The organism is Zestomonas ipomoeae (assembly GCF_057128665.1).
Window position 1 is genome coordinate 1 of record NZ_JBSKHQ010000010.1, and the last position, 55777, is coordinate 55777.

Sequence of the window (55777 nt, forward strand, 5' to 3'; positions counted from 1 at the left end):
GGCATGGGTGCTCTCCTTTGCCTTGGTAGTGGACCTTGACCGGTCCGGGAGCCCAGGAGAGAGCCATTTCCGTGCCAGAAGCAGCAACGCTAATTAAATCAGCTAGTTAGAGTGACCGAAATAGCAGGGACGGTCACGTTGTGCGGTAATGCACTGAAAAGTGAGCAAAAAGTTGCGCAGTGCTGCGCAACTTTTTGCGCACTGGCCTGTAGGTCTCTCCTGGCGGGGGATGCAGCCATTCGCCCACAGGGTTATCCACAGATTGCTGCGCAACAAGTTGCACAGCTACTCATGCCAGGCACGGCCGCGCTGCTCCAGCAGGGCATGGGCCTGTTCCGGCCCGTTGGAGCCTGCCGGGTAAGGGCGTGGACGCTGATAGTGGGCGTGCCAGCCCTGGATGATGGGGTCGACCCAGCGCCAGGCGGCCTCTACTTCATCGCGGCGCATGAACAGCGTCGAGTCGCCTTCGACGATGTCCAGCAGCAGCCGCTCGTAGGCATCCCAGCGGCGCTTCTTGCTGAAGGCATGGGCAAGGTCCAGGTCCAGCTCCACCGGCGCCAGGCCCATGCCTTTGCCCGGCGACTTGGCCATCAGTTGCAGGCTGATGCGCTCCTCCGGTTGCAGGCGGATCAGCAGGCGATTGGCCTCGCCGCCATTGAACAGCCGATGGGGTACCGGTTTGAACTGGATGACGATCTCCGAGCTCTTCTTGGCCAGGCGCTTGCCGGTGCGCAGGTAGAAGGGCACGCCGGCCCAGCGCCAGTTGTCCACTTCGGCCTCGAGGGCGACGAAGGTTTCGGTGTCGCTGTCGTTGTCGACGTTCTGCTCGAAATAGTAAGCCGGCACGTCCTGGCCACCGATCTGGCCGGCGCTGTACTGGCCGCGCACGGTCTTGTCGCGCACATCCTGGCCGGTGATGGGCTTCAGCGCCTCCAGCACCTTGAGCTTTTCATTGCGCACCGATTCGGCATCGAAGCGCACCGGCGCTTCCATCGCCACCAGGCAAAGCAGTTGCAGCAGGTGGTTCTGGATCATGTCGCGCATGGCGCCGGAGTGGTCGTAGTAGCCGCCGCGATTCTCCACGCCGAGGGTTTCGCAGACGCTGATCTGTACGTGGTCGACATGGCCGGCGCGCCAGATCGGCTCGAACAGCGCGTTGGCGAAGCGCAGGGCCATGAGGTTCTGCACGGTTTCCTTGCCCAGGTAGTGGTCGATGCGGAAGATCTGCCCTTCGGCGAAGTGGGCGCCGATGGCCCGGTTGATTTCCTGGGCCGACTGCAGCGACTGGCCGATGGGCTTTTCCAGCACGATGCGCGTGTTGTCGCCAGCCAGGCCGGCGGTATGCAGGTAGGTGGCAATGTCTTCGAACAGGCTGGGGGCGGTGGCCAGGTAGTAGACACGGCCGCGTTGGCAGCCATCGCCCAGATGGCGCGCCAGGCGGCTGTAGTCGGCGCTCTGACTGGCATCCATGGCCAGGTAGTCGAGGCGTTCGGCGAAGCCTTGCCAGGTCGTGACGTCGAAGTTGGCCTTGGCTACCTGTGCCCGGCAATGCCGCTCGGCCAGGGCGCGATAGGCATCGCGCGCCAGGGTTTTGCGAGCCAGGGCGAGGATGCGCATGTCGGCCGGCAGCCGGCCGTCGCGGTGCAGGTGATAGAGCGCCGGCAGCAGCTTGTGCAGGGCCAGGTCGCCGGTGCCGCCGAATACCAGCATGTCGCAGGGAGAGGTCATCCGCGCACTCCGTAGGTCGTTTATTGGGCGGCGGCAGCATCCATGTAGTATAACTACAAGCACGCTACAGCCTGCCCAATCGATCATAACCCGAGTCCTTGCCTGTGAATCTGCTGCAACACATCGCCCAATCGCGCCATCTGCTACGCAAGTCGGAACTCAAGGTGGCCGACCATGTGCTGCTCGACCCGGCGGCGGTGATGCACAGCTCCATGGCCGACCTGGCCCATGACGTCGGTATCAGCGAGCCGACCATCGTGCGCTTCTGTCGGGCCATCGGTTGCACCGGATTCCAGGATCTCAAGCTCAAGCTGGCGCAGAGCCTGGCGGCCGGCGCCAGCTTCGGCCAGTTCGCCATTCATGAAGACGATTCGGTCGCCGATTTCAGCCTGAAGATTTTCGATACCACGCTGCACACGCTGATAGAGGTCCGCGAAAAGCTCGATCCGGTGGCGCTGGAAAAAGCCATTGCCGCCTGCGCCCGGGCCCAGCGTGTGGAGTTCTACGGCTTCGGTGCGTCCGGCGCGGTGGCGGCCGATGCCCAGCACAAGTTCTTCCGCTTGCTGCTGACCGCTGCCGCCTATTCGGACCCGCACATGCAGGCGATGAGCGCGGTGACGCTCAAGCCCACCGACGTGGCCATCTGCATTTCCCAGTCGGGTCGTTCCAAGGATCTGCTGATCACCGCCAACCTGGTGCGCGAAGCCGGCGCCTGCCTGATCACCCTGTGCCCGAGCCAGACGCCGCTGGCGGAGCTAGCCACGGTCAACCTGGCCATCGATGTGCAGGAAGACACCGAGATCTACACCCCGCTGACCTCGCGCATCGCCCATCTGGTGGTGATCGATGTGCTCGCCATGGGCGTAGCCATGGCCCGTGGGCCGACGCTGGTCAATCACCTGAAGAGCGTGAAGCGCAGCTTGCGCAGTCTGCGCCTGTCGCCGAAGTCGGTGAAGGTGCAGGAGGAGTAGGAAGCAAGTGGAGTCAGGGATGAAGGGTATTTTAAAAGGCTGCCTATGGGCTGCGGTTGCGCTATCGTTCGTGGGGTGTGGCACGGTAGTCACCCGCTTGGGCAATGACCGTCGCGCCGATTACTACCCGGCGACGCTTTCGATGGTCAAACTGGCGGGAGACCCTTGGTGCTGGGCGCTGATCGTCTGTCCGGTGTTGCTTGTGCCTACGCCGGTAGATATGGCCTTGGATACCGTGCTGCTGCCAGCGGATGCCTTTCGCGCTTATAGCCGCTCTCGGGAGAAGCGCGCGAACGATCAGTAGATCGTTCTTCCCGCGCGGTTGATTTTCACGTCAGCTTCATGGCTCCGCCTTCAAAGCGTCATCCCCCAGGAGAATGCTGGTACTCCCGCACTCGACCTGGGAGACCGCCATGTCACGCCATGAACAGCCTGTCCACGATGCGAAGTACAAGCGCCAACAGAAAGACGAGCGGCGCATGCGCTTTCGCCGCGCCATCGAGAACTATGATGACCAGCGCGAACTGCATCGGCAGTTGGCCGATTTTCCCGAGTTGATCGGTCCTAGCTATCGGCTGACGGCCTGAGCTGCGCTCCGGCGAAGCGTTCCGCCAGGCGGGCGATCTGTGCCCGTTCCTGGCGGATGAAGCCGAGGAAGGCCTGGGCCACCGGGCTCAGGCGCTTGTCCTTGGTATGCACCACGCACCAGCTGCGGTAGAGCGGCAGCTCCGCCACCGGCAGTTCCCGCAGCAGGCCGTTACGCAGTTCCAGGCTCACCGTGTGGCGTGGCAGCAGCGCCAGGCCGAGGCCGGCGAGCACCCCTTCCCGTTGGGACTCCAGCGAACCCAGTTCGAGGGTATGGGCGAAGTGCGCGCGCTTCTGGTGGCAATACTCCTCGCAGGCCTTGCGGGTGCCCGAGCCGGGCTCGCGCACCAGCAGCGGGTAGGCGGTGAGGTCCTGCAGGGTCAGGTTTTCGCGCTGGCAGAGCGGGTGCTCCGGCGGTGCCACGGCGACGATGGGGTTGTTCAGGAACGGCAGGAAGTCCAGCGGCGGGTCGCTTGGCACCTGGGACATGATCAGCAGGTCGTCGCGACTGACGCTGAGTCGGCGCATGGCCTGGGCGTGGTTGACCACCACCAACTGCAGGCTGACCTCAGGGTGTTGGCGGCGAAAGGCAGCGAACAGGTGCGGCAGCACGTACTTGGCGCTGGACTCTACCGCCAGGCTCAATTGCCCCTGCAGCGACCCCTGCAGGTCGGACAGCTGCATGTCGAGGTTTTCCAGGCGCCCGAAGATGTCCTCGCTGGTCTTCAGCAGCGCTTCGGCGGCCTCGGTCAGGTAGAGCTTCTTGCCCAGGTACTCGAACAGCGGCTGGCCGACCAGCTCCTCCAGTTGGCGAATCTGCAGGCTGACCGCTGGCTGGGTCAGTGCCATCTCGTCGGCGGCGCGGCTGTAGGAGCGGCTGTCGCACACCGCGCGAAAGACTTGCAGCTGGCGTAATGTCATACGCATCAATGACTTGCGCATGTCTTTCCTCCGACTGTGGCACGGCGTTGGGGCTTCTTTCGGACGATCATAAGCTTTAGCTAATGGCTAACCCAATAAATATTAATTTTGGTTAATCCGCATGGAGCGCTAGGGTAAAAGCACGACTGGCGCCTTGACGCCGGTCATGTGTCGACCGGCTTGCCGGTTTGCTTGCCCACTGGTCGAGGACGACAGTTGTGATCAAGAAAATCCTGATTGCCAACCGCGGAGAGATCGCCGTTCGCATCGTGCGCGCCTGCGCCGAGATGGGCATCCGCTCGGTGGCCGTCTATTCCGAAGCCGACCGCATGGCTCTGCATGTGAAGCGCGCCGACGAGGCCCACAGCATTGGCGACGATCCGCTGGCCGGTTACCTGAACCCGCGCAAGCTGGTGAACCTGGCGGTGGAAACCGGCTGCGACGCCCTGCATCCGGGCTACGGCTTCCTGTCGGAGAATGCCGAGCTGGCGGAAATCTGCGCCGAGCGCGGGATCAAATTTATCGGCCCCTCCGCCGAGGTGATTCGCCGTATGGGCGACAAGACCGAGGCGCGGCGCAGCATGATCAAGGCCGGCGTGCCGGTCACGCCCGGTACCGAAGGCAACGTCGCGAGTATCGAGGAAGCCCTGCGCGAAGGCGATCGCATCGGTTATCCGGTGATGCTCAAGGCCACCTCCGGCGGCGGCGGTCGCGGCATTCGTCGCTGCAATAGCCGCGAGGAGCTGGAACAGGCCTACCCGCGGGTGATTTCCGAGGCGACCAAGGCCTTCGGCTCGGCGGAAGTCTTCCTGGAAAAATGCATCGTCAATCCGAAGCACATCGAGGCGCAGATCCTCGCCGACAGCTTCGGCAACACCGTGCACCTGTTCGAGCGCGATTGCTCGATCCAGCGGCGCAACCAGAAGCTCATCGAGATCGCCCCCAGCCCGCAGCTGACCCCCGAGCAGCGCGCCTACATCGGCGACCTTGCCGTGCGTGCCGCCCAGGCAGTGGGTTACGAGAACGCCGGTACCGTGGAGTTCCTGCTCGCCGAGGGCGAGGTGTACTTCATGGAGATGAACACCCGGGTGCAGGTGGAGCACACCATCACCGAGGAAATCACTGGCATCGACATCGTGCGCGAGCAGATCCGCATTGCTGCCGGCCTGCCGCTGTCGGTGAAGCAGGAGGACATCATCCACCGCGGCTTCGCCCTGCAGTTCCGCATCAACGCCGAGGACCCGAAGAACAACTTCCTACCCAGCTTCGGCAAGATCACCCGCTACTACGCCCCCGGTGGCCCCGGTGTGCGCACCGACACGGCGATCTACACCGGCTACACCATTCCGCCGTACTACGACTCGATGTGCCTGAAGCTGATCGTCTGGGCGCTGACCTGGGAAGAGGCGATGGACCGCGGCCTGCGTGCGCTCGACGACATGCGCGTGCAGGGCGTGAAGACCACCGCGCCCTACTACCAGGAAATCCTGCGCAACCCGGAATTCCGCAGCGGCCAGTTCAACACCAGCTTCGTCGAGAGCCATCCGGAACTGACCGAATATTCGATCAAACGCAACCCGTCGCACCTGGCCATCGCCATCGCCACTGCCATCGCAGCCCACGCTGGCCTGTAAGGGAAGGATCAGAACATGACCAAGAGAATCACCGTCACCGATACCATCCTGCGCGACGCCCACCAGTCGCTGCTGGCCACGCGCATGCGCACCGAAGACATGCTGCCGATCTGCGACAAGCTCGACCGGGTCGGCTACTGGTCGCTGGAAGTCTGGGGTGGCGCCACCTTCGACGCCTGCATCCGCTTCCTCAAGGAAGACCCCTGGGAGCGTCTGCGCAAGCTCAAGGCCGCGTTGCCCAATACCCGCCTGCAGATGCTGCTGCGCGGGCAGAACCTGCTCGGTTACCGGCACTACAGCGACGACGTGGTGCGCGCCTTCGTCGCCAAGGCGGCGGTCAACGGCATCGACGTGTTCCGCATCTTCGACGCGATGAACGACGTGCGTAACCTGCGCGTGTCCATCGAAGCGGTGAAGGCCGCCGGCAAGCATGCCCAGGGCACCCTCAGCTACACCGTCAGTCCGGTGCACACGGTGGAGGCCTACGTGAAGCAGGCCAAGGCCATGCACGCGATGGGCGTCGATTCCCTGGCAATCAAGGACATGGCCGGCCTGCTGACCCCGTTCGCCACCGCCGAGCTGGTCAAGGCATTGAAGGCCGAGGTCGACCTTCCAGTGTTCATCCACAGCCACGACACCGCCGGCATGGGCGCCATGTGCCAGCTCAAGGCCATCGAGGCCGGAGCCGACCATATCGATACCGCCATCTCCAGCATGGCCTGGGGTACCAGCCACCCGGGCACCGAGTCGATGGTCGCCGCCCTGCGCGGCAGCGAGTACGACACCGGCCTGGACCTGGAACTGCTGCAGGAGATCGGCCTGTACTTCTACGGCGTGCGCAAGAAATACCACCAGTTCGAGAGCGACTTCACTGCCGTGGACACCCGGGTGCAGGTCAACCAGGTGCCGGGCGGCATGATGTCCAACCTGGCGAACCAGCTGAAGGAGCAGGGCGCGCTGGATCGCATCGACGAGGTCTTCGCCGAGATTCCGCGGGTGCGCGAGGACCTGGGCTTTCCGCCCCTGGTCACCCCGACCTCGCAGATCGTCGGTACCCAGGCGGTGTTCAACGTGCTCGCCGGCGAGCGCTACAAGACCATCACCAACGAGGTGAAGCTGTATCTGCAGGGCCGCTACGGCCAGGCGCCGGGCAAGGTGAACGAGCAGCTGCGCAAGCAGGCGATCGGCAGCGAAGAGGTGATCGACGTGCGGCCGGCCGACCTGATCAAGCCGGAAATGGCCAAGCTGCGCGAGGAGATCGGCGCGGTGGCCAAGTCCGAGGAGGACGTGTTGACCTATGCGATGTTCCCCGACATCGGGCGCAAGTTCCTCGAGGAGCGCGCCGCCGGCACCCTGACCCCCGAACCGCTGCTGCCGATTCCCGATGGCAGCCAGGCGGCCGCCGTCGGCGAGGGCGTGCCTACCGAGTTCGTGGTCGACGTGCACGGCGAGAGCTACCGGGTCGACATCACCGGCGTCGGCATCAAGAGCGACGGCAAGCGCCACTTCTACCTGTCCATCGACGGCATGCCGGAGGAGGTGGTGTTCGAGCCGCTCAACGCCTTCGTCGCCGGCGGTGGCGACAAGCGCAAGCATGCCAGCGCGCCGGGCGATGTCAGCACCAGCATGCCGGGCAATATCGTCGATGTGCTGGTCAAGGTCGGTGACCGCGTCAAGGCCGGCCAGGCGCTGCTGATCACCGAGGCGATGAAGATGGAGACGGAGGTGCAGGCGCCGATCGGCGGTACGGTCAAGGCCATTCATGTGGCCAAAGGTGACCGGGTGACCCCTGGCGAAGTCTTGATCGAGATTGAAAGTTGAATCTAGCAGTCCCCTGGGAGCCGTAAGGCTCCCTTTTTTTAACTGGAGGTAAGCGATGGGCCTGGACCCGGTAGTACTGTTCTTCGTCTTCGGCTTGTTCGCCGGCTTGATGAAGAGTGAATTGAAACTGCCCCCGGCGTTGTACGAGACGCTGGCCATCGTGCTGTTGCTGGCCATCGGCCTGCATGGCGGAGTGGAACTGGCCGAACAGGCCAGCGCGCAATTGCTGGGCCAATCGGCGCTGGTGCTGGCGCTGGGTATCTGCCTGCCGTTACTGGCCTTCGGCCTGTTGCGCGGGCTGCGCTTCGACCGCATCAACGCGGCGGCGGTGGCCGCGCACTACGGTTCGGTGAGCGCCGGTACCTTCGCCGTGGTGGTGGCCTACATGGTCTCGCGGGAGATCGCCTTCGAGAGCTACATGCCGCTGTTCGTGGCGATCCTCGAGGTTCCGGCGATCCTGGTCGGCATTATCCTGGCCAAGGGCATCAGCCGCGATACCCAGTGGGGCGAGCTGGGCAGGGAAATCTTCCTCGGCAAGAGCATCATGCTGCTGCTCGGCGGCATCGTCATCGGCGCGATTGCCGGCAAGGAAGCGATCAAGCCGCTGGAGCCGCTGTATACCAGCATGTTCAAGCCGGTGCTGGCGTTCTTCCTGCTGGAAATGGGCCTGATTGCCTCCGGCCAGCTCGGCTCGCTCAAGCAGTTCGGGGTGCGCCTGGCGGCGTTCGCCTTGCTGATGCCGCTGCTCGGTGCGCTGATCGGTGCCTTGCTGGCCCGCTTCATGGGGCTGTCGCTGGGTGGCACGGCAATGCTCGCCACCCTGGCCGCCTCGGCTTCCTACATCGCCGTGCCGGCGGCGCTGCGCCTGGCCTTGCCCCAGGCCAACCCCTCGCTGTCGCTGACCGCCTCGCTGGGTATCACCTTCCCGTTCAACATCCTGATCGGCATTCCGCTTTACCATGAGCTGGCCGAACGACTGATCGCCTGGGGGCTCTGAGATGAACGTACACACCCGCACCTTGCTGACCGTGATCTGCGAGGCCGCCCTGGAAAAGAAACTGGAGTCGGACCTGGAGGCGCTCCGTGCGCCCGGCTGGACCATCTCCGATGCCCGCGGCCGTGGTGGTCGCGGCGTACGCAGCGCCGGCTGGGACACCGAAGGCAATATCCGCCTGGAAGTGATCTGCGCCCGCGAGTTGGCCGAGCGTATCGCCCACCACCTGCAGGAGCACTATTACGCCAACTACGCGATGGTCTGCTACCTGGCCGAGGTGGAAGTGCTCAGGCCGGAGAAGTTCTGAGGATTCCCGGATAGCGCGGGTGGCTATCCGGGCTGTGCTCTCAATGGGAGGCGCGGTACTGCCGGCGCAGCGTCTATCCGGACTACGTTTCGGTGTGGTTTCGGTAGCCCGGATAAGCCTTGGCGCAATCCGGGGCAGGTGCGGCGAGACATAACCAACAAGGAGGTCGGCATGGTCAATTACCGGCGGACTCGCCTGGCGGGTGGCAGCTATTTCTTCACCCTGACCTTGAAGGACCGTCGTAGCGACCTGCTTATCCGACATATCGCGCTGTTGCGTGAAGCCTTGCGTCGAGTAAAGCAACGTAACCCTTTCGAGCTACTGGCGGTAGTGATCCTGCCGGACCATCTGCACCTGCTCATGCAATTGCCTGAAGGCGACAGTAACCACTCGGCGCGGTTGCGCGATTTCAAGGCATCGTTCGTCAAGGCGCTAGGTGCCGCCGGCGAGCCGATAGAGCTTGACGCCCGGAGCGGTGCGGCTATCTGGCAGTCCCGCTTCTGGGAGCATGCGATTCGCGACGAGCGGGATTTGGCGACCCATATCGATTACATCCATTTCAATCCTGTGAAACATGGGCTTGTGAAGTGGGTAGCCGATTGGCCGTACTCGAGCTTCCACCGGTTTGTCAGGCAGGGGCTGTTGCCACTGGATTGGGGTGGAGGTGGCGGGATGGAGATCGCGGGTGACGACTAGGACGCCGTTCCCGGATTGCGCTGGCGCTTATCCGGGCTACGACAGTAGGCGAATCGTAGCCCGATATGCCCGGCGCAATCCGGGAAGGTAACTGGCAGCCGTCAGTGGGAGGCGCGGTACTGCCGGCGCAGTTCGCGCTGGTCTTCGGGGGTGCAGGCCAGCGGCTCGGGGCCGGTCAGGTCGAAGCAGCGCTGGCCGAAGCCCATCGGCCAATAGGCGATCGCTACCGGGGGCCAGAAGATCGAGGCGACGCGAAAGCGCGCGCGCAACGTGCCGCGCTGCAGCAGTTCACCGTTTGTGTTGCTCAGGGTATAGGGGATGCCGCGGGTGGCGCGCCAGGCGAACGGGCGGGTTTTCACCAGGCCCTGGGAGAACTGTTGCGGCCGCTCATAGACGGCCACCTGGGTATTTTCCGGCAGCTTGAAGTAGGCCTTGGTAGAGCAGCCGCTGACGGCGATGGCGAGCACCAGAAGGCTCGCAGTGCGTTTCAACATCATCGATTCGGTCCTTGGGGTGACGCCCAGGGCGCAGGCCGCGCCCCGTGAAGCGGGCGGCACTATACCTTGCGAAAGCGATGCTGGCGAAACAATGGCGCCGAACGGCTGGGGGCTTGTGGTGCCGATGGTTGTTGGGCTTCGCTTCGCTCAACCGCAACCTACATCGGAGTCATCGCAGGTTGGCGTTGAGCTTGCGAAGCCCAACGCCTGGAACCTAACCGCGCAGCTCGGCCAGGGCCCGGTGCTGTCGTCCCTGGCTGTCGAAGTTCTCCGCCGCCAGCCAGTGCACGAACGCCTGGCGCCGTGCCGGCCACTCATGGTCGAGCAGGGAAAACCAAGCGGTGTCGCGGTTGTGGCCCTTGATCACCGAGTGCTGGCGGAACACGCCTTCGAAGCTGAAGCCGAAGCGTTCGGCGGCGCGTTTGGAGCGGGCATTGGCGTCGTTGCATTTCCATTCCAGCCGGCGATTGCCGAGAACGAAGGCCAGGTCGGCAAGCAGGAACACCGCCTCCGTGGCGCGTGGCGTTTGCTGCATGGCGCGGCCGAAGGCGACGTGGCCGATCTCGATGCAGCCATGGTCCGGCACGATATTCAGGTAGCTGAGCAGGCCCTGGGCCTGGCCGCTGGCGCGGTCGAGCACAGCGAAGAACAGCGGGTCGGTCGCGGCGGCGTTGGCGGCCAGCCAGGCGTCGAAGTCGCTGCGCCGTTGGAACGGGCCGTAGGGCAGGTAGTCCCACAGCAGCGGGTCGGCATCCGGCCCTTGCAGGCACAGCCACAGGTCGTCGCCGTGGCGGGCCGGGTCGAGCGGCTCCAGGTCCACGTAGCGGCCGTCGAGCCTGTGGCGTGGCGGCGGGTTGGCGGGTTGCCAGTCGGGCAATGGGTGGCTCATGTCGTCTTCCTTGGGCTAAAGGCTGTGGGTGTATTGCACGAAGCCTGAACGCTTGGCGATGCGGTCGTAGAGCCGCATGGCGGTGTGGTTGTTTTCCTGGGTCAGCCAGTGCACCCGCGTGCCGCCGGCGCGGCGGGCCTCGGCGTAGACATGCTCGATCAGGGCGCGGCCGGTGCCGCCGCCGCGTGCCTCGGGGCTGACGAACAGATCCTGCAGGTAGCAGCTATGGGCGGTGAGCCAGTTGGAGCGATGGAAAATCCACTGCACCAGGCCGACGGCCTGGCCGTCGCGCCAGGCCAGCGCGGCGTGGGTCGGCTCGGTCGGGTCGAGAAAGCGTTGCCAGGTACTAGCGGTGGTTTGCGCCGGCAGTTCGCTGGCATAGAAGTGCAGGTACGCCTGCCAGAGCGGCAGCCAGGCGGCGTGATCGGCCGCGCTGACGGGGCGGATGTCGAGGGTCGGCATGGGCATTCTCCTTTGGTTCGAGCTACGGGGTTCAGCGCAGGTTGTCCATCAGCCGCGCCACGTCTTGTTCGCTCGCGCTGCGGCTCGCCAGCGCGTCGCGAACGCCGGCGCGGTTGTCCGCTGGCTGGTTCTGGCTCATTTTCGCCTTGCCGGCGAGGCGCTCGATCGGCAGCTCGAAGCCGACGATGGCGCGCAGCAGGGCGTCGAGGTAATCGGCGGGCGCCTCGTCCAGTGACCAGGGCTGCGCCTGGCCGCGTTCGTGGTGGGCGCTGAGGCGGCTGAGCAAATCGCGCAGGCGCGCCGGCTCGTCGAACGTTTCGGCGCGGCCCCAGGCCTGCACGCTGACGTAGTTCCAGGTCGGCACCGCCTTGTGGTCGCGGGCCTTGCTCGGGTAATAGCCGGGGCTGACGTAGGCCGAGGGGCCGGGGAAGATCACCAGCGCCTCGGCACCAGCGGCCAGCTCGCGCCATTGCGGGTTGGCCCGGGCGAAGTGGCCGCGCAGCGTGCCCTTTTCGCCCGCAGCGGGGTCGAGCAGCAGTGGCAGGTGGCTGGCCTGCAGGCCGCATTCGCCCTGGGTCACCAAAGTCGCCAGCGGCGTGCGCTCGATCTGCGCGTGCAGCTCGGCGAGGTCGTCGATGCGAAAGGCGGCGGGTGAGTACATGGCGTTTCTCCTCAGCGATGGCAGCATGCTAGGCGGGCTATTGGTCCTTTGTAAGAGCCATTCATGGTCATTTCGAAAGGTCCAATTTATGCTGGCCTTCTCTCCATCCTGGCTGCCGTCCATGACCAGCAAACCGCCCTTGTCGCTCGATCCCGCCGGCTTTCGCCTCGACCCGCGCCAGGGCCTGGCCCGCCAGCTCTACCAGGCCCTGCGAGAACGCATTCTCGACGGCCGAATGGCCAGCCGCATGCGCCTGCCGGCCAGCCGCGAACTGGCCGAAGCGCTCGGTATCTCGCGCAATACTGTGGTGCGTGCTTACGACCAGCTCTATGCCGAGGGCTACATCGACGGGCGCATCGGCGATGGCACCTACGTCGCCGAACTGGGCGGCGGCGTGCCGGCGGTACTGCCACCGGCAACCCAGGCGCGGATTCCCCAGCCGCTGCAAGCGCGCTTGCAGGCGCACGGGCCGGATGCCCCGCGTGAAGGCCAGCCGCGGGCGTTCCGTCTCGGCCTGCCGGCCCTCGACCTGTTCCCCTTCGACGTCTGGGCGCGCTTGCAGGCGCAGTTCTGGCGCGCGCCTGCGCTGGAATGTCTGGGCTATGGCGAGGCCACTGGCGAGCCGCGCCTGCGGGAAATGATTGCCGCCTATCTGCGCAACGGCCGTGGCCTGCGCTGTACCCCCGAGCAGGTGTTGATCACCAGCGGCGCGCAGCAGGCCATCAGCCTCTGCGCCCAACTGCTGTTGCAGGCCGGCGACGGCGTGGTCCTGGAGAACCCGTGTTACCGCTCTGCGGCCCAGACCTTTGCCGTTGCCGGGGCGCGCTTGTGTGGCGTCGCGGTGGATCAGGAAGGCCTGGATACCCGCCAGTTGGCGGGTTTGCGTGACTGCCGGCTGGCCTACGTGACGCCATCGCACCAGTATCCGAGCGGCGTCACCCTGTCCCTGGCGCGGCGCCTGGAGCTGCTCGACTGGGCCGAACGCGAGCAGGCCTGGATCGTCGAGGACGACTACGACGGCGAGTACCGCTACAGCGGCACGCCCCTGGCACCGCTGGCCTCGCTCGACCGCCAGGGCCGCGTGCTCTACGTCGGCACCTTCTCCAAGGTGATCTTTCCCGCCCTACGCCTGGGCTACCTGGTGGTGCCGCCGGCACTGGTCGAGCCGCTGGCGCAACTGCGCACGCTGAACATGCGTCACTCGGAAATCGGCACCCAGGCGGTGCTCGCCGAGTTCATCGCCCGCGGACACTTCCAGCGGCACATCCGCCGCATGCGCCGCGCCGCCCGTTTGCGTCGCGATGTGCTGCTGCGCCACTGGCCCGCCGCCGAGGCCGGCGTGGCGCTACCGGAAGTGCAGGCCGGCCTGCATGTCTGCGTGCCGCTGGACAGCCTGGCCCGCGAGCGTGAGCTGGTGGGCAAGGCCGCCGCCGTCGGCGTCGAGCTGAGTGCGCTGAGCGGCTACTGCCTGGCCGGCTCGACGCCCCGCGCCGGGCTGGTACTGGGATTCGCCGGGATCGACGAGGCACAGATCACCGAGGCCCTGGCCAAATTGCGGCGGGCCTGGCGGTGAATGGGCGATTTAGGAAACGAACAGCGTCTCGATCCAAACCAGCCTCCAGCCAAGAAGGTCTCGTTTCAGGTAGGCGAGGTGGCCGCCACCGCAGGTGGGACCACATTCCATGTGGTAGTAAACCAAGGCTTGATCGGTGTTCTTGTTGAAGCCAACTCTGGAAAGGCTCATCAGGTTCTGCGCATGTGGATGAGCGCGATAGAAGCGTTGCCAGCCACGTGCTATCCCATCGCCCTGGAACAGCCTGCGTAGTTCGCCGTTCGATAATGTGGTCAGGTTCTCCCGCGTGGGCATAGGCGCCGAAGTGGGCGTTGTGTTCATCGCAACGAGGGATGCTTTGGCTTGTTCGAGCACGTCGGCCTCATAGCTAAAACGCCCGATGGCTTGCTCTTTGTCCTGCATGGGGACTGTCAGGTCCCTGACCAACATGGGTTTTGCGGCGGGGTTCAGGTATTCGAAGAGGGTCCGATACACCTCGCGCTCTTCGGTGATCGGCTCGCGTGGCTGGGTACAGGCCGCGAGCAAAAAGCAAACGCCTAGCATCAGGCAGAGACATCGAAAGTGGGGCATGTTTGGCCTGTCTTGGTTGGGCAGTGCAGCATGCTTGCTTCCCAGATCTGCCTGCAAGTTCGCTAGCCAGCGCCCGGCGCTGGCGTAATGCCCGCAGGCATCGCGCCGCCGGCCTGTTAACCTTGCTCTCTATCGATCCCGCCACGGCTGCCCGATGCTCAACCTCTACCACGCTCCCGACCTGGAAACCCTCGGCGCGCTGGCCACCACACTGTTGGCCCAGCCGCTGCGGGAGCCGCTCGCACCGGCGCTGGTGGTGGTACCGAGCCAGGGCATGGGCCGCTGGTTGACCCTGGAGCTGGCCCGCGAGCAGGGCATCGCCATGCAGATCGAGGTGCAGTTGCCGGCGCGTTTCGTCTGGGAGCTGGCGCGCACGGTGCTCGGCCAGTTGCCGGAGCAATCCGCCTTCGCCCCGGCGAGCCTCACCTGGCGCCTCTACGACTGGCTGTGCGAGCCGGCCAATCTCGACCGTGCGCCACGCCTGGCGCACTACCTTGAGGGCGGCGACGAGCGCCGGCGGTTGTCGCTGGCGGCGAAGATCGCTGACGTCTTCGACCAGTACCTGCTGTATCGCGACGACTGGCTGGCGGCCTGGGAGCGTGGCGAGCGGCTCGACCTCGGCGCCGACGAGGAATGGCAAGCGCTGCTCTGGTACGAGCTGACCGCCGATGGCCACCCGCATCGCGCCCGCCTGCTGGAAGAGCTGCTGCGCCGCCTGTACAGCGCCGAACCCATCGTCGGGCTGCCCGAGCGGCTGCTGGTGTTCGGCATCAGCAGCCTGCCACCGCACCACCTGCGGGTGCTCGACGGCCTGGCCCGGCACATCGACGTGGTGATCTGTGCCCTCAACCCCTGCCGCGAAGCCTGGGGCGAGATCCGCGACATCCGCGAGCTGGCCCGGCAGCCCGAGGTGAGCCAGGACGACTGGTACCTCGACGTCGGCCACCCGCTGCTGGCCAGCCTCGGCAAGCAAGGCCGCGATTTTTTCGACAGCCTGTTCAGCCTCGAGGGCAACGAGACCGGTCTCTATTCCGAAGACGCCGATCTGCACGACAGCAGCCTGTTGCGCGCCTTGCAGAACGACATCCTGCGCCTGCGCACCCGTGCCCCGGACGAGCGACTGCCGTTGCGCGCCGACGACCGTTCGCTGGAGCTGCACATCGCCCACTCGCCACTGCGCGAAGTGGAAATTCTCCATGATCAGTTGCTCGCCCGCTTCCAGGCCGATTCCACGCTCAGCCCCGACCAAGTGGTGGTGCTGACCCCGGATATCGAGCGTTACGCGCCCTATATCGAAGCGGTGTTCGCCGCCCGCGACGGCACCGCGCGCATTCCCTACAGCCTGGCCGATCGCAGCCTGCGCGCGGAAGTCCCGTTGATCGAAGCCTTTCTCGGCCTGCTGGCATTGCCGGAAAGCCGGTTCACTGCCGAGGAAATCCTCGGCTGGCTGGAGCAGCCGGCCATCGCCGCGCGCGTCGGCATCGATAGCGACGACCTGCCGCTGCTGCGCGACTGGCTGCGCGACGCCGGCGTGCGCTGGGGGCGTGACGGCCTGCACCGAGCCGAACTCGGCCTGCCGGCGGATACCGCTTTCACCTGGCGCCAGGGGCTGGATCGCCTGCTGCTGGGCTTTGCCGCACCGCCGCAACTGGCCGGCGAAGACGCCCCGCTGCTGGGCGATAGCTGGCCGCTGGATGCCGTGGAGGGCGCGCGCGGGCAGTTGCTCGGCCGCCTCGCCGGATTCGTCCAGCGCCTGGCCGGGTTCGCCGAAGAGCTGGCGCGGCCCCGTGCTTTGGCAGGCTGGGCCGAGTGCCTGCAAGGGCTGATCGATACTCTGTTCGACGAGCGCAGCGCTGGCGAAACCCTGTTGCTGCTGTCCAAGGCCTGCGCCGCGCTGCGCGAACAGGGCGGGGCGGCCGGCATTGAGCGACCGCTGCCGCTGGCGCTGGTGCGCCAGCAACTGACCGCCGCGCTGGAGCAGGGCGGTGGGGCTAGTGGCTTTCTCACCGGCGCGGTGACCTTCTGCACCATGGTGCCGATGCGCAGCCTGCCGTTCCGCCTGGTCTGTCTGCTCGGCCTGGACGATGGCGCCCTGCCGAGGCGCACGCCGGCGGCCGGCTTCGACCTGATCGCCCGTAATCCCCGCCGCGGCGATCGCGCCCGGCGGCTGGACGATCGCTACCTGCTGCTGGAAACCTTGCTCAGTGCCCGCGATACGCTCTATCTCAGCTACGTCGGTCGCGACCCCCGGGACAATGCCGTGCTGCCGCCGTCGGTGCTGGTCAGCGAAATCCTCGAGGCGGTGGACCTCACCGCATCCGTAGAGGCGGATTCAGTCGCCAGCACGGACCCAGGCGGGCGAATGAATTCGTCCCTGCCGGCCAGCGCCAGGCTGACCATCGCCCACCCGCTGCAGCCCTTCGCCCCCGGCAACTTCGAGGGGGGTGTACGCAGCGGTTTTTCCGCCCCCTGGTTCCGCGCCGCCCGGCGCCTGGCCGGGCCGCCGGCCAGCCCCGAGCCGTTCGCCAGCCGCTTGCCGGCACCGGACGAAGATTGGCTCACCGTCGAGCCCTCGCTGCTGCTGCAATGCTTCCGTCACCCGGCGCGCTTCCTGCTCGAACAGCGCCTCGGCCTGCGCCTGCCGGAAGCCGAGGAAGCGCTGGCCAGCGACGAACCCTTCGCCCTCGAAGGGCCGGCCTGGCGCGGCCTGCGCCAGCTGGCACTGGAAGCCTTGGAGCGCGACTGGAGCCAGGAGCAGGAACGTCGCGTCGCCTGTGCCGCCGGCTGGCTGCCGCCGGGCGAACTGGGCCAGGCGCTGTGGGGCAAACTGCGTGGCCCGGTGCGCGCCTTTGCCCCGCGCCTGTTCGAGGCCCGTCCGGACGAGGTGCCGCAGCCGCTGCTGGTGGATCTCCAGCTGGCCGGCGTACGCGTGCATGGCTGGCTGGACGGCGTGACCTCCCAGGGCCTGTTCGGCTGGCGGCTGAACCGCCTTGGCGAATGGGACCTGGCGCCGTTCTGGCTGCGTCACCTGCTGCTGAACCTGGCGGCCGGCGCCGACGTGCGGCGCGATAGCCTGCTGCTGTCGCCGGCCGGCGACTGGCAGCTAGGCCCTTTGAGCGATGCCGCCGGCCTGCTGGAACCCTGGCTCAGCGCCTATAAGGACGCCCTTTGCGAGCCACTGCCGCTGCTGACCAAGAGCAGCTACGCCTTCGCCCAGGCCCTGCACGCCCCCAGTTCCCGCAGCAAGAAGGACCCACGCGAAGCCGCCCGCGACAAAGCCCGCGTGACCTGGGAGGGCACCGACTTCGGCCCCGCCGGCGAGTGCCAGGACGCCTGGTACGCCCTGGCGTTCCGCGATCTCGACCCGCTGGACGAGCGCTTCGAAGCGCTGGCCGAGCAATTGTTGCTGCCGGCGTTCGAGGCATTGGCCGCTAACGGTGGGGAAGACTAGCCGCGGTCGTGTATCAAAATTCGCCGATTCCTATACCTGTGCTCAGGAACGTTTATAGGAAAGGCCAGTTTTCTATACATTTGCAGTCTCGAATGTATAAAAAATTGTTCATTCCTAACCGATGAGCCGCCAGGTGCGCTGAATGCCCGAATTATTACCCTTGCAACGGCTGGACCCCTCGCGCTTCGAAACGCGAGCGATCCTCAAGAAGCTGAACTCAGCCAGCCGCATGCTGGCGGAGCTGAAGGGCGTGGCATCGTCGATCCCGCACCAAGGGATCCTCATCAATACCCTGGGCATGCAGGAAGCGAAGGACAGCTCCGCCATCGAGAACATCGTGACCACCCACGATGACTTGTTTCGAGACGATGCGTTTCCCGATTCCAGGGCCAATCCGGCTGCTAAAGAGGTGCTGCGCTACAGGCAGGCGCTGTACGTGGGGTTTGCCTCCGTGCTGAAGACCGGCCTGCTGACGACAAACCAGATCCTGGAAATCCAGGCGGTTCTGGAGCGCAACAACGCCGGGCTGCGTCGTCTTCCCGGTACGACGCTGAAGGATGGGGTTGGCAGGGTGGTCTACACGCCACCACAGTCGGTCGAGGTAGTCGTTCGCCTGATGCGCGACCTGGAGCAGTTCATCAATGACAACGACTGCTTCGATGCCGACCCTCTGATAAAAATGGCCTTGGTCCATCATCAATTCGAAAGCATTCATCCCTTTTACGATGGCAATGGCCGAACCGGGCGCATCATCAACGTTCTCTATTTGCTCAAATGCGGGCTGCTAGATATCCCGGTGCTTTATCTGAGTCGCTACATCGTCAGTCACAAGGCCGACTACTACCGGCTGCTGCAAGCGGTGCGGGATGACGACGCCTGGGAGGAGTGGGTTCTATTCATGCTGGGGGCCATCGAAGAGACGGCGCGGCAGACAATCGGGACCGTCGAGGAGATCAAGGCGGCGCTGCTCGATTACAAGCATCGCATCCGGGCGCGGCATAAGTTCTACAGTCAGGATCTGATCAATAACCTGTTCAGTCATCCTTACACCAAGATCGAATTCATCATGCGCGATCTGAAGGTCTCCCGTCTCACGGCCACTCGCTACCTCAACGAGCTGGCGGACTCGGGCTTTGTCGAGAAGCGCAAGATCGGGCGCTCCAACTACTACAGCAACCTCGCGCTCAGCACGATCCTGACCGGGGAAGACCTTCGGACCGGGAGCGAGGGGTGAGCCTCGACCTGCTCACCTCGCCCTTCACCGGTCGTTCGCTGATCGAAGCCAGCGCCGGTACCGGCAAGACCTGGACGCTCACCGCGCTCTACGCCCGCTTGCTGCTGGAGCGCCAGCTCTCGGTCGGGCAGATTCTGGTGGTGACCTACACCACGGCCGCCACCGCCGAGTTGCGCGAGCGCATCCGCGCGCGGCTGGCGGAGCTGCTGGCGGTGTACGAGGGCACGCCGAGCGGAGATGGCTTGCTCACCCGCCTGCATGCCCGATATCCCGGCGAGGATGCCCATCGGCGCCTGCTGCTGGCGGTGCACGGCTTCGACGAGGCGGCGATCTTCACCATCCATGGCTTCTGCCAGCGTGCCTTGCAGGATGCGGCGTTCGAGGCCGGTGGCGATTTCGACAGCGAGCTGGCCAGCGACGACCGCGAGGTGCTCGATGCGCTGCTTACCGACGCCTGGCGCCACGAGCTGGCCGAGGCCGATCCGGCCTGGGCGCGCTTCCTGGCCAAGCAGCGCATCACCCCGACCTGGCTGCGCCAGCGGCTGCGCGGCCACCTGGGCAAGCCCTACCTGCGCATCGAACCGCGTGATGAGCTGGCGGAGGCCGACCTGTCCGCCGCCAGCGTCGCCTGGGAGCGGGCCGCCGCGCTATGGCGCAGTGCCGGCTACGCCTGGGTCGAGGAGCTGGGCGAGCACGGCGGGCTCAGCCAGACCACCCACAAGCTGGACAAATTCCCGCTCTGGTCCAGCGAGCTGGATGCCTATTTCGCCGATCCGGCGGCCTTGTTCGATCCGCCCCAGGCGCTGGAGAAGCTTGGCATCCAGGCCCTGGCCAAGGCCTGCAAGAAGGGCTTCGACGCGCCGGCTTGCGCGCTGGCGCAGGCACTGGACGACCTGCGCGAGGCGCTGGCCGAGGCCATTCCCGCCGGCGAGCGGCGGCTGATCGCATTGCAAGTGCGCCTGCTCGACCAGCTCAACCGCGAGCTGCCGGCGCGCAAGGCGGCCCAGCGCATCCTTGCCTTCGACGACCTGCTCAATCGCCTCGACGAGGCCCTGCAGGGTCCGGCTGGCGACGAGCTGGCGGCGACCCTGCGCGAGCGCTATCCGCTGGCGCTGATCGATGAGTTCCAGGACACCGATCCGGTCCAGTACGCCATCTTCAGCCGCATCTATCGGAATGAAGGCGACCTGTGTTTCGTCGGCGATCCCAAGCAGGCCATCTACGCCTTCCGTGGCGCCGATCTGGCGACCTATCTCAAGGCCCGCGACGAGGCGGCGCGGCGCTACGACCTGCCCTTCAACTACCGCTCGACGCCCGCGCTGATCGCCGCGCTCAACCGGCTGTTCGACCGCCCGCGGCCGTTCGCCGAGCCCGGCCTCGACTACCCGCCGGTCAAGCCGGGCGAGAAGGCACGGGCGACGCTGGTGTTGCCGGAGCGCGAAGCGCCACTGGCGCTGGTCTGGCTCGGCGATGAGGCGATGGGTAAGGGCGAGGCCGGGCGCCTGGCCGCCGTCGACACGGCGCGGCGCATCGCCGCCATCCTCGCTGCCAGCGGCAAAGGCCGCGCCTATTTCGAACAGAACGGTCAGCGTAACCCGCTCAAGGGCGGCGATATCGCCGTGCTGGTAGCCAGCCACCGGCAGGCCGCCGAGATCGCCGCCGAGCTGACGGCTCGCGGCGTGCCCAGCGTGCGCCGTGGGCGCGACAGTGTCTGGCACAGCGAGGAGGCCGAGGAGCTGGCCGCCGTGCTCGCCGCCTACGCCGAGCCGGGCCGTGAAGGGCTGCTGCGCTACGCCCTGGCCACCCGCCTGCTGGGCCGCGATGCCGTGCAACTGGCGCGCTGCCAGGATGACGAGCTGGCCTGGGATGCCGAGCGCGAAGCGGCAGAGAAATACCACCAGCTCTGGCAGCAGCAGGGCTTCATGCGCGCCTTTCGCGCCTGGCTCGACGAGCAGGCAGTGGCCGAGCGGCTGCTGGCGCTGCCCGATGGCGAGCGGCGGCTGACTAACCTGCTGCACCTGGCCGAGCTGCTGCAGAGCGAAAGCCTGCAACGGCCTGGCCTGGAGCCGCTGCTGGCCTGGTTCAATCTCCAGCGCGGCAGCGACGGCATGGGCGACGAAGCGCTGCTGCGCCTGGAAAGCGATGCCGAGCGGGTGCAGATCGTCACCGTGCACACCAGCAAGGGCCTGGAGTACCCCCTGGTGTTCTGCCCCTATCTGTGGGACGGCGGCCTGCTGCGCAAGGACGAAGACATCACCTGCCACGCCGACGACGGCACGCCGCTGCTCGACCTGGGCAGCGCCGCGTTGGACGACAACCGTCGCCGCGCCCGCCAGGAACGCTTCGCCGAGCGCCTGCGCCTGGCCTATGTGGCACTGACCCGTGCCCGCGACCGGCTCTGGCTGCACTGGGGCCCGGTGGCCCTGCCCAAGGCCAAGAAGGATGGCGAGCTGCCCGAGGATGGGCTGCACAGCAGTGCCCTGGCCTGGCTGCTGCATGGCCGCCACCTGGGAGGCGAAGACGCCCTTGCCGAGCTGGCCGAGCACCTGGCGCGCAGCGACGCAGCCGCACTGCGCGGCGAGTTGGATGCGCTGAGCGCCGGCAGCGACGGCACCATCGACCGCTTGCCCCTACTGGACCGCGAAGCCAGCGCCCAGGGCCAGACCCGCGCCGTGCCGCCGGCCGAGCTGTCGCAGCTGCAACGCGGCCTGCACAGCGCCTGGCGCATCGGCAGCTTCTCCGGCCTGGCCGCCGGTGTGCACATGGAGGCGCCGGACCGCGACAACCTGGCCATGCCCGACGCCAGCGAGCCGGGCGCCGGCTTCTTCGCCTTTCCCCGTGGCGCCCGCGCCGGCACCTGCCTGCACGCCATCCTCGAAGACTGGGCGCGCGGCAAGGGCAGCCTGGACGAACTGGTGGCGCCTGCGCTGCGCGATCATGGCCTACCGGAAGAATGGGCTCCGCTGGCTAGCGCGCATCTGCAGCGCGTGCTGGAAACCGACCTGAATGGCCAGGGCCTGTGCTTGTCCACCCTCGCGCCGACCCGGCGCCTGCCGGAACTCGGCTTCACCTTCCCGGTGGCCAACCTGGACGTGCAGCGCCTGCGCGCGATCCTCTGCGATCCCGCCCACGGCCTGGCCGAACCGCTGCGCGAAGCCGCGGCGCGGCTGGAGTTCGACAGCCTGCGCGGCTTCCTCAAGGGCTTCATCGACCTGACCTTCGAGCATGCCGGGCGCTGGTACATCGCCGACTACAAATCCAACTGGCTCGGCCCGGATGCCAGCCACTACGGCGGCGAGCGGCTGTTGCAGGCCCTGGCCGGCGAGCACTACTACCTACAATTCCTCATCTACCTGGTTGCGCTGCGGCGCTTCCTGCGCCAGCGCCTGGCGGACTTTGCCGACGAGCAATTGGGCGGCGCCTACTACCTGTTCCTGCGCGGCATGCCCGATGCCGGCGTCTACTTCGCCCGTCCGGCCGACAGCCTGCTGGATGCGCTGGACCGGCTGTTCGAGGAGGGCGCGTGAAGAGCATCTCGCTCCGACAGGAGGGCGCGCGTGCAGGGGCGATTTCATTCGTCTGTCTTAGCGTCGCTGGGCGAATAAATTCGCCCCTACAGGCGTGCTACATCCCAACGGGAGGTGCTCGCCATGCTGTCTGACCTCTCTCTGGGCCCCCTGGAGCGGGCCTTCGTCGACAGCCTGCAGCGCCTCGACCCGCAGGTTGCGGAAGCGGTGCTGGTCAGCGCCGCGCTCTGCAGCCAGGCCCTGGGGGAGGGTGATGTCTGCCTGATGCTGGCGCACCGCGCCGGCAAGCCTGCCTGGCCGGAAACCGACTCGACCCTGCGACTGCCGTCCCTGGCCGAATGGCGGAAAACCTTGCAGGCCTCGCCGCTGGTGGGCGGACCGTGCACCTTCGCGCCGCTGATCCTCGAACACGACCGCCTCTACCTGGCCCGTTACCACGCCTACGAAAGCCGGCTCGCCGGGCAACTACTGGCTCGCGCCGCCGATGTGCCGGCGGTCGACGAGGCGCAACTGGGCGAGTCCCTTGCCCGGCTGTTCGCCCGCAATACCCAGACGCCGGACTGGCAACGCCTGGCCGCCGCCCAGGCGGTGCGCCGGCGCCTGGCGGTGATCTCCGGTGGCCCCGGCACCGGCAAGACCACCACCGTGGTGCGCCTGCTCGCCGCGCTGCTGGAGCAGCCCGGTGGAGAACGCCTGGCCATCGGCCTCGCCGCGCCCACCGGCAAGGCCGCCGCGCGCATGGCCGAGGCGATTCGCAATGCCAAGGCCGAGCTGCCGGTGAGCGAAGCGATCAAGGCTGCCCTGCCGGAAGAGGCCCGCACCCTGCACCGCCTGCTGGGCAGCCGCGGCGACAGCCCGCAGGTGCGCCACGATGCGGCCAATCCGCTGCCGCTGGACGTGCTGGTGGTGGACGAGGCGTCGATGGTCGACCTGGCGCTGATGGCCAAGCTGGTCGCGGCTCTGCCGCCGAGTGCCCGGCTGATCCTGCTCGGCGACAAGGACCAGCTCGCCGCCGTGGAGGCCGGCGCGGTATTCGCCGAACTCTGCGAAGGGCGCGGTTTCGACGCTCAGGCCGCCGCCGATCTGCAACGCCTCACCGGCCAGCCGGTAGCGGTGGAGCAGCCGCGCTCCCAACTCGGCGACGCCGTGGTGCTGCTCACCCACAGCCACCGCTTCGCCGGCGACAGCGGCATCGGCGAACTGGCCCGGCGCATCAACGCCGGCGACGCCAAGGGCACCCAGGAGCTGTTGCGGGAAGCGCGCGCCGACCTGGCCTGGAATGCGACGCCGAGCCCTGCCGCGCTGCTTGAACGGCTGGACAGCGCCTACGCTCCCTACCTGGCCGCCGCCCGCCAGGGCGACCCGACCCAGGCCTTCGCCGCCTTCAATGCCTTCCGCGCCTTGACTGCCCAGCGCGAGGGCCCGTGGGGCGTTGCCGGCATCAACGAAGCGCTGGAGGCCCGCCTCAAGCGCCGCCTGGGCATGCCCGCGCGCGAGCGCTGGTACCCCGGCCGTGCGGTGATGGTGCGGCAGAACGACTATGCCCTCGGCCTGTTCAACGGCGATATCGGCCTGTGCCTGCCGACCGCCAATGGCCTGCGGGTGTTCTTCGAAGGCGAAGACGGCCACCGCCCCTTCGCTCCAGCACGCCTGCCCAGCCACGACAGCGCCTTCGCCATGACCGTGCACAAGAGCCAGGGCTCGGAATTCGCCGAAGTGCTGCTGGCGCTGCCCGAACAGCCCAGCCCGCTGCTCACCCGCAGCCTGTTCTACACCGGCATCACCCGCGCCAAGCACAAGGTAGAAATCTGGGCCCTGCCACCGCGCCTGGCCGAGGCCGTCAGCACCAAGGCCGAACGCGCGGCGGGGCTGGCCGAGCGGTTACGTGCCAAGTCTGGCCTTGCGAGTGGGAAACAGGAGCAACTTGATTTGTTCGATTGAAGTGGTCGGTGGGTAAATCAGGGATTGTAAGCACAATCAAATTCGTAACCTCCTCCAATGTCACATGGTTTCAGGCACATGGGCTTGGAGAAACTACTGCTGATTTTCAATATATAGCCATATTGGGGCGTGGATAGTGTGAATCCCTCCTCGCAATAAGCGCCTTTGTGCAAGCGGAAATTTACCTTCTCGTCTAATGGCATGGCGAAATCTAGGCTAAGACTTTGCGGAGCCGACCAGAAGCTTTTTCGAGGTAGTCGGTACCGAAAGCGGTGATTGTCCAGCCGCTCACCTAGTATGTATATCGGCTGCACTTCCCTTTCAGAGACAATCTTTGGATATATAATTGGGAATATCAGGGCTAGCACGTCAATGCCGAGTGTTGGATATGTCTTGTATCGTGAAAAGGGGACGGTCAGCTTTGGGTGCTTATTATAAGAAATGGTGTTGCCAGAGTTTTTATTGGAATATATTGGAGGTCGCTCAAAAGTTACGACCACTTCTCCAAAACTGTTCTCAGTATCAAGTTTCGTGGAGAGTATGTCTCGAGAGGCTGTTGGCGGCGAGGCGCATCCCGCCAACGCGATGAGAAGAATGATTGATAAGTAGCGAGACATTGCAGTGCTCCTGGCATCCATGATCAGGGTGCGTATTGGTGAGAGACTATTTTGGTATGTTTGAAAGGTTAGACTTCCGCTGCACTCCAATGATGTGCCAGTCACCGTCTCTTCTCGTCCACTCGAAGTTCTCACGAAACCATTCAATAGTGAAGCGTTGGTACAATAGGTTTTCAGGTATCCTCTCTCCTTGCTGGTCATAATATTTCCACGCGGCGCTGACCTTTTCGCTTATGGATCGCCGAATTGGGTAGGATCTATCTTCTGGAAGCGCCAGTGAGCCCTTGAGTTCCGTTTCCCTGTCAACAAGAACGATTTCTTTCTCATTGAAAAACGCCGCCGTGCTGGCATCAGGCGAGACTCCAACCAAAATGCCCTTTGCAAATTTAACGAAGGCTGTATTGAAACGGTCGTAGCGAATCAATTCACCTGTCGAAATTTTCAGAAGGCTGGATGTCTCTGGAAATAACCGATAATCCGAGTTCTTTTCGGAGAATCCGAAGTCCGAGTTGCTGCTAAGCACCCTGCTGACAGGTACGCCACCCTGGAGGCTGATCAGGAGCGTTCCTCGTGACCATTGACGAGAGCCGACGGCAAGTAACATAGGTTTGTCGTTGATTTTACGAAACTCGGTGATGGAGTGCGACTGTCCAAAAGGTCGATATATGGTGCCCCGATAAAGCAACTCAGGCTCGTGCTCATACGGAGATTGCTCTTTGAGAGCAAAATCGCCAAACACCTCTCCAGGCGCTAATGGGCGTCCAAACTCTTCTGAGCAGGAGGGCCGACTGAATGTCGCGAAAAGCGCCAGAAGGGAAATTAGCAGCGCTTTAATTGGTTCACTGTATGCTACCAGCATGTAAACTATCCTTGTAGGTTGCCGGCTAAGAGGCGGGCGCTAATCATAGTGCAAATGATATTAAGCAAATGGCCAATGTGTCACGGTTCAAATTAATCCTCTGTCCGCCTTTGATTACGGGTTGGCCACTGTTGCCGGAGAAATGAGTTGATCAACATGAGGCATTATACTGAGCTGGCGGCCATCGTTTTTGGCCTGTTCCTGCCGCTACTTCTGCCAAGCATGGTCTGGGCTTCTGCCACGGTTTATAGCGGCACCCTGGGCAAGATGCCCATCGTCATGGAAGTGGACGTGGGCAACCCCGACGAGGTGAGCGGGCGCTATTTCTATCGCAAATACCACCACGACCTGATGCTCAGCGGCGCTCTCACCGGGGATGAGCTGGTGCTCTTGGAGGGGCCGGAGACCTACGACCGGAAGCCCCGCCCGACGTTGACGCTGCGGCGTGATGGGCAGCGCTGGCGGGGGACTTGGCGTAGCCCGACGGGCAAGGCGTTCACCGTCAGCTTGCAGGAGTCTCACCCGGAGGCTGTGCCGGCCGGTGCGGACCCGATCTGGTTCCACCTTTACGAAAACGATCGCTACGAGTTCCTGCGCTTGCTGGGCTTGCCCCCCCAAGGAGGGCAAGCAGGAGACGTTCATGGGCTATCGCTTGCAATGGCGAGTGGAGCCGATATCGAAGATAACCATGTTCGAGGTCGTCTCCGGATACCCCCTCGAGCAGATGAATCGCATCAACGAGCGTTTGCGCGAGCGGTTCTGGATCGAGGTGACCAACTATTTCGCCTGCATGCTTGGCGGCAACTCAGGGAGCAGTGCCTGGGCGGAGCACTATCAGACCGTCACTCCAAGGCTGTTGTCCCCTGGCATCGTCAGCCTCAGCATTGCCACGGGCTATTCTTGCGGTGGTGCCCATCCGGATTTCGGTGATGCGCCCCTCACGCTGGATGCGGAGACCGGAAATCCGCTGGAACTGGAAGATGTCCTCTGGGTCGGCGAGGGGAAGGCCTTTCATTACAGGGAGGATCACCGCCACAGAGCCGATGATTCTTCTAATGTCGACTTCGATACCTTCTCGAACTACCGAAACGACCTATTAGCGCCCTGGTTGGTCAAGGAACTGACCAAGGTCGCGCCCGACGTCATGCGTGCGCCGGCGAACGAGGATGATTGTGACTACAGCGATCCTGAAGTATGGGACTACCCCACGTGGTATTTCACGCCAAAAGGTCTTTACTTCGATCCGATTTTTCCACGTGTCATGCGGAGTTGCGAGGGGCCTGAATGGTCGACGCTGCCCTACGAGGTAGTGCGCAGGCACCCTGGTGGGGTGCGCCTGCGGTTGCCACAGTGATGCGGACTCGTGCCTGCGAAGGCTTTTGAATGAAGCAGGTATTTCTCGGTTTGTGGGCCTTGAGCGGCCTGTCGTTCGGTGGCTTGGCTTTGGTGGCCGTTTCGATCGTACCCTCCTTTGGCAGCGTCCTGGCCCTGTTGCTGGTGGGCTACTACTGCGTGTGCTGCTTCCAGTTGATTCGAGCGGCCTATCATCCCGCGATGGATTTCAGGCGCTCAAAACCTGCGCCCTTTTGGGTGGCTTTGGTGCTGTTGCCCTTGTCCTTACTTCCTCTGCATGGTGCCTATGGGATATGGCAGCGCGGTTATTACCTCGTCGAGCCTTATGGCAACCGTTCCACGCTGCGCGCAGGCCAGATACTGCTCGGTTGGCTGCAAGACCTGACGGGATACATGGGGCCGGTACTGGTTTTAAGTGGTATTGGCCTTGCCATGGTTGTGCTGCTTCTGCAGCTGGCCTTTTGGGCTCGGCGTTAGCCCCTGGCAATCCGCGCGATGGGCCGCAAGCAGCCCTTCGCGAGAAGCAGGCTCACGCCCGGCACATGCCGCCGTCGTCCTCTTCCTCTTTGGCGGCCACCGCAAGATCGAACTCCGGGCCGCTGATGGCCACCTCATAGGTGGGCGCGGCGGCGCGTTCGACGGCGTGGCGCAGGTGGCCGTGCAGCGGGCAGACGCTGCTCTGGCCGAGGGCATCGATGGCCGCCAGCACGGCTTCGCCGGGCACGGTTTCGTTTTCCAGCAGCTGCTCGGTGATGCTGTCCAGCGCCGGCTTGAGGCGTTGCAGCAGGGCCAGGCAGTCGCGGTTCAGCTGCTGCAGCAGCCCGTCGGCGGCTTGCAGGGCTTCGCGGGTATCGCACTCGAGGTTGGCGTCGCGCACGGCCTGCAGGTTGAGCAGCGAGCCGCTCGGTGCCATGCCCAGGGTGGCGACCATCGACAGGGCGAGCTTGGAGGCTTCCTGCAGGTCCTGGCCGGCGCCGGAGGAGACTTCGTTGAAGTACAGCTGCTCGGCGCCGCGGCCGGCCAGCAGCATCTGGATGCGGTGGCGCAATTCCGACTCCAGGTGCAGGCGCTTGTCTTCCACCGGGGTCACCAGGGTCACGCCGAGGGACTGGCCGCGCGGCAGGATGGTGACCTTCTCCACCCGGCCGACCTTCAGGGCCGCCGCCACCAGGGCATGGCCAGCTTCGTGCACGGCGATGCGGGTGCGCTCGGTTTCCGACAGCGGGCTGACGCCGCTGGGCTTCTCGCCGATGCGGCAGCTTTCGATGGCCTCGACGAAGTGGGCCATGGCTACCGTCGCCTGCTGTCCGCGGGCGGCGAGCAACGCGGCATGGTTGACGATGGAGGCGATGGCCGCCGGGGTCAGGCCGACGCTGTTGCGCGCCAGCTGGGCATAGTCCAGGTCCGCCTCGGCATTGGTGCGCCCGGCATACAGGCGGAACAGCGCTTGGCGTTCGGCCAGGCTGGGCAGCGCCACGGCGATCGAGCGGTCAAAGCGGCCTTCGCGCACCAGCGCCGGGTCCAGCGAGTTGGGGAAGTTGGTGGCGCCGAGCACCAGTACGCCGGTGGCGCCTTCGAAGCCGTCCAGTTCGGCGAGGAACTGGTTGATGATTCGATTGCCTTCGGTGTCGCTGGCGCGGCTCTGCTCGGTGCGACGGCCGAGGCCGTCGATTTCGTCGATGAAGATGATGCACGGCGCCTTCTTGCGCGCGGCGCGGAACAGCGATTTGACCTTCTGGATGCCGACACCGAAGTACATCGAGGAGAAATCGCTGCCGGTGACCTGGATGAAATTGGCATCACACTCGGTGGCCAGTGCCTTGGCCAACTGGGTCTTGCCGGTGCCGGGCTCGCCGGTGAGCAGCACGCCCTTGGGCGGCCGCGCGCCCAGCGCGGCATAGGCCGCCGGGTTGCGCAGGTAGGCGGTGACGTCTTGCAGTGCCAGCTTGGCCTCGCCGGCGCCGACCACGTCGGCGAAGGACACGCCGGTGCCCTTGCGCTGCACCTGGAACGGCCGCAGCTTGAACGCGGCGATGCCGCCTGCGATCGCCAACAGCAGCGCCAGCGGCCAGAAGCGCAGCAGTCCGTGGTACCAGGGCGATTCGCCATCGGTATCGAACAGGGTGACGGGGAACAGCTCGCTGCCGGTGCTGGCGTACTGGCGCAGCAGCAGCTCGGCGATCTGGCCGTCCTGCTCGGGAATCCAGTAGTGATCGCCGCTCTTGGTGCTGATGAATACCGAATCTTCGCTCAGCGCGGCGCTGGCAATGGTGTTCTGGCGCAGGTCGCCGAGCAGGGTCGAGAGGTCTTCGCGGTTGTCCAGCCAGGGCTGCGGCGACTCGCGGAGCTGCTCGAGCATCGCCGCCAGTGAGCCGGGAGTGGCCGGCGCCGAGGCGGAGGGGGCGCTTTGCCAGTAATAGGCACCCGCCGCCAACGACAGCAGCAGCGCGAGAAGGGGCAAGACCAGACGCAGGCGGTCTTGGCTGAGAGCGGATTTTTTCATGTCACTTCCAGGCGGGAAAATCGGCAATTGATAACGACCGCTTCTAAACGGCCACAACGAGCACGCGGCTCCACCATCCTCCCTGGCGCAAGCGGACCCTAACGGGCTATCGACGGAAAAAAAAGCGGGTTTAGCGGCGAAGGGATGAACGGAACTGCCGTTGGTCAGACGGCGCGGCGAGCCTGCCGGCGACCTGCTTTCTGGGCGATTTGCCAGCGGGGTTAAGTAAAACCCCGATTCGGTCGTCTATATGGATATTCGATTCGCGGACAGCCTGCCATGCGTGAACATAGTCGTATCCCCTTTCTCCCGAACACCCGAATGAAGGCCTGCAGCCCGGCCACCGACCGTCTCATCGGCTATGTCGCCGATATCTCCGAAGGCGGCCTGCGCCTGCTCAGCGACGAGCCGGTGCCGGTCGGCAACCGCGTCGACCTGCGCCTGCGCATAGGCGATGAGCAAGGACGCATGCGTCAGGCCGAGGTGCGTCTGCTCTGCCAGTGGTCCAGGGCAAGCTCGCAAAGCGGCTACTACGAAGCAGGCCTGACACTGGAGCGGCGGTCGGTCGGCTACAGCGAACTGTTGACGGTAGTGCGCGCGGCCGGCAAGGCGGGCGACGAGGAGGACGTGAGCCGCAGGGAGGAGGGCGGTGGCGGCTAGCGGCACTGTGCGGCGAGCAGTCGGGTAAACGCCCCCGCGCTGGTACGCTGTGTGGGATTGGCGTCATGGAGCTGGCAAATGGACTGGGTCGCAGAGGCAAAAAGGTTGTTCGCAGGGGCGAAGCCCGAACACCTCACCAATTATCGTCACTGCGAGGAGTGCGCCGAGCACGATCAGACTCTCTTGGAAAACGATATCGATTCAATCGGTCTGGAGGAGCTGGGCAACCCTTGTTGGGACCCCATTTGTTTCAGCTCAGCAGAGGGGAAAAAATACTACATGCCGGCGCTTGTTCGCCTGAGCCTGCTAACCATCGATAGCGAATGCTACTTCTCCCAGTTGCTGTTTCATCTGGAAGCAGATGGTGAATTCAATACGCTATTTCTGTCCTGCTCGCCGGCGCAGCGAAAATATATCGCAGCCTTCATCGGCCACATGCTCACCGACCATGGAGACGCCCTGGAGCTCAACGGCTCGGTGGACGATGCGCTCCGCAGCCATGAGATTTGGTCGAAGGAATAGACCGCGCTGTCATGCTCGCTACGCCAACACACTGCGATCGAAGATAAACGGCTCGCCCCGTTTGGGCCGGTGTTCGTATAGCGTCTGCGGCCGGCCCATTGGCGGCTTGTTCAACTCGCCGGTGTCGCGTACCCAGCCTTCCTGTTTCATGCGCTCCAGGCGGCGGCGCAGGGTGGTTTGCTGCAGCGGCTGGCCGATGCAGGCGGCGAAGGCGCCGAGGCAGTCGAGCACGGTGAAGACCGGCTCGAGCAAATAGAACGGCAGCGAACTGTACAGCGCCTTGCCGTTCAGCCGCGCCAGGGCCTGGACCACCAGGTGGTTGTGGTCGAAGGGCAGCGGAAAGCGCTCGCTGGCCAGCTCGTTGGCTGGCACGAAGCGCAATCCCTCGGCGGCCTCGGTAGAGGGTGGTACCAGCGCCAGGTACAGGGTGCTCAGGGACCAGCCCCGCGGGTCCCGTACCCCGTTGCCGACGGTGCAGACCTGTTCCAGGTAGGCCGGCACGATCCGGGCTTTCTCCCGCAGCGTGCGCTCGGCCGCCGCCTCCAGGTTCACGTCTTCGCAGCGGCCATTGACCACCAGCCCGGGCAGCGCCCACTTCTGCGCGTAGGGTTCGCGCTGACGCAGGGCCAGCAGCACTTCCAGGCCCTGTTCGGCCAGGCGGAAAGCCGCGATATCGACGGTGGCGAGCACTTCTGCGGAACTCATCGGGTCTCCATGGCGGGTTCTGTCGGACGGCGGCGATATCCTATCTGATCGAATATATGTGATCAATTTGGTCTTTCCTGGTGGTTTTTTGCTCTTGACTATATATTAGCGTTTCGCAAATATATGGGTCAGGACAAGCAAGCAGGAGTTGCACCATGCGGATCGCCAGTTTCGACGTCGACGCCCAGAAGGGCTTTACCCCGCTTTGCCCCGGCGAGCTGCCGGTTCCGGGTGGCGACGAGATCGTCGGCGCCCTCAACGAGCTGGCCGCCCGCGCCCAGCTGCGCATCGGCAGCAAGGATGCCCACAGCCCGGCGGCGCCCTGGGTGGTCGGCGACCATGCGGCCATGCTGCAGCCGCTGGACCTGCCGAACGCCGACCTCACCTGGGTCAGCCATTGCGTGCCAGGCACCGTCGGCTTCGAGCTGCTGGACGGCCTGCCTGCCCCGATGGATTACGACTTCTTCGTCTGGAAGGGCATCGAGCCGGACCTGCACCCCTACGGCGCCTGCTACCACGACCTGGCGGAGCGGCGCAGCACCGGGGCCATCGAATATCTGCGTCAGCAGGGTGTCGATCACGTGCTGGTGGGCGGCCTGGCGCTGGATTACTGCGTCAAGACCACCGCCTTGCAGCTGCGCCGCGCCGGCCTGGCGGTCACCGTCTACCTGCCGGCCTGCCGCGCGATCGATGCCGACACGGCAGCGGCTGCCTGTGTTGAAATGCGCGCCGCCGGCATCGTGCTCTGCGACAGTCTGGCTGCACTGGACGCTTACCTGGACGAATCGAACAAGGAGTACATCTGATGGCCGAGAGCGCCTTTTCCGACCGCTGCGTGCAGAACCTGCTGGATACGGATTTCTACAAGCTGACCATGATGCAGGCGGTGCTGCACAACTACCCCAACGCCGAGGTCGAGTGGGAATTTCGCTGCCGCAATGCCGAGGACCTGCGGCCCTACTTGGCGGAAATCCGCTATCAGATCGAGCGCCTGCCGGAGCTGTCCATCACCCAGGACCAGCTCGGCTTCTTGGAACGCATTCCGTTCATCCAGCCGGATTTCATTCGCTTCCTCAGCCTGTTCCGCTTCAACCTGCGCTATATCCACGTCGGCGTGGAAGGCGAGGAGGTCGTCATCCGCCTGCGCGGGCCCTGGCTGCATGTGATTCTCTTCGAGGTGCCGGTGCTGGCCATCGTCAGCGAGGTACGCAATCGCATCCGCTACGGCCAGGTCAGCCTCGATCAGGTGCGCGAGCGTCTCTACGAGAAACTCGAGTGGCTGAAGGGCGAGGCCAGCGCCAGCGAACTGGCCGGTTTCCAGATGGCTGACTTCGGCACCCGCCGGCGCTTCAGCTATCGCGTGCAGGAAGAAGTGCTGAATGTGCTCCGGCACGACTTCCCCGGTCGCTTGATCGGCACCAGCAACGTTCACCTCGCCCGCGAGTTCCAGCTCAAGCCGATCGGCACCATGGCCCACGAATGGCTGATGGCCCACCAGCAGCTCGGTCCGCGCCTGGTGGACAGCCAGAAGGCCGCGCTGGACTGCTGGGTGCGCGAGTACCGCGGGCAGTTGGGCATCGCGCTCACCGACTGCATCACCATGGATGCCTTCCTGCGCGACTTCGACCTGTACTTCGCCAAGCTCTTCGATGGCCTGCGGCATGACTCCGGCGACCCTGTCGTCTGGGCGGAAAAGGCCATCGCCCACTATGAGAAGCTCGGCATCGACCCGCGCAGCAAGACGCTGGTGTTCTCCGACGGGTTGAACCTGCCCAAGGCGCTGGACCTCTACCGCACGCTCAGCGGTCGAATCCAGGTCAGTTTCGGCATCGGCACCAACCTCACCTGCGACATTCCAGGGGTCGAAGCGATGAACATCGTGCTAAAAATGACCGCCTGCAACGATCATCCGGTGGCGAAGATTTCCGACGCACCGGGCAAGACCCAGTGCCGCGACGCCAACTTCGTCGCCTACCTCAAGCATGTTTTCCAAGTCGGCAATGGCCAATAGCAAGGACATGAGCATGAACAATCGTCAGCAAGAAATCGCCAAGGCACTCAACGTCACCGCACCGTTCTCCGGCCCTGCCGATGCGCTGGCCGAAGCCGCGCGGCGTAGGGCCTTCATCAAGCAGGTACTCAAGCGTTCCGGCAGCAAGGTGCTGGTGCTTGGTATCAGTGGCGGAGTCGACTCCACCACCGCCGGCCGCCTGGCCCAGCTCACGGTGCAGGAGTTGCGCGAGGAAACCGGCGATGCCAGCTACCGCTTCATCGCCGTGCGCTTGCCACATGGCAGCCAGCACGACGAGGCCGATGCCCAGGCGTCCCTGCAATTCATCGCCGCCGATCAGGTGGAGACCGTCAACATCGCCGACAGTGTCAACGGCCTCGCCGCCGCCGTGCCCAGCTTGCAGGGCGCCGACCCGGCGCGCCGCGACTTCGTGCTCGGCAACGTCAAGGCGCGTACCCGCATGGTCGCCCAGTACGCCATCGCCAACGTGCATAACGGCCTGGTCATCGGCACCGACCACGCTGCCGAAGCGGTCATGGGCTTCTTCACCAAGTTCGGCGACGGCGCCTGCGACCTCGCGCCGCTCTCCGGGCTGGTCAAGGGTCAGGTCCGCGCCATCGCCGCCGCCCTCGGCGCGCCGGAAACGCTGGTGAAGAAGGTCCCCACCGCCGACCTCGAAGAACTCCGCCCCGGCCGCCCCGACGAAGACGCCCACGGCGTCAGCTACGCCGACATCGACGCCTTCCTGCATGGCCAGCCAGTGAGCCAGGAGGCCTACGACACCATCGTCGCCACCTACGACCGCACCGCGCACAAGCGGGAATTGCCGTACGTGCCGGAGTGATGCCCGGCAAGCGCTTCAGCGGCGAACTGTTCGACATCGAGCCGGCACAGTGGGGATTGCGAGGCGATCCCCATCTGTGGCGGGCAATGCGCGACTTTCTGGCCACCGCCCCGCTGCCCGGCAGTGCTGCGCTTCTGCAGCGGCAGCTGGAGCAGGCGTTCCTGGCGCTCACGGGCAAGTCGATGAGCGTCGTCAGCCCCTTCTATGTGGAGAGGTTCGCCCATGGCGGCATGTCCAGCGGCGGCATCTCCCCGCAGTGCTGGCGCGAAAGACTGATCCCGTTGCTCATGCAGCGATACATCGCTCAGGAGATGTGAGTTGCCGCGTATCCGCTTGCCCAAGGTGCTTGGCGAATGCCGCATCGTTACCGTCAAATCGGGTGGCCTGGCCGTCTGGAACGGCAAGCGCGGGACAAACGGGCTGCTTATCTCCTGCCGGAATCGGCAGCATGCGGAAGAAATGCTCCGGCGCCTGGGGGAGGCGGAGGCTGGCGGCGAACTCTGGATCTGATTGCGGCTCACGCCATCTGGTCAGAAGTTGCCCGAGTCGTTGCACACCAGTTCGTCGCTGGCCGTCACGGCGTAGCAAATCATGCGTTCGTCCTTGTACGGCAGCGCCAGGCTGTATCCGGGCTCGCCGTTCACCAGCAATTGCTCGGTCTCGGGGTTCCAGTCGATGCGCACACGGTTACCGTTATCCCAATCCCAGTGGGTGAAGAAATACTGGTCGGTGGCAGCGCAGGTGGTCACGGCGCACTCGCCCTGGGCCTTGAGTTCGCCCCGCTTGTAGTAGTAGCAGGTACCGCGCCCTTCGCCGCAGCCGGCCTGGACTTGGCTGGCCGTGGCAAGCAGGACGAGCAGGGCCAGCCGGCGAGGCATCAATCCCACCATAGCCGCACCGCCTTGTGGGTCTGCAGCCAGCGCTGCAGCGCCTGCAGGCCGAACTGTTTGTCGCCAGGGTTCAATCCCTGCAGCAACGCCTGCAGATCCTCGGGCAACGCTTGTGGTGTTTCGGCCTGCTCGGCCATGGCTTCGAATCCGGAGAGCACATCCGGGCAGAACTTGGCGATCTCCTTGGCCAGCTTGCCTGGATCGTCCGGCAGGCGTTCGAACTGCAGGGTGAAGCCATCAGGCGCCACATCGAGCAGATGAATGCCGTGCTCCTTGTCCCAGCGTTGCAGGCGCCGGACGATGGCCTCGGTATCCAGGCCGAGGTTGGTGCCATTGGTGCAATGCCGATACAGGTCGAGGTACTTGGCCTTGGCGCCACCATTCAGCGCCGACTTCGGGATGGGGTTGCGCTCCGCTCGCGGATGCTGCGCCGCCAGCCAGTCGGCGACGGCGTGGTTGCCGGCTTCGCGGGCATACCAGGCCGCTGTCATGAAGCCGTCTTCCCCGTCCCCGGCACGGCAGACATCGGCGCCATGGCGCACCAGAAGCTGCAACTGATCCAGCGGTCCATCGCTGGCGATGCTCATGAGCAAGGTCATCCCGTGCTCGTCGGCGTCCGCACCGTCTACGTGCGCGCCGCGCTCCAGCAGCAGCGCGGCAACGTCGGTATGGCCGTTATCAAGCGCTACTGCCAGCGGTGAGGCATGCGGCCCCTCGACCGGACAACCCGCGTCCAGCAAGGCCCGAACCTCGACTAGGTCGCCGGCGGCGGCGCGCTCCTCCAACTCGAACAGCTCTTCGCCGCGTCGATCAGCATGGCAACGTTCCAACAGCGCGCGAATCTGCTTGTATTCGCGCGTCACCACCCGATCATGCCGGCGCATCTGGCAGGCCTGCCAGGGCGTCAGTCCATGGGCATCGGCGTGGTTCGGGTCTGCCCCCAGCTCCAATAGCAACTCGACCACCTTCGGGTAGCCGGTGCCGCCGCCGATGGCTTCGGTCAAGGGCGTTTGGCCGCTCTCGTCGAAGGCGTTGGGATCGGCCCCCTCGGCGTGGCGCTGGCGAATGCCATCGAGATCGAGCCAGTAGATTCCCTGCAACAGGGCTGTGGAGTTCACGGCGACGTCCTTGCTTGGTTGCAATGCACGGGTTTATGCCATAGGGGTCGCCACAACGATAGCGATCACGGCACGAAACGCCTCAGGCCGCGATGACAGGCAAACGCCCCGAAACCGGGGCGTTTGCTTGTATCTAGCTAGCGGTCATTCAGGGCAGCTTGGTGAACGGGATGTCCTGGTAGAGGCGCTCCCCGGTGACTTGGTCGACCACCACCATGCGCGCCTGGTAGTCCCCGGCGGGGAACCATTTCGGGATGTAGAACGATGTCTGCACGGTGCTTGTGCTGGCTCCCGGCGCCAGGTTCACGGAATAGCTCTGGCGCAGCGGGAAGCCGGTGCCGTCCGGCAGATCGACCGTGACCCAGGTATAGAGGTTCAGCGAGCCGGTGCCGAGGTTCTGGATACCGTGGCGGTAGCTGAGGTATCCACCCTTGGCGGGCACCGAGGTCGGGTAGCCTGGCACCAGGGCGAAGGTGATGCCGATGTTCCGTGCCGGCGGCGGTTCCAGATCGCTCGGGTCCTCGTAGATGCGGATGTTGCTGACCGCCGTCGTGGCGACATCGCAGTTGGTGGCACGGCCCGTCCAGGGCGACAGGTTCATCCGCACACCGGTCAGGTCCGGGCTGCCAAGCGTGCCGGTGTAGACCGGGCTTCCGTCGATGGAAATCTCCAACAGATCGCTGGCCGCATCGATCCGCGCCAGGACCTGGTATTTCCGCTGGTCCACCAGCGGAGCCAGGTTGGCCGATTTGCCGAAGTTGAACAGCCGGAAGGTGTTCGTGCCGCCATGCAGGGACAGGCTGCGGGCACCGTAGCCTGTGCTGTCCAGATGCACGCTGAAGGCGCTGTCGCTGCTGTTCATCGCGCTCGGCAGCATGTCCCAGGCGACATAGGCCTTGGTCAGCCCCGGCGGCAGGTTGAACTGGATCTGGTCATAGCTGCAGCCCGGCGCATTGAAGATCGCCCAGTTACCGGGCTGGCCGGCGTACCCCGACTTCATCTCCACCATACCCATGTTCACCCGGCTGGGTGTGTGGGGCGTGCCATCGATGACGATCGATTGACCGTCGATATTCGGTGGCGAGGAAAAGCGCACGTCGTACAAAACCGCGGAATGGCAAAGTTGGCTGAAAAGAGCAAAAGAAAGACCGGCGAGCAATGATTTCATTGGCATCGTATATCATCCATGCAGAGGGGGATTTGAAGACGAACAAAGCCCCTGGTCGTATCGGAAAGTTGTCTTTTGTATTTCAGTTGGAGTGCCGCATGAAGTGGCGGCGGAAGTTGCCTGAGCAACCGAAAGCCAGAGCCGTTCTGGTCGAGCAATTATCGCATAAGATGCCCGTTGAGAGAAGCTTTTTGCGGCGTTTGTGGGGGTTTGTTTTCCCCTGCAGGGGCCGCCATGCCTGGCTTTCAGGTCTCTGCGCGAGGCCGTCAGGGGGCGTTTCGCTGGAGTGTCGGGTTATAGGAAAGAGATATGTTTTGTGTTTATTTAAATTAAACAACGTTACGATTTCCGTCAGGTGGGCTTATCTGGATGACTGTGGGCATGTCAGAAGTTTAAAAGTGGTATTTGTTATAAGTGTGGCAAGCAGCTAATAGAGACGGATTATCTGCTGAAGTTTGAACTTGTCGCTGGGGTGCCGCGCTGTCGTTAACGTGACGGCAAACGAAAAAGGCCCCAGGTTTTCACCTGGGGCCTTTGTCTGTTAGATGGCGCATCCGGCGGGATTCGAACCCACGACCCCTGCCTTCGGAGGGCAGTACTCTATCCAGCTGAGCTACGGATGCAACGCGGGCGCCATGATACGCATGTCGGTCGCGGGCGTCCATGCCGGGTCGCCACGTTCGCGATATCGAACAACGTTTGTCCGCTGGCGCGCGGGCGCTTGAGAAATACGGCGATTTCGCTTCTTTCGTTAATTTTATCGAACAGCCTATTGCCCTTTACTAGCGGCGACCCTAGGATTCGTTTGAGATTTCAAACGCTTTGGCGGTTGGGCCGGAACTGCGGGTTCGCGGTCGGCTCTCAGCTAGCAGCGGCTACTCTGAATCGACCGATGCGCTGCCTTATTCATGCTCCGTGCGGCCGCTGGCCCGCCGGACAAACGCTAACCCGCCCGATGCCCCGGTGTCGGTGAAGGAGATTGTCATGCAACTCAAAGACGCCCAGTTGTTCCGCCAGCAAGCCTATATAGACGGCGCCTGGCTGGATGCCGATAGCGGCCAGACCATCAAGGTGACGAATCCGGCCAACAATGAGGTGATCGGCAGCGTGCCGAAGATGGGCGCCGCCGAGACCCGTCGCGCCATCGAGGCCGCCGAGCGGGCCCTGCCAGCCTGGCGCGCGCTGACCGCCAAGGAGCGCGCGACCAAGTTGCGCAAGTGGTTCGAGCTGATGATGGCCAACCAGGAAGACCTGGCCCGGCTGATGACCCTGGAGCAGGGCAAGCCGCTGGCCGAGTCCCGTGGCGAGATCGCCTATGCCGCGTCCTTCATCGAGTGGTTCGCCGAGGAAGGCAAGCGCATCTATGGCGACACCATTCCCGGCCACCAGGCGGACAAGCGCATCCTGGTGATCAAGCAGCCGATTGGCGTCACCGCTGCCATCACCCCGTGGAACTTCCCGGCGGCGATGATCACCCGCAAGGCCGGCCCGGCGCTGGCTGCCGGCTGCACCATGGTGATCAAACCAGCCTCGCAGACCCCCTTCTCCGCCCTGGCCATGGCCGAGCTGGCCGAGCGCGCGGGTATTCCCAAAGGCGTGCTCAGCGTGGTCACCGGCAGCGCCGGCGATATCGGCGGCGAGCTGACCAGCAACCCCATCGTGCGCAAGCTGTCCTTCACCGGTTCCACCGAGATCGGCCGTCAGCTGATGGCTGAGTGCGCCAAGGACATCAAGAAGGTGTCCCTGGAGCTGGGCGGCAACGCGCCCTTTATCGTTTTCGACGATGCCGACCTGGATGCCGCCGTCGAAGGCGCGCTGGCCTCCAAGTACCGCAACGCCGGGCAGACCTGCGTGTGCGCCAATCGCCTCTACGTGCAGGAGGGCGTCTACGATGCCTTCGCCGAGAAGCTCAAGGCGGCGGTGGCCAAGCTGAAGATCGGCAACGGCCTGGAAGACGGCATCACCACCGGCCCGCTGATCGACGACAAGGCGGTGGCCAAGGTCCAGGAGCACATCGAGGACGCCTTGAGCAAAGGCGCCAAGATCGTCGCCGGCGGCAAGCCCCACGCACTGGGCGGCAACTTCTTCGAGCCGACCATCCTCACCGACGTGCCCTCCAGTGCCAAGGTGGCCAAGGAGGAGACCTTCGGCCCGCTGGCGCCGCTGTTCCGCTTCAAGGACGAGGCCGAGGTCATCGCCATGGCCAACGACACCGAGTTCGGCCTGGCCTCCTATTTCTATGCCCGCGACCTGGGCCGTGTGTTCCGTGTCGGCGAGGCGCTGGAGTACGGCATCGTCGGCATCAACACCGGGATCATCTCCACCGAGGTGGCGCCGTTCGGCGGCATCAAGGCGTCCGGCCTGGGCCGCGAAGGCTCCAAGTACGGCATCGAGGATTACCTGGAAATCAAATACATGTGCCTGGGCGGCATCTGACCGCGGCATGACCACAGTACGGCTCCCCGCCCACAAGGCGGGGGCCGGGGGTGAGGGCGATCTGCCCGTCTTTTGAGGATTGATGATGAGCAAGACCAACGAATCGCTGATGCAACGCCGGATCGCTGCGGTACCGCGGGGTGTCGGGCAGATCCATCCGATCTTCGCCGCCAAGGCGGAGAACGCCACCGTGACCGACGTGGAAGGTCGCGAGTTCATCGACTTCGCCGGCGGCATCGCGGTGCTCAATACCGGCCACCTGCATCCGAAGATCATCGCCGCGGTCCAGGACCAGCTGGGCAAGCTGACCCACACCTGCTTCCAGGTGCTGGCCTACGAGCCCTACGTGGAGGTGTGCGAGAAGGTCGCGGCCAAGGTGCCGGGCGATTTCGCCAAGAAGACCCTGCTGGTCACCACCGGCTCCGAGGCGGTGGAGAACGCGGTGAAGATCGCCCGCGCCGCCACCGGCCGTGCCGGGGTGATCGCCTTCACCGGCGGCTACCACGGCCGCACCATGATGACCCTGTCGCTGACCGGCAAGGTCAACCCGTACTCCGCCGGCATGGGCCTGATGCCCGGCGGCGTGTATCGCGCGCAGTACCCCTGCGAGCTGCACGGAGTGAGCGTCGACGACGCCATGGCCAGCATCGAGCGAATCTTCAAGAACGACGCCGAGCCGCGCGACATCGCCGCGATCATCATCGAGCCGGTGCAGGGCGAGGGCGGCTTCTATGTTGCGCCGAAGGCATTCATGCAGCGCCTGCGCACGCTCTGCGACCAGCATGGCATCCTGCTGATCGCCGACGAGGTGCAGACCGGCGCCGGCCGCACCGGCACCTTCTTCGCCATGGAGCAGATGGGCGTCGCTGCCGACCTGACCACCTTCGCCAAGTCCATCGCCGGTGGCTTCCCGCTGGCCGGTGTGTGCGGCAAGGCCGAGTACATGGACGCCATCGCCCCCGGCGGCCTGGGCGGCACCTATGCCGGTAATCCGCTGGCCTGCGCCGCGGCGCTGGCGGTGATGGAGGTGTTCGAGGAAGAGCAATTGCTGGATCGCTGCAAGGCGGTCGGCGAGCGGCTGGTCGGCGGGCTCAAGCAGATCCAGGCCAAGCATAAGTGCATCGGCGATGTGCGTGCCCTGGGCGCGATGATCGCGGTCGAGCTGTTCGAAGGCGGCGACCTGCACAAGCCAGCTGCCGCGCTGGTCGGCCAGGTGGTGGCCAAGGCCCGCGAGAAGGGATTGATCCTGCTGTCCTGCGGCACCTACGGTAACGTGCTGCGCATCCTGGTGCCGATCACCGCGCCGGAAGCGGTGCTGGACAAGGGCATGGCGATCATCGCGGAGTGCTTCGACGAACTCGCCTGAGGGCTCACCAGCCAGGCGAAGCTTTCAGACCCGCTTTTAGCGGGTCTTTTTTTGCCGGCGGAAATGCCGCCCTGGCGAGCAAGGCGCTGCTACTCCAGACGCAGCCAGTTCTCGCTGAGGGAGCGGCTGTGGCGATCCACGGTGGTGGGCGCGAAGGGCCGGCCGGAGACGCTGACCAGCGCATTGCTCTGGCTGTTCATGTCCATGAACGCGGCCTTGAGGTAGTTCCAGCGAATCAGCAGCTGCTTCATCTCGGCGCCCTTGGCGTCGCTCATGGCTTTCATTTCCGCGTCGATGGCCGGTACCAGCATGCGCTCGTCCTGGCCGAGGTAGGTATCGGGCTGCTCGCGGGCGATCTCGAAGGTGCCGATGTAGGCGCGGCTGAGGTACTGGACCGCGAGGTATTCCACTTGGGCCGGCACTTCGCCGCGGGCATCGGCATTCTGCAAGGAGCGGGCGACGGTGAGGAAATCGCGCAGCGCCTTGCTCAGTTCTTCCGGATAGCGCCAGGGCACGTCGTCGGGGTTGGGACCGAAGGAAACACCGCGGCGCAGTTCGGTAACAAGTAGCTGGTAGTGCTGGCGCAGCCCCTCGGTGACCTGCGGCACGCTCTGCAGGGCGCTGCCGAGGGCCTGGATGTCGCTTTCCAGGCGTGACAGGTGGGCGTTCTGGAAACCTTCGCCACGTAACAGCAGCAGGCTGCTGGTGGCGCGGCAGGCATTGACCTGGACCAGGGTCAGCGGTGTGTTGTCGGCGCCGTAGCTGGCGGGTGCAAACCCGGCCAACCCCCCCAGAATCCAGAGAAAACTCAAGCGAATCAGAAAGTTAAAACGCATACCAGGGTGCTCCTATTTATTCTTGTGAGCAGTTATGCGAAGTCGGTATCAACGAAAGCGCGACAGAGCGCACAGCGTACTGTGTCGTTGCGCCAGGGGAATTACCCGAAAGAGTGATTTAAAGGATCTGGCGTTGTGCCGCAACGGCTGCCGACTGCCGGTCGGCTGCCCCGGTGTCGCTGGCGTGGTTCGCGCGGGTGGCGCGCGAGGAGGGCCGAGCCGGCCCCGGTTTGTTTCTGCCTGCAACCGACCGGGTGCCGCTCAGCGAGCGGCGCCCGGGTGCCCGGCCAGGGGTTTGAAGTAGAGTGTCGCACCGCGCGCCAGGCCGACCAGGCTGGCGTGGTCCCTGGCCACCTCGGCCTCGATCGGCTCCTCCTGCCCGACCACCTTCAGGGTCACCCGCGTGAGGGCGCCGAGCGGGCGGATGTCGCGCACTTCGCCGGCCCTGTGCTCCGCCTCCGCCTGGCGCGACAGGCGAACCTCATGGGGGCGGAACAGCAATGGCTGGCCCTGGTCGCCGACGGCCAGGCGGTTGGCATCGCCGAGGAAGTGATAGACGAAATCGCTGGCTGGCCGCTCGTACACGTCGCCAGGTGAGCCGACCTGCTCGATCACGCCCTTGTTCATCACCACGATGCGGTCGGCGACTTCCATGGCCTCTTCCTGGTCGTGGGTGACGAACACGCTGGTCAGGTGCACTTCTTCATGCAGGCGTGCCAGAGCACGGCGCAGTTCCTTGCGCACCTTGGCGTCGAGCGCGCCGAACGGTTCGTCGAGCAGCAGCACCTTGGGTTTCACCGCCAGGGCGCGGGCCAGGGCAATGCGCTGGCGCTGGCCACCGGAGAGTTGTTCCGGGTAGCGGTCGGCGAGCCAGTCGAGTTGCACCAGGTCGAGCAGTTCGTGGACCTGGGCGGCGATCTCCGCTTCGCTCGGTCTCTCGCGGCGCGGCTTCATGCGCAGGCCGAAGGCGACGTTGTCGAACACCGTCATGTGGCGGAACAGCGCATAGTGCTGGAAGACGAAGCCGACGTTGCGGTCGCGCACGTTACGCGCCGAGACGTCCTCGCCATGGAATCCGATGCTGCCGGTGTCCGGTGTTTCCAGGCCGGCGATGATCCGCAGCAGGGTGGTCTTGCCGCAACCGGACGGGCCGAGCAGGGCCACCAGCTCGCCACTGTGGATGTTCAGGTCGATATCGCGCAGCGCCTGGAAGGTGCCGAAACGCTTGTTGACCCGGCTGATCTCGATGGACATGGTTCACTCCCCGCGGTTGGCATTCAGATGGCGCTCGCTCCACTGCTTGAGCAGCAGGATGCACAGCGCCAACAGCAGCAACAGGCTGGCGACGCTGAAGGCGGCGACGTGGTTGTATTCGTTGTAGAGGATCTCGACGTGCAGCGGCAGCGTGTTGGTGACCCCGCGGATATGCCCGGAGACCACCGACACCGCGCCGAACTCGCCCATGGCGCGGGCGGTGCAGAGCACCACGCCGTAGATCAGCCCCCAGCGGATGTTCGGTAGGGTGACATGCCGGAACATCTGCCAGCCGCTGGCGCCGAGCAGGCGCGCGGCCTCCTCTTCCTGCACGCCCTGTTCCTGCATCAGCGGGATCAGCTCGCGGGCGACGAAGGGCACGGTGACGAACAGGGTGGCGAGCACGATGCCCGGCACGGCGAAGAGGATCTGGATGTCGTGCTCGCGCAGCCAGGTGCCGAACCAGCCCTGGGCGCCGAACAACAGCACGTAGATCAGGCCGGCGATCACCGGCGACACCGAGAACGGCAGGTCGATCAGGGTGACCAGCAGGCTCTTGCCGTGGAATTCATACTTGCTCACGCACCAGGCGGCGGCCACGCCGAACAGCATGTTCAGCGGAACCGAGATGCCCACAGCGATCAGCGTAAGCTGCAGCGCGGCGATGGCGTCCGGCTCGAAGACCGCGCCGAAGAAGCCGCCGAGGCCCTGCTTCAACGCCTCGGCCAGCACCGCCAGCAACGGCAGCAGCAGGAACAGGGCGAACACCAGCCAGGCGCCGGCGATCAGCCCGACACGGCCCCAGGCGATCGTCCGCTGGCGCGGGCGGGTGGTCGTGGCCGGTAGTGTCAGTGTGGTCATCACGGCTCCTCAGGGGTGGGCGATGCGTCGCTGCAGCAGGTTGACCAGCAACAGCAGGAGAAAGGACACCGCCAGCATCAGCACGCCGATGGCAGTGGCGCCGGCGTAATCGTATTGGTCCAGCTTGACCATGATCAGTAGCGGCAGGATCTCGGTTTTCAGCGGCATGTTGCCGGCGATGAAGATCACCGAACCGTACTCGCCGACGCCCCGGGCGAAGGCCAGGGCGAAGCCGGTCAGCCAGGCCGGCAGCAGCGCCGGCAGCAACACGTGACGGCACACCTGCCAGGGCCTGGCCCCCAGGCAGGAGGCGGCCTCCTCGACTTCCCGAGGGATGTCGGCGAGCACCGGCTGCAGGGTCCGCACCACGAAGGGCAGGGTGACGAAGGTCAACGCCAGTGTGATGCCCAGCGGGGTATAGGCGACCTTGAGGCCCAACTCGGCGGTGATCCGTCCTACCGGCCCGGCCGGGGCGTACAGCGCCGTCAGGGCGATGCCGGCGACCGCGGTCGGCAGGGCGAACGGCAGGTCGATCATGGCGTCGATCAGCCCACGGCCGGGGAAGCGGTAGCGCACCAGCACCCAGGCCAGCAGGGTGCCGATCGCGCCGTTGAGCGCGGCTGCCAGCAACGCGCTGCCGACGCTCAGGCGCAGCGCCGCCAGCACGCGCGGCGCGGTGATCACGGCGATGAACTGCTCCCAGGTCAGCTGGGTCGTCTTGAGGAACAGGGCACCCAGGGGAATCAGCACCAACAGGCTGAGATACGCCAGGGTGTAGCCCAGCGTCAGCCCGAAGCCGGGGATGACCGGAGAAAGGCGGCGATTCATAGGACCTCAACGGCAAGCTTCTGGCTGCAAGCGACAAGTAGATGCGCGACGACAAGCCCGCTTGCAGCTTGTGGGCTTGTCGCTCGTGGCTGTTCTCTAATGGGCCTGGTAGATCTGGTCGAAGAGGCCGCCGTCGTCGAAGAACCTCGGTTGCGCCTGTTTCCAGCCGCCGAATTGCTGGTCGATGGTCACCAGCTTCAGCTGCGGGAACTGCTGGGCGAACTCGGCAGCGACCTTGGCGTCGCGCGGGCGATAGAAATGCTGCGCGGCGATGCGCTGGCCCTCCTCGCTGTAGAGGTAGCCCAGGTAGGCCTCGGCGACGTCGCGGGTGCCTCGTGCGTCGACGTTCGCGTCGACCACCGCCACTGGCGGCTCGGCGAGGATCGACAGGCTGGGTGCGACGACTTCGACGTGCTCGCCACCCTGTTCCTGCAGGGCCAGGAAGGCCTCGTTCTCCCAGGCCAGCAGCACGTCGCCAAGCTGGTTGTTGACGAAGGTGATGGTCGAGCCGCGGGCGCCGGTGTCCAGCACCGGCACGTTCCGGTAGAGCTTCTCGACGAAGGCCTTGGCCTGCTCCTCGCTACCGTAACGCTGCTGGGCGAAGGCCCAGGCGGCGAGGAAGTTCCAGCGCGCGCCACCAGAGGTCTTCGGGTTGGGAGTGATCACTTCCACACCGGGCTTGACCAGGTCGTCCCAGTCCTTGATGCCCTTCGGGTTGCCCTTGCGGACCAGGAACACGATGGTCGAGGTGTAGGGAGTGCTGGCCTGTGGCAGGCGGCTCTGCCAGTCCTCGGGGATCAGCCGGCCGAGCGAGTGCAGTTCGTCGATATCGCCGGCCAGGGCCAGGGTCACCACGTCGGCGCGCAACCCGTCGATCACCGCGCGGGCCTGCTTGCCGGAGCCACCATGGGATTGCCGCACGGTGACCGGCGGGTGGCCGCCGGCCTGCCAGTGCCGGGTGAACGCGGCATTGAACGCCTGGTACAGCTCGCGGGTGGGATCGTAGGAAACGTTGAGGATTTCCGTCGCGGCCAGTGCGGGCGCGGCGAACCAGGCACTGGCCAGGGCGGCCAGGGCGAAACGGCGAATGGACATGTGGGGCTCCAGGGGGCGTGCGCAACTCGCACGCGAAAGACGAATGGAAACGGGCGGTCTGGGACGTTCAGCGGCACATTCGCCAGCGACATCGGCGGTGTCGTACTCGGAGCGGTTCGAGGTGCGTGGTCATGCTCGTGGTCTCGGTCTCATGCAGCACGCCCTCTGGTGGTCCAGTCGGGACGGGGAGGTTCAGGCCTGCTTGGCGTTGGGCGGCAGGCGGAATTTTTCTTTGCGTTCGATCTGCACGACCTGGCCGTTGTGCACGGTGATTTCCACCGAGCCGTAGCGCAGGCCCAGCAGGGCGTCTTGGATTTCCTGCCAGGCGCGGCCGTGATCCGGAGCCGCCGGGTTCGGCAAGGGGGTGCTCATGGTTAGCTCCTGATGTCGGCTGCCGTTTCGGGCGGAATGGAGCGGATGGTAGGCGGGGACTTTTATTCTTTAAAATACTATTTAAGAATTTTTATATAACCAAAACACTTCATGAGCGATTGCAGGCACGCGCTACTTGTCGAGACAAAAAATGAATAAGCAAAGAATTTCTTATTCCTTCATGTCCTTCCTTTGGCCTGCCTACACTGCGCGCCATTGTCATTCCGGGAGAAGCGCTCATGGGCGATGAAGCGATCCGTTACCTGATGGTGCCTGGCTGGCAGGGCTCGCCGGAGCAGCATTGGCAGAGCCACTGGCAGCGAAACCTGCCGAACGCCGCGCGAGTGGAGCAGGCCGACTGGTTCGCTCCGTGCCGCGAGCGATGGGTCGGTCGCCTGCAGCAGGCGCTGCTCGCCGATCCGCGGCCGGTCATGCTGATCGCCCATAGCCTGGGCTGCGTCACTATCGCCCACTGGGCCGCGCAGGCACCGGCCGAGGTGCTGCGGCGGGTGCGCGGTGCCTTGCTGGTGGCGCCGGCGGACGTCGAGCGGCCGGATTGCCCGGCCGCGCTGCGCAACTTCGCACCGATCCCGCGCCAGCCGTTGCCCTTCGCCAGCCTGCTGGTCGGTTCGGACAACGACCCCGCGGCCAGCGCCGCCCGCGCGCGGGCGATGGCCGCGGACTGGGGCGCCGAGGCAAGCATCCTGCCGGGTGCCGGGCATATCAACGTGCAGTCCGGCCATCGTCGCTGGGAACAGGGCTTCGCCTACCTCTATCGGTTGCAAAGCCGCGGCGAGCGGCTGGGGCGGCACAGCGCCTGAGCCGTTCGCGCCGGGTTTCCCACGGAAATCGCCGAGCCCGCCCGGTGAAGGCGGGCGCTACCGTTACTCGAATCCGGCAGGTTGCCGCTGCATGCCGAGAAACTGCCGGGTACGCGCTTCGCGGGGCGCGTCGAACAGCTGGCGGGCCTCGCCCTGCTCGATGATCGCCCCGCCATCCATGAAGATCGCCCGGTTGGCCACGTCGCGGGCGAAGTTCATTTCGTGGGTGACGATGATCATGGTGCGGCCTTCCTCGGCGAGGCCGCGAATGGTCGCCAGCACTTCGCCGACCAATTCCGGGTCCAGCGCCGAGGTGGGCTCGTCGAACAGGATGACCTGCGGCTCCATCGCCAGCGCCCGGGCGATCGCCACGCGCTGTTGCTGCCCGCCGGAGAGGCGCTTGGGGTAGGCGTCCTCCTTGCCCGCCAGGCCGACCTTGGCCAGCAGCGCGAGCCCGCGCTCGGTCGCCGTGCGCCGCGCCTCTTTCTTCACGTACACCGGCCCTTCGATGACGTTCTCCAGGGCGGTGCGGTGGGGGAACAGGTTGAAGTTCTGGAAGACGAAGCCGACCTGCTGGCGCAACTTGCCGGCCATTCCGCGCTGCGCGGCGAAGGGGCGGTCGGCGTCGATCTCGATGTCGCCGATGCGGATGCTCCCGCCGTCGGGCTGCTCCAGCAGATTGAGGCAACGCAGCAGGGTGGTCTTGCCCGAGCCGCTGGGGCCGATGATGGCCACCACCTCGCCGGGTTGCACATCGAGGTCGATGCCCTGGAGCACGGGCTGGCCGTCGAAGGCTTTGCTCAGGTTGCGTAGGGAGATCATCGGGCGTCCTGTTCGTGTTGGTTGACCCGGGCTTCCAGGCGTCCCTGGAAATGCGCCAGCAGCGTGGCGAGCAGCCAGTAGATCAGCGCCGCGGCCAGGTACAGGGTGAAGATTTCGAAGGTGCGCGCGGTAATCAGCTGCGCCTGGCGGAACAGCTCGGGGACCTGGATGGTGGCGGCCAGCGCGGTGTCCTTGACCAGCGAGATGAAGCTGTTGCCCAGCGGCGGCAGCGCGGTACGCGCGGCCTGCGGCAGGATCGCGCGGCGCAGCGTCAGCATGCGCCCCATGCCGATGCTGGCCGCGGCTTCCCACTGGCCGCGGTCGATGGAGGCGATGGCGGCGCGCAGGATCTCCGAGGTGTAGGCGGCCATGTTCAGCGAGAAGCCGATCAGCGCCGCCGGCAGCGGCTCCAGCTGGATGCCCAGTTGCGGCAGGCCGTAATAGATCATGAACAGTTGCACCAGTAGCGGCGTGCCGCGGAAGAACGACACGTAGACCCGCGCCAGGCCGCGCAGCGCGGCGACGCCATAGAGCCGCGCGAGGGCCAGGACGAAACCGAGCAGCAACCCGAAGGACATGCCGCCCAGGCTGAGGAGCACCGTGTAGAGCGCGCCCTTGAGCAGGAAGGGCGCGGAGTCCAGGGCGAGCTGCAGGCCGGCTTCCATCAGCGGGTCACATCAGCCTGGAACCATTTCTCGGACAGCCGCTGCAAGGTGCCGTCAGCGCGCAGCCGGTCGATGGCGGCGTCGATGGCGGCCAGCAGCTGCGGGTTGCCCTTGCGCAGGGCCACGCCGGCTTCCTGGCGGGAGAACGGTTCGCCAGCCACCGCCAGCGTGCCGCCGGTCTTGGCGATCAGTTCATGGGCGGCGAGGCGGTCGGTGAGGATCGCATCGAGGCGGCCGACACGCAGGTCCTGGTACTTGGTGGCATCGTCGTCGTAGGTGCGGATGTCCGCCTGCGGTACGTGCTCCTGCAGCCACTGTTCGTAGTTGGTGCCCAGGCCGACGCCGACCTTCTTGCCGGCCAGGTCCTGCGCATCATGGATGGCGTCCTGCTCGCCCTGGCGGGTCAGCGCCTGGATGCCGGAGACGGTATAGGGCGTGGAGAAGTCGTACTTCTGGCGGCGCTCGTCGGAGATCGTCACCTGATTGATCACCACGTCCAGGCGCTTGGATTCCAGGGCGGCGAGCATGCCGTCCCACTTGGTCGGCTGGAATTCGGCCTCGACTCCCAGCTCCTTGGCCAGCGCCCGGGCGAACTCCACTTCGAAGCCGGTGAGCGTGCCGTGCTCGTCCTGGTAGTTGAAGGGCGGATAGGTGCCCTCCAGGCCGATCTTGATGCTGCCGCGCTGTTCGATCTGCTCGAGCAGGCCGGCGGCACTGGCGACGCCGCTGCAGGCGAGCGTGACGGCGGCAATCAGTCCGAGCGACAACAGGGGACGGCGAAACGCGGTGAAGGTCATGGCAAGTCTCCAGGGGCGATGCAAAGTCACGGGCACTATAGAAGGAGACCGTTTATTCATTGAAATAGTTAAAAATAAGCGTCTTATTCAATCGCCGAATAAGGTGGCGCGCCCTGGCTCAGGCCAGCAGCGCCACCGCCTTGATCTGCGCCCAGAGCGACTGGCCGGGATGCAGGCCGAGCCGGTCCCGCGAGTAGCGGGTGATGCGCGCCAGCAACGGGCTGCCGTCGGCGTCCAGGCGCACCAGCACATGGGCCGGATGCTCGGCGGCGGCCTCGGCCACCACGCGCACCGGCAGCAGATTGAGAATGCTGGTATGGGCCTGGGGTTCCAGCGTCAGGCTGAGATCGCGAGCCTGGATCTTGCAGCGCAGCCTGCGGCCGATGGGCAGCGGGCCTTGGGGGACGCGCAGACTGAGGCCGGCGTCGCCCGGCAGCTCCAGGCGCAGCAACTGGTAGTCCGCATCGTAGGCCGCGACCCGACCCTCCAGCACCACTCCGGCGTCCTCGCCCAGGGCACTGGGCAGGTCGAGGCGCGCCAGGGTTTCGCCCACCGGGCCGCTGGCGAGGACGCGGCCGTCGTCCAGCAGCACCAGGTGGTCGGCCAGCCGGGCCACCTCGTCGGGGGCGTGGCTGACATACAGCAGCGGAACATCCAGCTCGTCATGCAGGCGTTCGAGGTACGGCAGGATTTCCCGCTTGCGCGGCAGGTCCAGGGCCGCCAGCGGCTCGTCCATCAGAAGCAGGCGCGGCGCCACCGCCAGCGCGCGGGCGATGGCCACGCGCTGGCGCTCGCCACCGGAAAGACCCTGCGGGCGACGCTCCAGCAGCGGTCGGATGCCGAGCAGATCGATGGCCTGCTCGAGGGCGCCGGACGGTGCCGCCTTGGTGCGCTTGAGGCCGTAGCGCAGGTTGTCCAGCACGCTGAGATGGGGAAACAGGCTGGCTTCCTGGAACACGTAGCCGAGCGGCCGCTGGTGCGGCGGCAGCCAGGTGTCGGCGTCCTGCCAGGTTTCCCCGCGAAAGCGCAGCACCCCGCCGGGCACGCGCTCCAGCCCGGCGATGCAGCGCAGCAGGCTGGTCTTGCCGGAACCGGACGCGCCGAACAGCGCGGTCACGCCGCGGCCGGGCAAATCGAGGTCGACGTCCAGGGCGAACCTGCCGTGGCACAGGCGAAAGCGCGCGAGGATGGGTTGCTCGCTGGCCATGCTCAACTCCAAGTGACCGCCGGGCGCCGGCGCGAGTAGAGCGCCAGCAGCACCACGAAGGAGAACAGCAGCATGCCACCGGCCAGCCAGTGCGCCTGGTCGTACTTGATGGCCTCGACATGATCGAAGATCTGCACCGATACCACCCGCGTCTTGTCCTGGATGTTGCCGCCGATCATCAGCACCACGCCGAACTCGCCAACGGTATGGGCGAATCCCAGCACGGCGGCATGCAGGAAGCCGCGCCGCGACAGCGGCAGCACCACGCTGAAGAAGGCATCCAGCGGCGAGGCGCGCAAGGTGGCGGCGACTTCCAGCGGTCGCTGGCCGATGGCTTCGAAGGCGTTCTGCAGCGGCTGCACGACGAAGGGCATCGAATACAGCACCGAAGCCACCACCAGCCCGGCGAAGGTGAAGGGCAGGGTGCCGAGGCCGAGGCTCTGCGTCAGCTGGCCGATCCAGCCGTGCGGCCCCATGGCCACCAGCAGGTAGAAGCCGAGCACGGTCGGCGGCAGCACCAGCGGCAGCGCCACCAGGGCGGCGACCGGCGCTTTCCACCAGGCGCGGCTGCGTGCCAGCCACCAGGCGATGGGCGTGCCGATCAGCAGCAGGATCAGGGTGGTCAGGCCGGCCAGTTGCAAGGTCAGCCAGATGGCGGCGAAGTCGCTACTGCTCAGAGGCATCGAGACATCTCGAAAGGCGGTTGGGGTGCAGCTTCGCTCATTTCGCGGCGAGCCGACAGGCCGTTCGCCAGGCACCCGCCCGCGACGCGGCAGGCGGGCAGCTGGCTGCGCTCAGAAGCTGTAGCCGTAGGATTCGATGACGGCCCTGGCTTGCGGCGTCTTCAGGTATTCCACCAGTGCGGTCGCCGCCGGATTATCGATGGCGGGGGTGAGCACCACGCCATCCTGGCGAATCGGCGTATACAGCTCGCCTGGCACTATCCAGGCCGATCCGTCGGCGAGCTTGCCGTCCCGGGATATCTGCGAGAGCGCCACGAAGCCCAGCTTGGCGTTGCCGGAGGAGATGAACTGGTAGGCCTGGGTGATGTTCTGTCCTTCCACCAGCTTGCCGCGCAGGTGCTGGGTCAGGCCCAGCTTGTCGATGACCTCGGTGGCGGCCAGGCCGTAGGGCGCGGTTTCCGGATTGGCGATGGCCAGGTGCTCGAAGTCGTCGCGCTCGAGCACGTCGCCTTCGTCGTCCACGTAGCCGGGCTCCGGCGACCAGAGCGCCAGGGCACCGATGGCATAGGTGAAGCGCGTGCCGAGCACGGCCTGGCCTTGCTCTTCGAGCATCGCCGGGGTGCGGCTATCGGCGGCGAGGAAGACGTCATAGGGCGCGCCGTTCCTGATCTGGGCGTAGAAGTGCCCGGTGGACCCGAAGGATGCCCGGACTTTATGCCCAGTGTTCTTTTCGAAGGCATCGGCCAGGGCCTGGAAGGGCGCGGAGAAGTTCGACGCGACGGCGATCTGGACGTCCTCGGCCTGGCTGACGGCGGCGTGCGCGACCAGCAGCAGGCTGGCGGCGATGCGGGAGACGAAACGAGTCATGGCAGGGCTCCAATAGTTGCGGACAGCATGTTGACCGCAGGGAGCGGCGTGCTTTCGCTGTATAGAAAACTATATAGCGTATGGTTCAACGAAGTCACGCCGAAATGACGAGGCCTGCTACGAGAAAATCATGACGCAGGACTGGCCGTCGCAGGCGAGGCTGGCGACAATGGGCCGCATTGCCCAGGCGCTGCGACGAGCCGTCGCAGCGTCGGCCGGCGGTGTCATCTTTTGGTCATAATGCTGGCTTATACCTGTCACATTGCGCCCGCCTGATCGGGCTCCTGGAGTGCTACGTGAGCTTTACTCCCGCCAATCGCCTGTTTCCCTCCACCCGCCTGCGCCGCAACCGCCGCGACGACTTTTCCCGTCGCCTGGTGCGCGAGAATCAACTGACCGCCAATGACCTGATCCTGCCGGTGTTCGTGCTCGACGGCGAGAATCGCCGCGAGGCCGTGCCGTCGATGCCCGGGGTCGAGCGGCTGTCTATCGATCTGTTGCTGGAAGAAGCCGCCGCATGCGTGGAGCTGGGCATCCCGGCGTTGGCGCTGTTTCCGGTGACGCCGCTGGAGAAGAAGTCCCTGGATGCTGCCGAAGCCTGGAACCCGGACGGCATCGCCCAGCGCGCCACCCGTGCCCTGCGCGAGCGCTTCCCCGAGCTGGGGGTGATCACCGACGTGGCGCTCGACCCCTTCACCACCCACGGGCAGGACGGCATTCTCGACGACGACGGCTACGTGCAGAACGACGTGACCATCGACGCGCTGGTCAAGCAGGCGCTGTCCCATGCCGCCGCCGGTGTCCAGGTGGTGGCGCCGTCGGACATGATGGACGGCCGCGTGCAAGCGATCCGCGAGGCGCTGGAGCTGGCCGACCATCCCAACGTGCGCATCATGGCCTACTCGGCCAAGTACGCCAGCGCCTACTACGGGCCGTTCCGCGATGCGGTGGGCTCGGCGGCGAATCTCGGCAAGGGCAACAAGGCCACCTACCAGATGGACCCGGCCAACGGCAACGAGGCGTTACACGAAGTCGCGGCCGACCTCGCCGAAGGCGCCGACATGGTCATGGTCAAGCCGGGCATGCCCTACCTCGACATCGTCTGGCGGGTGAAGGAAGAATTCCGCGTACCGACCTTCGCCTACCAGGTCAGCGGCGAATACGCCATGCACATGGCGGCGATCCAGAACGGCTGGCTGTCCGAGGCTGTCATTCTCGAATCGCTCACCGCCTTCAAGCGCGCCGGCGCGGATGGCATCCTCACCTATTTCGCCAAACGTGCGGCGCAACTGCTAAAACAGGGGCAATAGCCCCGGGAAGAACCGATGAACACCGAAGGACCCCGCGACAGCGAATTGCTCGAAGCCCAGCCGACCGAGGAAGCGGTGGTGGAGACGCCGCCGCCGGTGGAGCCCCCACCGCCGCCTCCGCCGGTGCCGGGCCTGGACGACAGCAGCCTGTACATCCACCGCGAGCTGTCGCAGCTGCAGTTCAACATCCGCGTGCTGGAGCAGGCGCTGGACGAGTCCTACCCGTTGCTGGAGCGGCTGAAATTCCTGCTGATCTTCTCCAGCAACCTGGACGAGTTCTTCGAGATCCGCGTCGCCGGCCTGAAGAAGCAGATCAACTTCGCCCGCGAACAGGCCGGTGCCGACGGCCTGCAGCCGCACCAGGCGCTGTCGCGCATCAGCGAGCTGGTGCATGAGCAGGTCACCCGCCAGTACGCCATTCTCAACGATGTGCTGCTGCCGGAGCTGGCCAAGCACCAGATCAACTTCATTCGCCGACGCCACTGGACGCCCAAGCTGAAGACCTGGGTGCGCCGCTATTTCCGCGACGAGATCGCCCCCATCGTCACGCCCATCGGTCTCGATCCGACCCACCCGTTCCCGCTGCTGGTGAACAAGAGCCTGAACTTCATCGTCGAGCTCGAGGGGGTGGACGCCTTCGGTCGCGACTCCGGCCTGGCGATCATCCCGGCGCCGCGCCTGCTGCCGCGCATCATCCGCGTACCGGACGACGTCAGTGGTGCCGGCGACAACTACGTGTTCCTCTCGTCGATGATCCACGCCCATGCCGACGACCTGTTCCAGGGCATGAAGGTCAAAGGCTGCTATCAGTTCCGCCTGACCCGCAACGCCGACCTGGCGGTGGACACCGAGGACGTCGAGGACCTGGCCCGCGCCCTGCGCGGCGAGCTGTTCTCCCGTCGCTACGGCGATGCGGTGCGCCTGGAGGTGGCCGACACCTGCCCGAAGCACCTCTCCGACTACCTGCTCAAGCAGTTCACCCTGAGCGAGAGCGAGCTGTACCAGGTCAACGGTCCGGTCAACCTGACCCGTCTGTTCAGCATCACCGGCCTGGATAGCCATCCGGAACTGCAGTACGCCCCGTTCACCCCGGTAATTCCCAAGCTGCTGCAGAACAGCGACAACCTGTTCAACGTGGTCGGCAAGCAGGACATCCTGCTGATGCACCCGTTCGAGTCGTTCACGCCGGTGGTCGACCTGCTGCGCCAGGCGGCCAAGGACCCCCACGTGCTGGCGATCAAGCAGACGCTCTACCGTTCCGGGGCGAATTCGGAAATCGTCGATGCCCTGGTGGAGGCGGCGCGCAACGGCAAGGAAGTCACCGCGGTGATCGAGCTGCGCGCGCGCTTCGACGAGGAGTCCAACCTGGCCCTGGCCAGCCGCCTGCAGGCGGCCGGCGCGGTGGTGATCTATGGCGTGGTCGGCTTCAAGACTCACGCCAAGATGATGCTGATCCTGCGCCGCGAGAATGGCGAACTGGTGCGCTATGCCCACCTCGGCACCGGCAACTACCACGCCGGCAATGCCCGCCTGTACACCGACTACAGCCTGCTGACCTCGGACGATGCACTCTGCGAGGACGTCTCCAAGCTGTTCAGCCAGCTCATCGGCATGGGCAAGACGCTGCGCATGAAGAAGCTGCTGCACGCGCCCTTCACCCTGAAGAAGGGCATTCTCGACATGATCGCCAAGGAGACCTTGCACGCCAGCGAAGGCAAGCCGGCGCACATCATGGCCAAGGTCAATTCGCTGACCGACCCGAAGATCATCCGCGCGCTGTACAAGGCCAGCCAGGCCGGCGTGAAGATCGACCTGGTGGTGCGCGGCATGTGCTGCCTGCGCCCG

52 protein-coding genes and 1 tRNA gene (1 of these 53 cut by a window edge) are annotated in these 55777 nt (G+C 65.3%); 27 read left to right on the forward strand and 26 right to left on the reverse strand.

Annotated elements, in window-relative coordinates; genetic code table 11:
* Positions 1-285: 285 nt before the first annotated feature.
* Entirely contained in the window at positions 286-1728 is a 1443-nt protein-coding gene (gene zwf / locus ACWKV7_RS12370) for a glucose-6-phosphate dehydrogenase (protein WP_483857977.1), read from the reverse strand.
* A 104-nt stretch (positions 1729-1832) separates the two neighbouring features.
* Here zwf and hexR point away from each other — a divergent pair, with 104 nt between their 5' ends.
* From hexR to ACWKV7_RS12385, 3 genes are all read left to right on the forward strand, one after another.
* Entirely contained in the window at positions 1833-2699 is an 867-nt protein-coding gene (gene hexR, locus ACWKV7_RS12375) for a transcriptional regulator HexR (protein ID WP_483857978.1), read from the forward strand.
* Positions 2700-2718: 19 nt separating this feature from the next.
* Positions 2719-3003: a YceK/YidQ family lipoprotein gene (locus ACWKV7_RS12380; RefSeq protein ID WP_483857979.1), complete on the forward strand. Its 285-nt coding sequence runs from the start codon at positions 2719-2721 to the stop codon at positions 3001-3003.
* A 109-nt stretch (positions 3004-3112) separates the two neighbouring features.
* Positions 3113-3286, forward strand: coding sequence for a PA3496 family putative envelope integrity protein (locus ACWKV7_RS12385; RefSeq protein ID WP_483857980.1), 174 nt, complete (start codon positions 3113-3115; stop codon positions 3284-3286).
* Here the strand turns inward: ACWKV7_RS12385 and ACWKV7_RS12390 are convergent.
* The gene (locus tag ACWKV7_RS12390) at positions 3264-4226 is read right to left on the reverse strand and encodes a LysR family transcriptional regulator (RefSeq protein WP_487249210.1); all 963 of its coding nucleotides are present in this window, start codon (positions 4224-4226) and stop codon (positions 3264-3266) included. The two genes, ACWKV7_RS12385 and ACWKV7_RS12390, sit on opposite strands and share 23 nt — an antisense overlap.
* Positions 4227-4423: 197 nt before the next feature.
* Here ACWKV7_RS12390 and ACWKV7_RS12395 point away from each other — a divergent pair, with 197 nt between their 5' ends.
* The 5 genes from ACWKV7_RS12395 to ACWKV7_RS12415 all read left to right on the forward strand — a co-directional run bounded on the left by ACWKV7_RS12395 (position 4424) and on the right by ACWKV7_RS12415 (position 9657).
* Positions 4424-5839 (forward strand): acetyl-CoA carboxylase biotin carboxylase subunit, encoded by a 1416-nt coding sequence (locus ACWKV7_RS12395; protein WP_483857981.1) that lies wholly within the window; start codon positions 4424-4426, stop codon positions 5837-5839.
* A gap of 15 nt (positions 5840-5854) precedes the next feature.
* On the forward strand, positions 5855-7660 hold the full coding sequence (gene oadA, locus ACWKV7_RS12400; RefSeq protein WP_483857982.1) for a sodium-extruding oxaloacetate decarboxylase subunit alpha: 1806 nt from the start codon (positions 5855-5857) through the stop codon (positions 7658-7660).
* Between the two features lie 55 nt (positions 7661-7715).
* Entirely contained in the window at positions 7716-8657 is a 942-nt protein-coding gene (locus tag ACWKV7_RS12405) for a sodium-dependent bicarbonate transport family permease (protein ID WP_483857983.1), read from the forward strand.
* 1 nt (position 8658) lies between these two features.
* Positions 8659-8961 carry a P-II family nitrogen regulator gene (locus ACWKV7_RS12410; protein WP_483857984.1) on the forward strand — a complete coding sequence of 101 codons (303 nt, stop codon included), beginning with the start codon at positions 8659-8661 and terminating at the stop codon, positions 8959-8961.
* Between the two features lie 171 nt (positions 8962-9132).
* Positions 9133-9657: an REP-associated tyrosine transposase gene (locus tag ACWKV7_RS12415; RefSeq protein ID WP_483857985.1), complete on the forward strand. Its 525-nt coding sequence runs from the start codon at positions 9133-9135 to the stop codon at positions 9655-9657.
* Between the two features lie 101 nt (positions 9658-9758).
* Here the strand turns inward: ACWKV7_RS12415 and ACWKV7_RS12420 are convergent, their stop codons facing one another.
* The 4 genes from ACWKV7_RS12420 to ACWKV7_RS12435 all read right to left on the reverse strand — a co-directional run bounded on the left by ACWKV7_RS12420 (position 9759) and on the right by ACWKV7_RS12435 (position 12166).
* Complete coding sequence (locus tag ACWKV7_RS12420; RefSeq protein WP_483857986.1) at positions 9759-10154, reverse strand: hypothetical protein; 396 nt, start codon at positions 10152-10154, stop codon at positions 9759-9761.
* Positions 10155-10368: 214 nt separating this feature from the next.
* Complete coding sequence (locus ACWKV7_RS12425) at positions 10369-11043, reverse strand: GNAT family N-acetyltransferase (protein WP_483857987.1); 675 nt, start codon at positions 11041-11043, stop codon at positions 10369-10371.
* Between the two features lie 15 nt (positions 11044-11058).
* Positions 11059-11505 (reverse strand): N-acetyltransferase family protein, encoded by a 447-nt coding sequence (locus tag ACWKV7_RS12430; protein WP_483857988.1) that lies wholly within the window; start codon positions 11503-11505, stop codon positions 11059-11061.
* A 31-nt stretch (positions 11506-11536) separates the two neighbouring features.
* Positions 11537-12166 (reverse strand): FMN-binding negative transcriptional regulator, encoded by a 630-nt coding sequence (locus ACWKV7_RS12435; protein WP_483857989.1) that lies wholly within the window; start codon positions 12164-12166, stop codon positions 11537-11539.
* A gap of 121 nt (positions 12167-12287) precedes the next feature.
* On the opposite strand from ACWKV7_RS12435, the gene pdxR reads away from it, so the two are divergent.
* On the forward strand, positions 12288-13739 hold the full coding sequence (gene pdxR / locus ACWKV7_RS12440) for a MocR-like pyridoxine biosynthesis transcription factor PdxR (protein ID WP_483857990.1): 1452 nt from the start codon (positions 12288-12290) through the stop codon (positions 13737-13739).
* A gap of 9 nt (positions 13740-13748) precedes the next feature.
* Here the strand turns inward: pdxR and ACWKV7_RS12445 are convergent, their stop codons facing one another.
* Positions 13749-14309 (reverse strand): hypothetical protein, encoded by a 561-nt coding sequence (locus tag ACWKV7_RS12445; protein ID WP_483857991.1) that lies wholly within the window; start codon positions 14307-14309, stop codon positions 13749-13751.
* 154 nt (positions 14310-14463) lie between these two features.
* Between ACWKV7_RS12445 and recC the strand changes: the two genes are divergently transcribed.
* From recC to recD, 4 genes are all read left to right on the forward strand, one after another.
* Positions 14464-17760 carry an exodeoxyribonuclease V subunit gamma gene (gene recC, locus ACWKV7_RS12450; protein WP_483857992.1) on the forward strand — a complete coding sequence of 1099 codons (3297 nt, stop codon included), beginning with the start codon at positions 14464-14466 and terminating at the stop codon, positions 17758-17760.
* A 142-nt stretch (positions 17761-17902) separates the two neighbouring features.
* Positions 17903-18994 carry a Fic family protein gene (locus ACWKV7_RS12455; RefSeq protein WP_483857993.1) on the forward strand — a complete coding sequence of 364 codons (1092 nt, stop codon included), beginning with the start codon at positions 17903-17905 and terminating at the stop codon, positions 18992-18994.
* Entirely contained in the window at positions 18991-22521 is a 3531-nt protein-coding gene (recB, locus tag ACWKV7_RS12460; RefSeq protein WP_483857994.1) for an exodeoxyribonuclease V subunit beta, read from the forward strand. The genes ACWKV7_RS12455 and recB overlap by 4 nt, the downstream gene beginning before the upstream one ends.
* Before the next feature lie 123 nt (positions 22522-22644).
* On the forward strand, positions 22645-24462 hold the full coding sequence (gene recD, locus ACWKV7_RS12465; protein WP_483857995.1) for an exodeoxyribonuclease V subunit alpha: 1818 nt from the start codon (positions 22645-22647) through the stop codon (positions 24460-24462).
* A 663-nt stretch (positions 24463-25125) separates the two neighbouring features.
* Here the strand turns inward: recD and ACWKV7_RS12470 are convergent.
* Positions 25126-25938 carry a hypothetical protein gene (locus ACWKV7_RS12470; protein ID WP_483857996.1) on the reverse strand — a complete coding sequence of 271 codons (813 nt, stop codon included), beginning with the start codon at positions 25936-25938 and terminating at the stop codon, positions 25126-25128.
* A 640-nt stretch (positions 25939-26578) separates the two neighbouring features.
* On the opposite strand from ACWKV7_RS12470, the gene ACWKV7_RS12475 reads away from it, so the two are divergent.
* Both ACWKV7_RS12475 and ACWKV7_RS12480 read left to right on the forward strand, forming a co-directional pair.
* Positions 26579-27292, forward strand: coding sequence for a hypothetical protein (locus ACWKV7_RS12475; protein ID WP_483857997.1), 714 nt, complete (start codon positions 26579-26581; stop codon positions 27290-27292).
* 29 nt (positions 27293-27321) lie between these two features.
* Positions 27322-27768 carry a hypothetical protein gene (locus tag ACWKV7_RS12480; protein WP_483857998.1) on the forward strand — a complete coding sequence of 149 codons (447 nt, stop codon included), beginning with the start codon at positions 27322-27324 and terminating at the stop codon, positions 27766-27768.
* A 52-nt stretch (positions 27769-27820) separates the two neighbouring features.
* On the opposite strand, the gene ACWKV7_RS12485 is transcribed toward ACWKV7_RS12480, so the two are convergent.
* Complete coding sequence (locus ACWKV7_RS12485) at positions 27821-29794, reverse strand: AAA family ATPase (RefSeq protein ID WP_483857999.1); 1974 nt, start codon at positions 29792-29794, stop codon at positions 27821-27823.
* Positions 29795-30073: 279 nt separating this feature from the next.
* Here ACWKV7_RS12485 and ACWKV7_RS12490 point away from each other — a divergent pair, with 279 nt between their 5' ends.
* Positions 30074-30454: a PilZ domain-containing protein gene (locus ACWKV7_RS12490; RefSeq protein ID WP_483858000.1), complete on the forward strand. Its 381-nt coding sequence runs from the start codon at positions 30074-30076 to the stop codon at positions 30452-30454.
* Positions 30455-30532: 78 nt separating this feature from the next.
* Entirely contained in the window at positions 30533-30976 is a 444-nt protein-coding gene (locus tag ACWKV7_RS12495) for a hypothetical protein (protein ID WP_483858001.1), read from the forward strand.
* An 18-nt stretch (positions 30977-30994) separates the two neighbouring features.
* Here the strand turns inward: ACWKV7_RS12495 and ACWKV7_RS12500 are convergent, their stop codons facing one another.
* A complete protein-coding gene (locus tag ACWKV7_RS12500; protein ID WP_483858002.1) occupies positions 30995-31681 on the reverse strand; it encodes an NUDIX hydrolase in 687 nt (228 codons plus the stop codon).
* A 155-nt stretch (positions 31682-31836) separates the two neighbouring features.
* Between ACWKV7_RS12500 and ACWKV7_RS12505 the strand changes: the two genes are divergently transcribed.
* Genes ACWKV7_RS12505 through ACWKV7_RS12525 form a run of 5 tightly spaced genes read left to right on the forward strand, consistent with a single transcriptional unit; the run spans position 31837 to position 35046 of the window.
* Positions 31837-32487, forward strand: coding sequence for a nicotinamidase (locus ACWKV7_RS12505; protein WP_483858003.1), 651 nt, complete (start codon positions 31837-31839; stop codon positions 32485-32487).
* Complete coding sequence (gene pncB, locus ACWKV7_RS12510) at positions 32487-33692, forward strand: nicotinate phosphoribosyltransferase (RefSeq protein WP_483858004.1); 1206 nt, start codon at positions 32487-32489, stop codon at positions 33690-33692. Before ACWKV7_RS12505 ends, pncB begins: the two co-directional genes overlap by 1 nt.
* Positions 33693-33705: 13 nt before the next feature.
* Positions 33706-34536: an NAD(+) synthase gene (nadE, locus tag ACWKV7_RS12515; RefSeq protein ID WP_483858005.1), complete on the forward strand. Its 831-nt coding sequence runs from the start codon at positions 33706-33708 to the stop codon at positions 34534-34536.
* Positions 34536-34853: a hypothetical protein gene (locus ACWKV7_RS12520; protein WP_483858006.1), complete on the forward strand. Its 318-nt coding sequence runs from the start codon at positions 34536-34538 to the stop codon at positions 34851-34853. The genes nadE and ACWKV7_RS12520 overlap by 1 nt, the downstream gene beginning before the upstream one ends.
* 1 nt (position 34854) lies before the next feature.
* On the forward strand, positions 34855-35046 hold the full coding sequence (locus ACWKV7_RS12525; protein ID WP_483858007.1) for a hypothetical protein: 192 nt from the start codon (positions 34855-34857) through the stop codon (positions 35044-35046).
* Between the two features lie 20 nt (positions 35047-35066).
* Here the strand turns inward: ACWKV7_RS12525 and ACWKV7_RS12530 are convergent, their stop codons facing one another.
* From ACWKV7_RS12530 to ACWKV7_RS12545, 4 genes are all read right to left on the reverse strand, one after another.
* Positions 35067-35414, reverse strand: a complete 348-nt coding sequence (locus tag ACWKV7_RS12530; protein WP_483858008.1) for a hypothetical protein — start codon at positions 35412-35414, stop codon at positions 35067-35069.
* Positions 35414-36544, reverse strand: a complete 1131-nt coding sequence (locus ACWKV7_RS12535) for a DUF4253 domain-containing protein (RefSeq protein WP_483858009.1) — start codon at positions 36542-36544, stop codon at positions 35414-35416. Before ACWKV7_RS12535 ends, ACWKV7_RS12530 begins: the two co-directional genes overlap by 1 nt.
* Before the next feature lie 148 nt (positions 36545-36692).
* Positions 36693-37718, reverse strand: coding sequence for a COG1470 family protein (locus ACWKV7_RS12540; protein WP_483858010.1), 1026 nt, complete (start codon positions 37716-37718; stop codon positions 36693-36695).
* Between the two features lie 540 nt (positions 37719-38258).
* A tRNA-Arg gene (locus ACWKV7_RS12545) sits at positions 38259-38335 on the reverse strand.
* 361 nt (positions 38336-38696) lie between these two features.
* Here ACWKV7_RS12545 and gabD point away from each other — a divergent pair.
* Together gabD and gabT are read left to right on the forward strand one after the other, a co-directional pair.
* On the forward strand, positions 38697-40148 hold the full coding sequence (gene gabD, locus ACWKV7_RS12550) for an NADP-dependent succinate-semialdehyde dehydrogenase (RefSeq protein ID WP_483858011.1): 1452 nt from the start codon (positions 38697-38699) through the stop codon (positions 40146-40148).
* Positions 40149-40233: 85 nt separating this feature from the next.
* Positions 40234-41514: a 4-aminobutyrate--2-oxoglutarate transaminase gene (gene gabT, locus ACWKV7_RS12555; RefSeq protein ID WP_483858012.1), complete on the forward strand. Its 1281-nt coding sequence runs from the start codon at positions 40234-40236 to the stop codon at positions 41512-41514.
* Positions 41515-41603: 89 nt separating this feature from the next.
* Here gabT and ACWKV7_RS12560 read toward each other — a convergent pair whose 3' ends face one another.
* The 6 genes from ACWKV7_RS12560 to ACWKV7_RS12585 form a co-directional block, all read right to left on the reverse strand.
* Positions 41604-42350, reverse strand: coding sequence for a hypothetical protein (locus ACWKV7_RS12560; protein WP_483858013.1), 747 nt, complete (start codon positions 42348-42350; stop codon positions 41604-41606).
* 261 nt (positions 42351-42611) lie between these two features.
* A complete protein-coding gene (locus tag ACWKV7_RS12565; RefSeq protein WP_483858014.1) occupies positions 42612-43604 on the reverse strand; it encodes a sulfate/molybdate ABC transporter ATP-binding protein in 993 nt (330 codons plus the stop codon).
* A 3-nt stretch (positions 43605-43607) separates the two neighbouring features.
* A complete protein-coding gene (cysW, locus tag ACWKV7_RS12570; RefSeq protein WP_483858015.1) occupies positions 43608-44465 on the reverse strand; it encodes a sulfate ABC transporter permease subunit CysW in 858 nt (285 codons plus the stop codon).
* 9 nt (positions 44466-44474) lie between these two features.
* Positions 44475-45293, reverse strand: coding sequence for a sulfate ABC transporter permease subunit CysT (gene cysT / locus ACWKV7_RS12575; RefSeq protein ID WP_483858016.1), 819 nt, complete (start codon positions 45291-45293; stop codon positions 44475-44477).
* A gap of 96 nt (positions 45294-45389) precedes the next feature.
* Positions 45390-46388 (reverse strand): sulfate ABC transporter substrate-binding protein, encoded by a 999-nt coding sequence (locus ACWKV7_RS12580; protein ID WP_483858017.1) that lies wholly within the window; start codon positions 46386-46388, stop codon positions 45390-45392.
* 192 nt (positions 46389-46580) lie between these two features.
* Positions 46581-46760: a DUF2292 domain-containing protein gene (locus tag ACWKV7_RS12585; RefSeq protein ID WP_483858018.1), complete on the reverse strand. Its 180-nt coding sequence runs from the start codon at positions 46758-46760 to the stop codon at positions 46581-46583.
* Positions 46761-46999: 239 nt separating this feature from the next.
* Here ACWKV7_RS12585 and ACWKV7_RS12590 point away from each other — a divergent pair, with 239 nt between their 5' ends.
* The gene (locus tag ACWKV7_RS12590; protein WP_483858019.1) at positions 47000-47581 is read left to right on the forward strand and encodes an RBBP9/YdeN family alpha/beta hydrolase; all 582 of its coding nucleotides are present in this window, start codon (positions 47000-47002) and stop codon (positions 47579-47581) included.
* 63 nt (positions 47582-47644) lie between these two features.
* On the opposite strand, the gene tcyN is transcribed toward ACWKV7_RS12590, so the two are convergent.
* The 6 genes from tcyN to modA all read right to left on the reverse strand — a co-directional run bounded on the left by tcyN (position 47645) and on the right by modA (position 52622).
* On the reverse strand, positions 47645-48403 hold the full coding sequence (tcyN, locus tag ACWKV7_RS12595; protein ID WP_483858020.1) for an L-cystine ABC transporter ATP-binding protein TcyN: 759 nt from the start codon (positions 48401-48403) through the stop codon (positions 47645-47647).
* Positions 48400-49068, reverse strand: coding sequence for a cystine ABC transporter permease (gene tcyL / locus ACWKV7_RS12600; RefSeq protein WP_483858021.1), 669 nt, complete (start codon positions 49066-49068; stop codon positions 48400-48402). Before tcyL ends, tcyN begins: the two co-directional genes overlap by 4 nt.
* Positions 49068-49865, reverse strand: coding sequence for a cystine ABC transporter substrate-binding protein (gene tcyJ / locus ACWKV7_RS12605; protein WP_483858022.1), 798 nt, complete (start codon positions 49863-49865; stop codon positions 49068-49070). Before tcyJ ends, tcyL begins: the two co-directional genes overlap by 1 nt.
* Before the next feature lie 118 nt (positions 49866-49983).
* Entirely contained in the window at positions 49984-51072 is a 1089-nt protein-coding gene (gene modC / locus ACWKV7_RS12610; RefSeq protein ID WP_483858023.1) for a molybdenum ABC transporter ATP-binding protein, read from the reverse strand.
* 2 nt (positions 51073-51074) lie between these two features.
* The gene (gene modB, locus ACWKV7_RS12615; RefSeq protein WP_483858024.1) at positions 51075-51755 is read right to left on the reverse strand and encodes a molybdate ABC transporter permease subunit; all 681 of its coding nucleotides are present in this window, start codon (positions 51753-51755) and stop codon (positions 51075-51077) included.
* Positions 51756-51866: 111 nt separating this feature from the next.
* Positions 51867-52622, reverse strand: coding sequence for a molybdate ABC transporter substrate-binding protein (gene modA, locus ACWKV7_RS12620; protein ID WP_483858025.1), 756 nt, complete (start codon positions 52620-52622; stop codon positions 51867-51869).
* A gap of 296 nt (positions 52623-52918) precedes the next feature.
* On the opposite strand from modA, the gene hemB reads away from it, so the two are divergent.
* A complete protein-coding gene (gene hemB, locus ACWKV7_RS12625; protein ID WP_483858026.1) occupies positions 52919-53932 on the forward strand; it encodes a porphobilinogen synthase in 1014 nt (337 codons plus the stop codon).
* A gap of 15 nt (positions 53933-53947) precedes the next feature.
* A protein-coding gene (gene ppk1 / locus ACWKV7_RS12630; RefSeq protein WP_483858027.1) for a polyphosphate kinase 1 crosses the window boundary here: on the forward strand, positions 53948-55777 show its 5' portion. It continues 354 nt past the right edge of the window; only the first 1830 of its 2184 coding nucleotides appear in the window; the start codon lies at positions 53948-53950; its stop codon lies off the right edge, out of view.

Bases quoted from the DNA above. Each gene is read 5' to 3' on its own strand.
- zwf (WP_483857977.1), bottom strand. From the start codon at position 1,728: ATGACCTCTCCCTGCGACATGCTGGTATTCGGCGGCACCGGCGACCTG.
- ACWKV7_RS12380 (WP_483857979.1), top strand. From the start codon at position 2,719: ATGAAGGGTATTTTAAAAGGCTGCCTATGGGCTGCGGTTGCGCTATCG.
- ACWKV7_RS12385 (WP_483857980.1), top strand. From the start codon at position 3,113: ATGTCACGCCATGAACAGCCTGTCCACGATGCGAAGTACAAGCGCCAA.
- ACWKV7_RS12390 (WP_487249210.1), bottom strand. From the start codon at position 4,226: ATGCGCAAGTCATTGATGCGTATGACATTACGCCAGCTGCAAGTCTTT.
- oadA (WP_483857982.1), top strand. From the start codon at position 5,855: ATGACCAAGAGAATCACCGTCACCGATACCATCCTGCGCGACGCCCAC.
- ACWKV7_RS12405 (WP_483857983.1), top strand. From the start codon at position 7,716: ATGGGCCTGGACCCGGTAGTACTGTTCTTCGTCTTCGGCTTGTTCGCC.
- ACWKV7_RS12410 (WP_483857984.1), top strand. From the start codon at position 8,659: ATGAACGTACACACCCGCACCTTGCTGACCGTGATCTGCGAGGCCGCC.
- ACWKV7_RS12415 (WP_483857985.1), top strand. From the start codon at position 9,133: ATGGTCAATTACCGGCGGACTCGCCTGGCGGGTGGCAGCTATTTCTTC.
- ACWKV7_RS12420 (WP_483857986.1), bottom strand. From the start codon at position 10,154: ATGATGTTGAAACGCACTGCGAGCCTTCTGGTGCTCGCCATCGCCGTC.
- ACWKV7_RS12425 (WP_483857987.1), bottom strand. From the start codon at position 11,043: ATGAGCCACCCATTGCCCGACTGGCAACCCGCCAACCCGCCGCCACGC.
- ACWKV7_RS12430 (WP_483857988.1), bottom strand. From the start codon at position 11,505: ATGCCGACCCTCGACATCCGCCCCGTCAGCGCGGCCGATCACGCCGCC.
- ACWKV7_RS12435 (WP_483857989.1), bottom strand. From the start codon at position 12,166: ATGTACTCACCCGCCGCCTTTCGCATCGACGACCTCGCCGAGCTGCAC.
- pdxR (WP_483857990.1), top strand. From the start codon at position 12,288: ATGACCAGCAAACCGCCCTTGTCGCTCGATCCCGCCGGCTTTCGCCTC.
- ACWKV7_RS12445 (WP_483857991.1), bottom strand. From the start codon at position 14,309: ATGCCCCACTTTCGATGTCTCTGCCTGATGCTAGGCGTTTGCTTTTTG.
- recC (WP_483857992.1), top strand. From the start codon at position 14,464: ATGCTCAACCTCTACCACGCTCCCGACCTGGAAACCCTCGGCGCGCTG.
- ACWKV7_RS12455 (WP_483857993.1), top strand. From the start codon at position 17,903: ATGCCCGAATTATTACCCTTGCAACGGCTGGACCCCTCGCGCTTCGAA.
- recD (WP_483857995.1), top strand. From the start codon at position 22,645: ATGCTGTCTGACCTCTCTCTGGGCCCCCTGGAGCGGGCCTTCGTCGAC.
- ACWKV7_RS12470 (WP_483857996.1), bottom strand. From the start codon at position 25,938: ATGCTGGTAGCATACAGTGAACCAATTAAAGCGCTGCTAATTTCCCTT.
- ACWKV7_RS12475 (WP_483857997.1), top strand. From the start codon at position 26,579: ATGGGCTATCGCTTGCAATGGCGAGTGGAGCCGATATCGAAGATAACC.
- ACWKV7_RS12480 (WP_483857998.1), top strand. From the start codon at position 27,322: ATGAAGCAGGTATTTCTCGGTTTGTGGGCCTTGAGCGGCCTGTCGTTC.
- ACWKV7_RS12485 (WP_483857999.1), bottom strand. From the start codon at position 29,794: ATGAAAAAATCCGCTCTCAGCCAAGACCGCCTGCGTCTGGTCTTGCCC.
- ACWKV7_RS12490 (WP_483858000.1), top strand. From the start codon at position 30,074: ATGCGTGAACATAGTCGTATCCCCTTTCTCCCGAACACCCGAATGAAG.
- ACWKV7_RS12495 (WP_483858001.1), top strand. From the start codon at position 30,533: ATGGACTGGGTCGCAGAGGCAAAAAGGTTGTTCGCAGGGGCGAAGCCC.
- ACWKV7_RS12500 (WP_483858002.1), bottom strand. From the start codon at position 31,681: ATGAGTTCCGCAGAAGTGCTCGCCACCGTCGATATCGCGGCTTTCCGC.
- ACWKV7_RS12505 (WP_483858003.1), top strand. From the start codon at position 31,837: ATGCGGATCGCCAGTTTCGACGTCGACGCCCAGAAGGGCTTTACCCCG.
- pncB (WP_483858004.1), top strand. From the start codon at position 32,487: ATGGCCGAGAGCGCCTTTTCCGACCGCTGCGTGCAGAACCTGCTGGAT.
- nadE (WP_483858005.1), top strand. From the start codon at position 33,706: ATGAACAATCGTCAGCAAGAAATCGCCAAGGCACTCAACGTCACCGCA.
- ACWKV7_RS12520 (WP_483858006.1), top strand. From the start codon at position 34,536: ATGCCCGGCAAGCGCTTCAGCGGCGAACTGTTCGACATCGAGCCGGCA.
- ACWKV7_RS12530 (WP_483858008.1), bottom strand. From the start codon at position 35,414: ATGCCTCGCCGGCTGGCCCTGCTCGTCCTGCTTGCCACGGCCAGCCAA.
- ACWKV7_RS12540 (WP_483858010.1), bottom strand. From the start codon at position 37,718: ATGCCAATGAAATCATTGCTCGCCGGTCTTTCTTTTGCTCTTTTCAGC.
- gabD (WP_483858011.1), top strand. From the start codon at position 38,697: ATGCAACTCAAAGACGCCCAGTTGTTCCGCCAGCAAGCCTATATAGAC.
- gabT (WP_483858012.1), top strand. From the start codon at position 40,234: ATGAGCAAGACCAACGAATCGCTGATGCAACGCCGGATCGCTGCGGTA.
- ACWKV7_RS12560 (WP_483858013.1), bottom strand. From the start codon at position 42,350: ATGCGTTTTAACTTTCTGATTCGCTTGAGTTTTCTCTGGATTCTGGGG.
- ACWKV7_RS12565 (WP_483858014.1), bottom strand. From the start codon at position 43,604: ATGTCCATCGAGATCAGCCGGGTCAACAAGCGTTTCGGCACCTTCCAG.
- cysW (WP_483858015.1), bottom strand. From the start codon at position 44,465: ATGACCACACTGACACTACCGGCCACGACCACCCGCCCGCGCCAGCGG.
- cysT (WP_483858016.1), bottom strand. From the start codon at position 45,293: ATGAATCGCCGCCTTTCTCCGGTCATCCCCGGCTTCGGGCTGACGCTG.
- ACWKV7_RS12580 (WP_483858017.1), bottom strand. From the start codon at position 46,388: ATGTCCATTCGCCGTTTCGCCCTGGCCGCCCTGGCCAGTGCCTGGTTC.
- ACWKV7_RS12585 (WP_483858018.1), bottom strand. From the start codon at position 46,760: ATGAGCACCCCCTTGCCGAACCCGGCGGCTCCGGATCACGGCCGCGCC.
- ACWKV7_RS12590 (WP_483858019.1), top strand. From the start codon at position 47,000: ATGGGCGATGAAGCGATCCGTTACCTGATGGTGCCTGGCTGGCAGGGC.
- tcyN (WP_483858020.1), bottom strand. From the start codon at position 48,403: ATGATCTCCCTACGCAACCTGAGCAAAGCCTTCGACGGCCAGCCCGTG.
- tcyL (WP_483858021.1), bottom strand. From the start codon at position 49,068: ATGGAAGCCGGCCTGCAGCTCGCCCTGGACTCCGCGCCCTTCCTGCTC.
- tcyJ (WP_483858022.1), bottom strand. From the start codon at position 49,865: ATGACCTTCACCGCGTTTCGCCGTCCCCTGTTGTCGCTCGGACTGATT.
- modC (WP_483858023.1), bottom strand. From the start codon at position 51,072: ATGGCCAGCGAGCAACCCATCCTCGCGCGCTTTCGCCTGTGCCACGGC.
- modB (WP_483858024.1), bottom strand. From the start codon at position 51,755: ATGCCTCTGAGCAGTAGCGACTTCGCCGCCATCTGGCTGACCTTGCAA.
- modA (WP_483858025.1), bottom strand. From the start codon at position 52,622: ATGACTCGTTTCGTCTCCCGCATCGCCGCCAGCCTGCTGCTGGTCGCG.